53 protein-coding genes (2 of these 53 cut by a window edge) are annotated in these 56775 nt (G+C 60.0%); 19 read left to right on the forward strand and 34 right to left on the reverse strand.

Annotated features, from left to right (window positions below; genetic code table 11):
• Both CLV78_RS21075 and CLV78_RS21080 read right to left on the reverse strand, forming a co-directional pair.
• Nucleotides 1–244, reverse strand: partial view of a DEAD/DEAH box helicase gene (locus CLV78_RS21075; RefSeq protein ID WP_106207759.1) — the 5' end (the start) only. The gene continues 1817 nt to the left of window position 1, outside the view; 244 of the gene's 2061 nt are visible here — the first part of the coding sequence; its start codon is at nucleotides 242–244; its stop codon lies off the left edge, out of view.
• The gene (locus CLV78_RS21080; protein ID WP_106207761.1) at nucleotides 237–2954 is read right to left on the reverse strand and encodes a DNA methyltransferase; all 2718 of its coding nucleotides are present in this window, start codon (nucleotides 2952–2954) and stop codon (nucleotides 237–239) included. The genes CLV78_RS21075 and CLV78_RS21080 overlap by 8 nt, the downstream gene beginning before the upstream one ends.
• A 268-nt stretch (nucleotides 2955–3222) precedes the next feature.
• Between CLV78_RS21080 and CLV78_RS21085 the strand changes: the two genes are divergently transcribed.
• Nucleotides 3223–4140 carry a DMT family transporter gene (locus tag CLV78_RS21085; RefSeq protein ID WP_106207763.1) on the forward strand — a complete coding sequence of 306 codons (918 nt, stop codon included), beginning with the start codon at nucleotides 3223–3225 and terminating at the stop codon, nucleotides 4138–4140.
• A gap of 245 nt (nucleotides 4141–4385) precedes the next feature.
• Here CLV78_RS21085 and CLV78_RS21090 read toward each other — a convergent pair whose 3' ends face one another.
• Nucleotides 4386–4829, reverse strand: coding sequence for a hypothetical protein (locus tag CLV78_RS21090; RefSeq protein ID WP_170111682.1), 444 nt, complete (start codon nucleotides 4827–4829; stop codon nucleotides 4386–4388).
• A 149-nt stretch (nucleotides 4830–4978) separates the two neighbouring features.
• Here CLV78_RS21090 and CLV78_RS21095 point away from each other — a divergent pair, with 149 nt between their 5' ends.
• The 9 genes from CLV78_RS21095 (at nucleotide 4979) to CLV78_RS21135 (ending at nucleotide 14150) form a co-directional block, all read left to right on the forward strand.
• Nucleotides 4979–5494, forward strand: coding sequence for a DUF805 domain-containing protein (locus tag CLV78_RS21095; RefSeq protein ID WP_106207767.1), 516 nt, complete (start codon nucleotides 4979–4981; stop codon nucleotides 5492–5494).
• Between the two features lie 42 nt (nucleotides 5495–5536).
• On the forward strand, nucleotides 5537–6307 hold the full coding sequence (locus CLV78_RS21100; protein ID WP_106207769.1) for a hypothetical protein: 771 nt from the start codon (nucleotides 5537–5539) through the stop codon (nucleotides 6305–6307).
• On the forward strand, nucleotides 6307–6828 hold the full coding sequence (locus CLV78_RS21105; protein ID WP_245925228.1) for a hypothetical protein: 522 nt from the start codon (nucleotides 6307–6309) through the stop codon (nucleotides 6826–6828). The genes CLV78_RS21100 and CLV78_RS21105 overlap by 1 nt, the downstream gene beginning before the upstream one ends.
• Before the next feature lie 327 nt (nucleotides 6829–7155).
• Entirely contained in the window at nucleotides 7156–8346 is a 1191-nt protein-coding gene (locus CLV78_RS21110; RefSeq protein WP_106207771.1) for a hypothetical protein, read from the forward strand.
• A gap of 170 nt (nucleotides 8347–8516) precedes the next feature.
• Nucleotides 8517–9254 carry a SpoIIAA family protein gene (locus CLV78_RS21115; RefSeq protein WP_106207773.1) on the forward strand — a complete coding sequence of 246 codons (738 nt, stop codon included), beginning with the start codon at nucleotides 8517–8519 and terminating at the stop codon, nucleotides 9252–9254.
• Nucleotides 9255–9869: 615 nt separating this feature from the next.
• The gene (locus CLV78_RS24990) at nucleotides 9870–10088 is read left to right on the forward strand and encodes a YtcA family lipoprotein (RefSeq protein WP_106207775.1); all 219 of its coding nucleotides are present in this window, start codon (nucleotides 9870–9872) and stop codon (nucleotides 10086–10088) included.
• A gap of 2 nt (nucleotides 10089–10090) precedes the next feature.
• Nucleotides 10091–11134: an HlyD family efflux transporter periplasmic adaptor subunit gene (locus CLV78_RS21125; protein ID WP_106207777.1), complete on the forward strand. Its 1044-nt coding sequence runs from the start codon at nucleotides 10091–10093 to the stop codon at nucleotides 11132–11134.
• A complete protein-coding gene (locus CLV78_RS21130; protein ID WP_106207779.1) occupies nucleotides 11131–12711 on the forward strand; it encodes an FUSC family protein in 1581 nt (526 codons plus the stop codon). Before CLV78_RS21125 ends, CLV78_RS21130 begins: the two co-directional genes overlap by 4 nt.
• Nucleotides 12708–14150 (forward strand): TolC family protein, encoded by a 1443-nt coding sequence (locus CLV78_RS21135; protein ID WP_146136746.1) that lies wholly within the window; start codon nucleotides 12708–12710, stop codon nucleotides 14148–14150. The genes CLV78_RS21130 and CLV78_RS21135 overlap by 4 nt, the downstream gene beginning before the upstream one ends.
• A 70-nt stretch (nucleotides 14151–14220) precedes the next feature.
• Here the strand turns inward: CLV78_RS21135 and CLV78_RS21140 are convergent, their stop codons facing one another.
• The 9 genes from CLV78_RS21140 to CLV78_RS21190 form a co-directional block, all read right to left on the reverse strand.
• Entirely contained in the window at nucleotides 14221–15960 is a 1740-nt protein-coding gene (locus CLV78_RS21140) for an aspartate:alanine exchanger family transporter (protein ID WP_245925225.1), read from the reverse strand.
• A gap of 161 nt (nucleotides 15961–16121) precedes the next feature.
• A complete protein-coding gene (gene gad, locus CLV78_RS21145; RefSeq protein WP_106207785.1) occupies nucleotides 16122–17519 on the reverse strand; it encodes a glutamate decarboxylase in 1398 nt (465 codons plus the stop codon).
• 670 nt (nucleotides 17520–18189) lie between these two features.
• Nucleotides 18190–20190 (reverse strand): type IV secretory system conjugative DNA transfer family protein, encoded by a 2001-nt coding sequence (locus CLV78_RS21155; RefSeq protein WP_106207787.1) that lies wholly within the window; start codon nucleotides 20188–20190, stop codon nucleotides 18190–18192.
• A gap of 8 nt (nucleotides 20191–20198) precedes the next feature.
• Nucleotides 20199–22532: a relaxase/mobilization nuclease domain-containing protein gene (locus CLV78_RS21160; RefSeq protein WP_106207789.1), complete on the reverse strand. Its 2334-nt coding sequence runs from the start codon at nucleotides 22530–22532 to the stop codon at nucleotides 20199–20201.
• Nucleotides 22519–23112, reverse strand: coding sequence for a transposase (locus CLV78_RS21165; protein ID WP_106207790.1), 594 nt, complete (start codon nucleotides 23110–23112; stop codon nucleotides 22519–22521). Before CLV78_RS21165 ends, CLV78_RS21160 begins: the two co-directional genes overlap by 14 nt.
• 519 nt (nucleotides 23113–23631) lie before the next feature.
• The gene (locus tag CLV78_RS21170; RefSeq protein WP_007120662.1) at nucleotides 23632–23838 is read right to left on the reverse strand and encodes a hypothetical protein; all 207 of its coding nucleotides are present in this window, start codon (nucleotides 23836–23838) and stop codon (nucleotides 23632–23634) included.
• Between the two features lie 538 nt (nucleotides 23839–24376).
• Nucleotides 24377–25306 (reverse strand): DUF2493 domain-containing protein, encoded by a 930-nt coding sequence (locus CLV78_RS21180; protein WP_106207794.1) that lies wholly within the window; start codon nucleotides 25304–25306, stop codon nucleotides 24377–24379.
• A 597-nt stretch (nucleotides 25307–25903) separates the two neighbouring features.
• Nucleotides 25904–26389, reverse strand: coding sequence for a PIN domain-containing protein (locus CLV78_RS21185; RefSeq protein ID WP_074839959.1), 486 nt, complete (start codon nucleotides 26387–26389; stop codon nucleotides 25904–25906).
• Between the two features lie 7 nt (nucleotides 26390–26396).
• The gene (locus CLV78_RS21190) at nucleotides 26397–27458 is read right to left on the reverse strand and encodes a helix-turn-helix domain-containing protein (RefSeq protein ID WP_074839957.1); all 1062 of its coding nucleotides are present in this window, start codon (nucleotides 27456–27458) and stop codon (nucleotides 26397–26399) included.
• Nucleotides 27459–27639: 181 nt separating this feature from the next.
• On the opposite strand from CLV78_RS21190, the gene CLV78_RS21195 reads away from it, so the two are divergent.
• Genes CLV78_RS21195 through CLV78_RS21215 form a run of 5 tightly spaced genes read left to right on the forward strand, consistent with a single transcriptional unit; the run spans nucleotide 27640 to nucleotide 31146 of the window.
• Entirely contained in the window at nucleotides 27640–28545 is a 906-nt protein-coding gene (locus tag CLV78_RS21195) for an AAA family ATPase (protein ID WP_074839955.1), read from the forward strand.
• Nucleotides 28545–29015 (forward strand): hypothetical protein, encoded by a 471-nt coding sequence (locus CLV78_RS21200; RefSeq protein WP_106207796.1) that lies wholly within the window; start codon nucleotides 28545–28547, stop codon nucleotides 29013–29015. The genes CLV78_RS21195 and CLV78_RS21200 overlap by 1 nt, the downstream gene beginning before the upstream one ends.
• On the forward strand, nucleotides 29012–29515 hold the full coding sequence (locus CLV78_RS21205) for an HORMA domain containing protein (protein WP_106207798.1): 504 nt from the start codon (nucleotides 29012–29014) through the stop codon (nucleotides 29513–29515). Before CLV78_RS21200 ends, CLV78_RS21205 begins: the two co-directional genes overlap by 4 nt.
• A complete protein-coding gene (locus CLV78_RS21210) occupies nucleotides 29512–30411 on the forward strand; it encodes a CBASS oligonucleotide cyclase (RefSeq protein WP_106207800.1) in 900 nt (299 codons plus the stop codon). The genes CLV78_RS21205 and CLV78_RS21210 overlap by 4 nt, the downstream gene beginning before the upstream one ends.
• 12 nt (nucleotides 30412–30423) lie before the next feature.
• Complete coding sequence (locus CLV78_RS21215) at nucleotides 30424–31146, forward strand: DUF6602 domain-containing protein (RefSeq protein ID WP_074839947.1); 723 nt, start codon at nucleotides 30424–30426, stop codon at nucleotides 31144–31146.
• Between the two features lie 159 nt (nucleotides 31147–31305).
• Here CLV78_RS21215 and CLV78_RS21220 read toward each other — a convergent pair whose 3' ends face one another.
• The 7 genes from CLV78_RS21220 to CLV78_RS21245 all read right to left on the reverse strand — a co-directional run bounded on the left by CLV78_RS21220 (nucleotide 31306) and on the right by CLV78_RS21245 (nucleotide 39452).
• On the reverse strand, nucleotides 31306–32034 hold the full coding sequence (locus tag CLV78_RS21220; protein WP_106207802.1) for a DUF736 family protein: 729 nt from the start codon (nucleotides 32032–32034) through the stop codon (nucleotides 31306–31308).
• Between the two features lie 124 nt (nucleotides 32035–32158).
• Nucleotides 32159–32461: a hypothetical protein gene (locus CLV78_RS21225; protein ID WP_106207804.1), complete on the reverse strand. Its 303-nt coding sequence runs from the start codon at nucleotides 32459–32461 to the stop codon at nucleotides 32159–32161.
• Between the two features lie 100 nt (nucleotides 32462–32561).
• Nucleotides 32562–33023 carry a DUF6915 family protein gene (locus tag CLV78_RS21230; RefSeq protein WP_106207806.1) on the reverse strand — a complete coding sequence of 154 codons (462 nt, stop codon included), beginning with the start codon at nucleotides 33021–33023 and terminating at the stop codon, nucleotides 32562–32564.
• Nucleotide 33024: 1 nt separating this feature from the next.
• Complete coding sequence (locus CLV78_RS21235; RefSeq protein ID WP_106207807.1) at nucleotides 33025–33411, reverse strand: DUF6878 family protein; 387 nt, start codon at nucleotides 33409–33411, stop codon at nucleotides 33025–33027.
• 121 nt (nucleotides 33412–33532) lie between these two features.
• Nucleotides 33533–37795, reverse strand: a complete 4263-nt coding sequence (locus tag CLV78_RS21240; RefSeq protein WP_106207809.1) for a strawberry notch family protein — start codon at nucleotides 37793–37795, stop codon at nucleotides 33533–33535.
• Nucleotides 37796–38064: 269 nt separating this feature from the next.
• Nucleotides 38065–38211, reverse strand: coding sequence for an antitoxin PaaA2 family protein (locus tag CLV78_RS24070; protein ID WP_153218031.1), 147 nt, complete (start codon nucleotides 38209–38211; stop codon nucleotides 38065–38067).
• 389 nt (nucleotides 38212–38600) lie between these two features.
• Nucleotides 38601–39452, reverse strand: coding sequence for a cation diffusion facilitator family transporter (locus tag CLV78_RS21245; RefSeq protein WP_007803328.1), 852 nt, complete (start codon nucleotides 39450–39452; stop codon nucleotides 38601–38603).
• A 63-nt stretch (nucleotides 39453–39515) separates the two neighbouring features.
• Between CLV78_RS21245 and CLV78_RS21250 the strand changes: the two genes are divergently transcribed.
• On the forward strand, nucleotides 39516–39866 hold the full coding sequence (locus CLV78_RS21250; RefSeq protein WP_106207811.1) for an ArsR/SmtB family transcription factor: 351 nt from the start codon (nucleotides 39516–39518) through the stop codon (nucleotides 39864–39866).
• Nucleotides 39867–40154: 288 nt separating this feature from the next.
• On the opposite strand, the gene CLV78_RS21255 is transcribed toward CLV78_RS21250, so the two are convergent.
• From CLV78_RS21255 to CLV78_RS21295, 9 genes are all read right to left on the reverse strand, one after another.
• Nucleotides 40155–40673, reverse strand: coding sequence for a type II toxin-antitoxin system YhaV family toxin (locus tag CLV78_RS21255; protein ID WP_106207813.1), 519 nt, complete (start codon nucleotides 40671–40673; stop codon nucleotides 40155–40157).
• The gene (locus tag CLV78_RS21260) at nucleotides 40670–40996 is read right to left on the reverse strand and encodes a type II toxin-antitoxin system PrlF family antitoxin (protein WP_005668772.1); all 327 of its coding nucleotides are present in this window, start codon (nucleotides 40994–40996) and stop codon (nucleotides 40670–40672) included. The genes CLV78_RS21255 and CLV78_RS21260 overlap by 4 nt, the downstream gene beginning before the upstream one ends.
• A gap of 124 nt (nucleotides 40997–41120) precedes the next feature.
• Nucleotides 41121–41774 carry a DUF6927 domain-containing protein gene (locus CLV78_RS21265; RefSeq protein WP_024099305.1) on the reverse strand — a complete coding sequence of 218 codons (654 nt, stop codon included), beginning with the start codon at nucleotides 41772–41774 and terminating at the stop codon, nucleotides 41121–41123.
• Nucleotides 41774–42367, reverse strand: coding sequence for a hypothetical protein (locus CLV78_RS21270; RefSeq protein ID WP_025042408.1), 594 nt, complete (start codon nucleotides 42365–42367; stop codon nucleotides 41774–41776). The genes CLV78_RS21265 and CLV78_RS21270 overlap by 1 nt, the downstream gene beginning before the upstream one ends.
• A 76-nt stretch (nucleotides 42368–42443) precedes the next feature.
• A complete protein-coding gene (locus CLV78_RS21275; RefSeq protein WP_106207815.1) occupies nucleotides 42444–44426 on the reverse strand; it encodes a ParB/RepB/Spo0J family partition protein in 1983 nt (660 codons plus the stop codon).
• A 156-nt stretch (nucleotides 44427–44582) separates the two neighbouring features.
• Nucleotides 44583–44972, reverse strand: coding sequence for a DUF3768 domain-containing protein (locus CLV78_RS21280; protein WP_106207816.1), 390 nt, complete (start codon nucleotides 44970–44972; stop codon nucleotides 44583–44585).
• Nucleotides 44973–45059: 87 nt separating this feature from the next.
• Nucleotides 45060–45269, reverse strand: a complete 210-nt coding sequence (locus CLV78_RS21285) for a DUF6330 family protein (protein WP_106207818.1) — start codon at nucleotides 45267–45269, stop codon at nucleotides 45060–45062.
• A 23-nt stretch (nucleotides 45270–45292) separates the two neighbouring features.
• Nucleotides 45293–46231 (reverse strand): ArdC family protein, encoded by a 939-nt coding sequence (locus CLV78_RS21290; RefSeq protein ID WP_106207820.1) that lies wholly within the window; start codon nucleotides 46229–46231, stop codon nucleotides 45293–45295.
• Nucleotides 46232–46271: 40 nt separating this feature from the next.
• Nucleotides 46272–46757, reverse strand: a complete 486-nt coding sequence (locus tag CLV78_RS21295; protein ID WP_106207822.1) for a hypothetical protein — start codon at nucleotides 46755–46757, stop codon at nucleotides 46272–46274.
• 444 nt (nucleotides 46758–47201) lie between these two features.
• Between CLV78_RS21295 and CLV78_RS21300 the strand changes: the two genes are divergently transcribed.
• Together CLV78_RS21300 and CLV78_RS21305 are read left to right on the forward strand one after the other, a co-directional pair.
• On the forward strand, nucleotides 47202–47552 hold the full coding sequence (locus tag CLV78_RS21300; RefSeq protein WP_027264271.1) for an MbcA/ParS/Xre antitoxin family protein: 351 nt from the start codon (nucleotides 47202–47204) through the stop codon (nucleotides 47550–47552).
• Nucleotides 47552–48064 carry an RES family NAD+ phosphorylase gene (locus CLV78_RS21305; RefSeq protein ID WP_043754138.1) on the forward strand — a complete coding sequence of 171 codons (513 nt, stop codon included), beginning with the start codon at nucleotides 47552–47554 and terminating at the stop codon, nucleotides 48062–48064. The genes CLV78_RS21300 and CLV78_RS21305 overlap by 1 nt, the downstream gene beginning before the upstream one ends.
• Nucleotides 48065–48238: 174 nt before the next feature.
• Here the strand turns inward: CLV78_RS21305 and repC are convergent, their stop codons facing one another.
• From repC to CLV78_RS21325, 4 genes are all read right to left on the reverse strand, one after another.
• Entirely contained in the window at nucleotides 48239–49294 is a 1056-nt protein-coding gene (gene repC / locus CLV78_RS21310) for a plasmid replication protein RepC (RefSeq protein ID WP_085870099.1), read from the reverse strand.
• A 240-nt stretch (nucleotides 49295–49534) separates the two neighbouring features.
• Nucleotides 49535–50503 (reverse strand): plasmid partitioning protein RepB, encoded by a 969-nt coding sequence (gene repB, locus CLV78_RS21315; RefSeq protein ID WP_223229246.1) that lies wholly within the window; start codon nucleotides 50501–50503, stop codon nucleotides 49535–49537.
• Nucleotides 50503–51702: a plasmid partitioning protein RepA gene (gene repA, locus CLV78_RS21320; protein ID WP_043754158.1), complete on the reverse strand. Its 1200-nt coding sequence runs from the start codon at nucleotides 51700–51702 to the stop codon at nucleotides 50503–50505. The genes repB and repA overlap by 1 nt, the downstream gene beginning before the upstream one ends.
• A gap of 342 nt (nucleotides 51703–52044) precedes the next feature.
• Complete coding sequence (locus CLV78_RS21325; protein ID WP_043754160.1) at nucleotides 52045–52953, reverse strand: recombinase family protein; 909 nt, start codon at nucleotides 52951–52953, stop codon at nucleotides 52045–52047.
• 227 nt (nucleotides 52954–53180) lie between these two features.
• On the opposite strand from CLV78_RS21325, the gene CLV78_RS21330 reads away from it, so the two are divergent.
• Nucleotides 53181–54248, forward strand: a complete 1068-nt coding sequence (locus CLV78_RS21330; RefSeq protein ID WP_106207824.1) for a hypothetical protein — start codon at nucleotides 53181–53183, stop codon at nucleotides 54246–54248.
• A gap of 214 nt (nucleotides 54249–54462) precedes the next feature.
• Here CLV78_RS21330 and CLV78_RS21335 read toward each other — a convergent pair whose 3' ends face one another.
• Both CLV78_RS21335 and CLV78_RS21340 read right to left on the reverse strand, forming a co-directional pair.
• A complete protein-coding gene (locus CLV78_RS21335) occupies nucleotides 54463–56112 on the reverse strand; it encodes an FAD-binding oxidoreductase (protein ID WP_106207826.1) in 1650 nt (549 codons plus the stop codon).
• A 56-nt stretch (nucleotides 56113–56168) separates the two neighbouring features.
• Nucleotides 56169–56775: the 3' portion of a glutathione S-transferase family protein gene (locus tag CLV78_RS21340; RefSeq protein ID WP_106207828.1), read on the reverse strand. The gene runs 20 nt beyond the window's last position; 607 of the gene's 627 nt are visible here — the last part of the coding sequence; its start codon lies off the right edge, out of view; its stop codon occupies nucleotides 56169–56171.

A 56775-nucleotide genomic window follows, 5' to 3' on the forward strand; every position in this document is an offset into this window, starting at 1 on the left:
AGGAACTGCCGATAGAGGTTTCGGGCACCGCCACAACCACCTTCTTCACGCCCTGGTTTTCGAGCTTGTCGAGCGCCAGGAACATCAAGGCACGGGACTTGCCCGCCGCCGGTGGCGCCTTCAACAGCAGGAACTGTGCGGCGCGCGCCTCATAGACGCGGGCCTGCATCGGGCGCTGGCCGAGGCTGTTCGTCTTGGAGTCTGCGCCGGAATGGCCATAGGTCATACGCACAAGATCAACCATTACTCTTTACCATTCTTTTGGGGGCCTCTTCCTTCTTCAGCTTCTCGATCCGGGCAGCATAGAGCTTGAACAGCCGCTCAAGTCGTTCGGTATCGTTGCGAAACGGACGCCCGATATACATCGTCTCGAGCAGTTCGTCATTCTGGCGGTGAACCTCACGCAGGTCGTCCGGCATGTCGTCTGGGTCGTACAGCTGCGCGATGGTCTTGGGGTGGTGCATGTATCGGGTCTTGAGGATCGCGCGTGCGGACGCGTTCAGTGCTTCCAGCTGATCCTCGGTGAAACGCGGTATTGGGAAAACGTGCCAGCACAAGGTGCTACTGTAGCGGAAATCATTCTTCATACGCCCGCTGACGGTACTCACCCAACACCATTGAAGCTTAGATGCCAAGATCGCAAAACACCAATCAGGGGGGTCAAAGATGATCTGACAATCTGCCGAGGCAACAACATCACTGCCGACCAACTCAACCGGTAGATAAGGTCTGCGAGAGGAAGATGTTCGCGGCATTAAGATAGCTGATTTCTTCGGCACGCCTTTGCCCGTTATTTGACCAAACCGATGGGGCACAGCGGCTGCGTCTCGAGTTACTTGTGCATCGCTTTCGGACCTAAACTTGGCTACCGCATCTAGTCGTTTCGCCAAGGGAGGAAAGCGTCGCACATCGTCCAGTTCATTGGTCTCCGCCCACAGGCAATAACGGACCAATCCTTGAGCTACTTCCCTGGCACCCATGTAACGGCGAATAAATGGCGCGGCTTCAGGATGCTCCGAAACAAGTTGGTTTCTTTCTGTTTCCGAGAAAATCAAATTGCCTTCGTCACGCGCTATACTGCCAACATCCATTTTTGGAAGCGGGAAAATTGGCCGACCCTTCTGTGCAACCGTTACGTCGGGTGCATCGAGAAGATAGCCATTGATGTTGTTGGCATCCTTACGAAGTTCGCCATCAAAGATGATAGACTGTCCGGTTCTTGATGATGAGATGCCGACTACCACGCATGAAACCGCCGCATTCTTTGCAGCATTGTTGGACCACATGAAAGGTCGATGGGCGAAATGAATTCTGATCCCCTCACGCAAGACTTCGGGCCATAGAATATTGACCGTCACTCCTTGAGCAATCGAATTGGTCGAAACCAATGCGCCCGCTCCAGCGCGGCCGCGAATATAGTCAGCAGCCTTGATGAACCAACAGATCACCAAATCGAGGCGTTCAAAACTTTTCAGCCGGTCAGCCAACAGGAAGCGCATGTCTTCTGATTGCGCTGGCGTCCTCGAGTTGAAACCGACAAATGGCGGATTCCCCGCAATAAAGACCTCCTCATTTTCCCCCGGCGGCGGGCAAACCCCCTCCCAATCCAATCGCAGTGCATTGTCGCAAACGATGTTCCCGCCATCTCGCAGGGGTAGGGCCGGGGCCGTGTTCCCAAACATCTCGCCGAAGCGCGCATTGGCCTGATACTCGGCGATGAAAAGCGCCAGCTTAGCCGTCTCTGCCGCGAAATCCGTGATCTCGATGCCGTAGAAATTCGCCAGTCGCACGCCAGAGAACATCTGCGCCGATGCCCCGCCATCAAGCTGCGCCAGACGCTCCAGCACGCGCATCTCGCGCGCTCGAAGCTCCCGATAGGCGACAACAAGGAAGTTGCCCGATCCACAGGCCGGGTCAAATACCCGGATACCCTCGATCCGTTTCAGCACGCGCGCCTGCGCCTTTCGGCTATCGCCGGCCTTCTCGATCTGCTCATCCAGATCATCAAGAAACAGCGGCCCCAGCACCTTGAGGATATTCGGCACCGAGGTGTAGTGCATCCCCAGTTCGGACCGTTTGTCCGGATCGGCGACCGACTGGATCATGGACCCGAAGATATCCGGGTTGATCTCTTGCCAATCGAGCTGGCAGGCGTCCTGAAGGTAGCGATAGGCACCGCGGTCGAATTTGGGCACATCCAGTGTATCGGCGAAAAGCCCGCCGTTCACATAGGGAAAGGCATCGGCCCAAGCCGGCAGGTTCTGACGCTGGCCCTTTGGCAGGTTCATCGCGGCGAAGGCCGACGCGATGCAGGACTGCGCTTCTTCCCCTTTGTCGCCAGCATGGGTGAAGATGAGACGCGAAAACAGGTTGTTATCAAAGATACCCACGTCTTCCGCAAACATGCAGAAGATCAACCGCGTCATCAGCTGGTTCAGGTCATGCCGCCGTTCCGGTGTCTTCCAGTCCGGGTTTTTCTTGAGAAGCGCATCATAGAGCTTGGCCAGTCGCCCCGCCGCCTTGACGTCGACCTCGTTCTCCTCCGCCGCCTTGTAGCGCGACATGCCAGCCGCTGGCAGGAAGAACCCGAAGTGATGATGCAGGTCGGCGAACTTGATATGCAAGCTGTCGCCCGATGCGACATGTTCGGCGGACAGGTCAACGCCGTCGGTTGCCAGAAGGATCGCCGGTTTGTGGGTAGTGGTCTTCTTGTCCGACCGGATCATCGACAGGCCCTGGTCCACCGCTCCCGGTTCGGTCACCATGGCATAGAACTTGCGGTTCATCAGGACCGCGCCGGGCACCTTCGATTTGTTGATCGTCCCACTGCGTAGCTTTGAAACCGTGGCTTGCGGACTTCCCATGGCGGCGGCGAACGCAAACGGGAACTCGCCGCCGTCGAACGGGCGAGCGGCGATTTCTTCCAAGGCGTCTGCGATTTCTGTCGGGTTCATTTAGGGTCCGTCGGTAAACTCATACGAATGCTACAGAAATTTTGGGGCGATGACGATAGCGACCGACGCCTTTGACAGCCCAATTCGGCTATCGCCAATGAAAAAACGTGCGTTGATACTACGCAGCCATTTGAGCCAATCGGAAATCACTGGCGATTTTGGTCCAGTGCAACATTGTGCGGCAACCATCGACAATGTCGCAAATGAATGATCGGCACCCCGGCCCTGAGGCTAAGCTGAAGAAAGTGACATCTTTAATCGGCCGGACATGACATCAATCACCACAGCCCCTTCAACTGCCGATGCCCACAAGTACGGTGTGCTCTTCGTTTTTGCGGCGGGTGTGCTGTGGTCGACGGTCGGCCTCGGTATTCGCCTGATCGAAGACGCCGTCGTGTGGCAGATACTGCTCTACCGGTCGATCAGCCTGTCGCTGTTTCTCTACGTGCTTATCCGCGTGCGGTCTGGCGAAAGCCCATTTGTTCAGATCCGCCGCATAGGCTTTCCGGCTATCGTGGCGGGCCTGTCGCTGGTTGCAGCCTATTCCGGCGGCATCTATGCGATCCAGAACACTTCGGTCGCAAATGCCATGCTTCTGTTTGCAACCGCACCATTTATGGCAGCAGTGCTTGGAAAGATCGTGTTGCGGGAGCCCGTCCGCGTGGCAACCTGGATAGCGATCGCCGTCGCTATCGGCGGGATCGGGATCATGGTCGCGGACAAGTCCGGAGGCGTCGCCCTAAAGGGCAGCCTCGCCGCGCTTGGATCAGCCTTCGGTTTTGCTGTCTTCACCGTGGCGCTGCGATGGGGGCGCACAGGAGAAATGCTGCCAGCGGTGTTCCTGTCTGGCCTCTTCGCGATCGTCATTACTTCGGCCATATGCTTGGGCCTCGGGCTCTCCTTCGTGCTGAGCCCCAGTGATGGCGGCATTGCAATGGGCATGGGGATATTCCAGGTCGGCGCAGGGCTGATCCTCTACACACTGGGCTCGCGCAGCCTCCCCGCGGCAGAACTCGCCCTGTTGTCCTTAGCCGAAGTGCTACTCGGACCACTCTGGGTCTGGCTGTTTCTGGGGGAAACCGCGACTGCGAACACTCTGATCGGAGGTGCTGTTCTGCTCGCGGCCATTGTGGGCAATGCGCTTTCGGGCAAGCGAAGGAAACCACCGCCAATCACGGCTCCTTAGAACCGCAACCGGCCCTGAGCCGCCGTTGCTCGCCCTGAACTCAGCCGTATAGCGGGTGCCTCATAGCGGTCATGCGTAGATCACTCAGCATGATCGTTCGTCTCATTTCTGTACCGCTTGCAACGCGCCTGACTACAGGAAAAGCAGTTTTCATTCGAAAGTACGATGAATCCGTCGACACGCGTTCCCTACCGCTCGAGTAACTCCGTGCCAATGCCAGTTGGCACGCGGACGCAAACTAAGGCTCAAAGGTCGTTCAGCCCGAGGTCTTGGGCGAGAGACTCGGCCTCGTCCATGTCCACTGCAATGACGAAGCGGTCACCCTTAATGCCTTCAGCGATATTGACGGAGCGTACCAGTCTTCCATTGACCCGGATGTCGAGTGTGCCGCCAACAGATGCCTTGGTGAATGCCGTCAGGGCCGCAGCAGCGCCTGGGGCCAATCTCAACTCGACAAGAGCCCGATCATCCAAATCAGCGCGCATTTCGCCACCGACAACTTCCTGCGCCGTTATCACAATCGGTCCAAGCTGAAGCGGCGGCGTTGCCCTTTCGACGACGCAAATTGGATGGTCGCCGGGGTTCCGACCACCGCCCAGATCAAAGCACCGGTCAAGATAGGTGGCTTTTTGGATCTCGGAACCAGCCCAGAACACCGCGCCAACCGCAACGAGTACGGTGCCGATCACTGCAATTCGCTTTGAGGGCATCGGCTTGCTCCGTCTGCGTAGCCGCGTCAGGCGACGGCAAGACCCGTGTCTGGCGGCTTGACCTGTAACATAAAAACCTATGCCATGACGGAATGTCATAAGCAAAAACACAGATTGGGAAGTTTGAAATGGGGTTTGCGCAATCGATAAAGGTCTGCCTCTCGAAATACGTCGTCTTTTCAGGGCGGGCGACACGTTCGGAATACTGGTGGTTCGTGCTTTTCGTCATCTTGTGCAACATCGTTTTTTCGATCCTCGACAGGGCGGTTTTCGGCACTAACCCCGAAACCGGCGAAGGCACGAGTGTCTTTAACCCCCTATTTCAACTCGCGGTTTTCTTGCCGATGCTTGCTGCTGGATGGCGCCGACTGCACGACACCGGACGCCCGGGGTGGTACCTTCTACTACCAATGGCGTTGGGGTTTGCGACCATGATTGCGCTTCTGAGCGGTGTTGCGGTCTTCTCCGTACTAGAGGGCGGCGTAGACGATCCGGAGGTTCTGCGCGGCCCAGCAGCGTTTCTTGGTGTAACCGGGATGATCGTAGTCTGGGTGCTGCAATTGGTTCTGACGGTCATGATGATCTGGTGGCTGACCCGGCCGTCCGAGGAAGGGGCCAACGCCTACGGACCACCGGCAGCGTGACTGACTTGTCAGATTGGCTTTTGAGATTTGAAGGGAAACCGAATGAAACGAAAGATATTCTTGGGCCTTGCGGTGGCCTGCGCCGTCGCCTCGCCAGTCCTTGCAGAATGGACTTTCGTTGCCGGACCGACGGCAAATGCGTTCATCCAATCCAGTGATTCCACGCTGGAACTCCAATGCGACCGCATTCGCTTTGCGCCCGCGGGCCACGAGGACAGCGAGGACTTAGTGGCCAAGCAGGGACTGTCGATCCGTTTCATGCAGGACGGAACGACCGAAGTTGGTGCTTTCCAGGTCGGGCAGAACAACGCCAGCGTTCAGATCGTTGACAACTACCCGGTCGAGATCTCGTTCAACAACGCGGAGGACTACGGTTTCGTTCTGGATCAGTTGGCGGCAAATGCCTCGGTCAACCTTTCTATGGTCGATCAGGACATCACCTATGGAATCTTCGACCTCGCGGGGTCCAGTGCAGCCATCAAGTCACTCCGATCTGCGTGTGGCGGAGCGGCACAGGAGACGGCGAGCACCGAGGCTCCGGAGGGTGCGGTCTATTGTGGTGGCGGTGCCGTGAAACGCCAGATTGAATACGTGATCCTCGACACCCCGGATGGCGAATGGGATGCAGTGCTGACGGTGAACGGCGAGGTGACGCGTGCCATGACGGCCTACAGTTTCTTTGGCAATGCGGCAGCACCGAAGGGGTTCGTCGTCGCGCTCCTTGGCGAGGATCGATCGGAAACGCTTGTGTTCAGCAATGGTGCCAAGGACTGGCTGGAATACGGGGACTACCAGTATGAGAAGTGCAACTGATGCCCTGGCATGACGTGAAGCCACAATGCAGGGGAGCCAAAGCCTTGAGGTTTCTCGGGGTTTGGGCCGCATTCTGGCTTGCTTTGATCACACCGGCATCGTCCGCTGATGATTCCGACCTCCCCGCCCCACTGCAGGAAAAAGTCGAGGCCGCCCAGCAGGCTTGCGCCGAGTTCGACAATGGCGCCTTCTATCTCGAATGGGAGGCCGTTGACCGGGTCGATCTGGATGGCGACCTGTACCCCGACTGGGTGCTGAACGAGCGCGGCTTCTCCTGCTCAACGGCGGCTTCTCTTTACTGTGGTACGGGGGGATGCATGTCTCATTTCCTCGTGGAAGATGTCCTTAGTTCCCTGTTGAACCAGGGTTGGGGCTTGGCGGATCTCGGGCCGAACAAGGTTCTTCTGGCGGATGTTCACGGCTCGCAATGCGGCGGTATCAACCCGACGCCATGTATGACTGCCAGCACATGGGACAGCGACGAGAAGCAATGGCGAACGACTGCCGCTGAGTGGGAGTGACCCGCGTGGGAAGACCGATCGACCGCTCTGAATCGTTTTGCACCAGCCCGCGCTATGGCCAATGGAGTAAACGCACGCGAGAAAGCTGGCGCTCATCTCACTCGTATTGCTGGGCCTGGGCCTTGCGTTATGGGCAGGATATGCGGTTCTTCACCCGCCGATATCTGACGATCTGCAGGGTCCGTGGGTTCGGAAAAAATCAACGCGACGTTCTAGTGAAAGTGGTTAGGACGAGTTGGGCGTCGATCTCATATTTGTTGCTTTCCAAAAAAAGTCTTCCACGGCATGCTGTGCGTCTACAGGCATTCTAAAACCTAGAATTCTCCGATGCTGAACATTCTGATCTTGAGTTCTGTTGTCCTCGTTGCGTCGCTACTGATCTGGCCGAGGGTTGCGAATGCGAGGCTTTGGCGGGCCACTGTTACGCCGCTGGCCTCGATCATCGGGAGCGGGTTCCTCGTTCTCGGACCCATCCTCGATGTGAGTTTCGGTGCCTATGCGCCCCTCGCCATGTTGGGTCTTTGCATCGTGGCGTGGGGGTTCGGTGACGCGATCCGTTTCAACATCTTGGACCTCGATCGTCGGCCGGACAGAGGTCGACCGGTCGCGCAGTTGGAGGCGCTGGCTTCAGCGAGCCTTGCTTTCGCTTTCTTTGTTTCCGTGGCTTACTACCTAAACCTTTTTGGGGCATTTGGTGTCAGCCTGACCAGCGTCGATGACAGCTATCATGCCCGATTGCTGACAACCTCGATGTTTGTCCTGATCCTTGTCGTGGGCTGGACGCGTGGGTTTTCTGCGCTTGAGCGGATGGAACAGGTTACGGTTGGCCTGAAACTGTCCATTATTGCCGGTCTCATCGTCGGGCTTGCTATCTTCTTTGGTAACAAGGCCGGTGAGGGAACGCTGCAGTTCAAACAGGCTTCAGTCACCGGAATCAAAGCGGTTCTCCTGCTCGCAGGTTTGATCGTTACAGTGCAGGGCTTCGAGACTTCGCGATATCTAGGCACGACGTACGACGCTGCGACACGGGTTCGTTCAATGCGGTGGGCCCAGATCATCGCAAGTCTGATCTACCTGGTCTATATCGGGTTGCTCAGCTACTCGATCGACGCAGGTGGGATAACACTCAACGAAACGGCGATCATCGACCTGATGTCTGTCGTCGCTCCAATTCTACCGTTGCTGCTTGTGGCAGCCGCGCTGAGCGCGCAGTTCAGTGCCGCGGTGGCAGATACAAGTGGATCTGGTGGGTTGATCTCCGAGATCTCACGAGGTCGTGTCCCCGAGAAGCTAGGATATGCCCTCTTGGTATCGGTTGGGCTCCTGCTGACCTGGAGTTTGGATATTTTCCAGATCATCTCGTATGCGTCCAGGGCCTTTGCTCTGTACTACGCAATCCAGGCAGGCATTGCTGCGCATGCTGCATTTTCGACAGAACGTCCGTTGAGAGGGGCTATATACCTTGTTTTATGTGCTCTTGCCTTGGCCATCACAGGGTTCGGGACGTCAGTTGAGTGAAGACAGTCCCATAACAGCGTCTTGTCGAGCGTAGCGTCCGCTTGTTGTCTTTGCCGGTTGCTGCGCTATCGTTTGGCCGCCAGCGCGCAAGAAAAATGGTGCGCCGATGAAGCGGTGATTATCCTTTGAGATTCCGGGCCTAAGGCACAGAGCAAACATGGAGAGACATTATGAGCATTGAGATTGATTCGGTTTCGAACGTCGCCACCGTTACGCCTGACAAACGCCTGACCGAAGCGGATATCAAAGAGCTTAAGCAAAGAATCGACGATTACATCAATGAACAGGATAAGGTACCTAACCTTGTCGTGCAGGCCAATGAAGCGCCCATCTGGGAAGATGTGGCTGCGATGTCGTCGCATATCGCGTTCGTCAAACAGCACCACCAGCTGGTGAAGAAGGTCGCGATTGTCAGCGATAGTGCCTTCATTTCGATGGCTCGCCCGCTCGTGGATGTGTTTACCGCGGCAAAGGTCAGGCATTTCGGGACCGATGCGTTGGATGATGCAGCGAACTGGGCCGCGATGGAAGATGATCATCCCGGAGAGGTCATTCTCCTCGACGGCTTTCCGCGGGATGTTCTCGCCGTCCGAATGGCTGGAATCATCACGTCTCGCGACTACTCCGAGACCTTTGTGCCGGCGATCAACGCGGCAAAGAAGGAGCATGGCAAGGTCAAGCTGTTCTGTGTCCTCGACCAGTATTTTGATGGTTACTCCGCCGGGGCCGCATGGGATGACATGCGACTGGGTTTCACCGATTTCTCGACCTTTTCGAAGGTGGCGATCGTCACCGATGTTGAGTGGATCAGAAAGGGGGCGAAGTTCTTCGGCGGTTTGTCGCCCGCGGAGGTGATGGTTTTCAATCTCGACGACATGGACGCCGCCACCTCCTGGATCAAGACTTGATCTGCGCCCTTTGTGGACTGACTGAACGCACGCGGCACCACCTCGACCCGATAGCGCCGGTGCGAACTAACGGACCGGTTAACTCTGCCGGGACAAGCTCGGATCCGTAGGGCAAGACAGCCGGGACCAGCCCAAGGCCAAACTATCCCGATTGCCGATATGGCCAGAGCGATCTTCGTGACCAGTTGATCCGTTGGCGCCTGCTATCGTTGGCGCGACGGATCAGTGCTAAACTCCTTGGAAGAAAGCAGCGCCGGTGCCGCGAGGTTCGCTCGGTATATCGCCACGATGCCGCGCGATGTCGTCACGGGACGATCGGTTGGAAACCTTTTCATTCAGACCTCGATTGCACTGCCGCTGGTGCCGTACGAAACAACTCGACCCAATCATGTAGCCTTACCGCGATCGTGAGGACAACGGCTCGAGGTTCGTTCGCATCTTTGGCATTCCATGACATTTCTGCGCCAACTCCTTCCCGACACGTCTGATTTCCGGAACCATTCGAGCACCGGTCTTGCTTGCTCTTTTCGGATTTTGATTTGACCGGCACCCGACCCTGATATTTCATTGGGAGGATTGCGAGCAGATAGCGGACATTGGAGGCCGTGTAGCGAGATGCTGGTCCAACTGCCCGACACCATAGTGATCTTTGGGTCCTACTTTCCGGCATGGATTTTCTGCCTCATCGCCGGGGGAATCCTTCCGGTGGCCGGCCATGTTGCGCTGCACCGATCCGGCATTATTGCCGCGGTGCCATTCCTGCCCGTTTTCTATGTTCTGCTCTGGCTCTGCGGCAGTCTTGCCCTGTGGCTTGCATTCTTTGGTCGAGGGTAGCCTTGCTTGAACCTGACATCACCAAGGGCCAACGATGGGCAGGGCGCGCGATCTTCGCAGTTGCTGCCGGAGTGTCGCTGGTCCTGACCGTCATCGTGCTGATGCAGGTCGACCGCCGTCCCGGCACCAATGATGCCTCGGTCGGCGCGGAAGTGATCCATGTCACCGCCGGGGTTCCCGGAAAGATCCGGGATCTTGCCGTCGCCGAGAATGACGCGGTCGAAGCGGGGGCCCCGCTGTTCGCTCTAGAGGACACCGCCTACAGGCTGCAGCGCGATCAGGCAGCGGCGCAGATCGAGGCAGCTCGTGCAGCGCTTGCCGATGCCGAACGCACGGCCCGCGCCACGGCACAGAATGCAGGTTCAGCGGCGGACGAGATTAACCGGGCAGAACAGAATCTTGCTCTTGCCGAGGCCACAGTCGCCCGGCTCGAACCCCTCGCCGCAGATGGGATCGCTTCGAAGCAATCTTTGGACGAGGCGCGAACTGCTGCTGCGGATGCCCGGGTTTCTTTAGATGTCGCGCGAAAATCCGCCACGGCGGCGGAAGAGCTTGTCACCAATACCGATGCAATTGCCGCCGAGCTTCGCGCAGCCGAGGCGCTTCTGGCCTCGGCGGAACACACGCTTGCACAAACCAAGGTCGTTGCGCCCGTTGCGGGCTTTGTGACCGGCCTGCAGGCCGGAGTAGGAACCTGGGTGCTGCCGGAACAGCCCGCCCTTGCGTTGATCGATCGGGACAGCTGGCATATCGAGGCTTTTTTCCGCGAAACTGACATTGCGGCGATTGAGCCCGGCATGGCGGCGCGCGTTCGGGTGCTATCCCATTCCGGAACGGTCTTGACCGGCAGGGTGGACTCCGTCGGACGCGGTGTTCAGACCACCGACTCGCTTGAGTTGCAGGGAGTTCTTCCCATTGTCCCCCGCTCCACAGACTGGGTGCGCCTCGCGCGCCGGTTCCCTGTCCGGATCACACTCGATCCGCCTTTGCCATCATTCCTGCGTCTCGGCGCCTCGGCCAGCGTCACGATTGGCGACAGGGAATGACGTCCGGCGACCGAATGCGGCGCGCCGTGCTCATCGCGCTAGGATGCGGCCTGGTCGTTGTCGTCTCCAAATCACTGAGCCTTCCCGAAACTGCCCTGTCGGCATATCTCGTTCTCTTCGCGGCGCGCTCAGAAGCCGTTGAGACCATGGCCGTCGCTTTCGGACTGACCCTTGCGGCCCTTGCGGCGATCCTGCTGGCGATTATGCTTGTCATGGCGACAGCGGGATCACCGATCCTTCGCGTCATCGCGATGTTCTCGGTTGCTTTCGGGGCGATGTATCTCGCCCGCAGCACGCCGGCCGGTATCGTTGCCGCGACCATCGGCATGGCGATATTCGAAGTGCTTAGCGTACTCGACTATCTCGCCTATCCCGACCTGCTGCTGCGGGGATTGTTCTGGCTGATGACCGTTGTTCTTGTGCCGATGGCTGTGCTGTTCGTCGGCGCCGCGCTGTTCGGGCGCAGCGCCCGGAGGCTTCTCTCGCAGGCCTATGAGCGGAGGCTCGCGGCGATCGGTCAAGCCATGGTCATACGCGACGGAGCCGCGTTTTCCGACTGCCAGCGGCTCCTATTGTCCGATGCCGCTGAGGTGACCCGGCTGCGGGAGGTTGCCGGCCGGACCGGGCAACTTGACGCGCGCGCTGCTGCGCGGTCCCGGACGGTCGAAGCCGCCTCGGCCCGGCTTCTGGCGGATTGCGCAGCAGGGAACCCGCCGCCGAACACCGACGCGAACCGCGCCGCGCTGGCGTTGGAAACCAACCTGGGGGAAGCGGACCCACGCCTTGCCGCGTTAGCCGGGCAATTGACGGATGGGGAGGAGCGTGCGGCCCCGATGGAGGCCGACAGGACCGACGCTGTGCGTTTTGCCATCAAGGCCACGCTCTCGATTGCCATATGCTATGCGATCTTCCTCGTGCTCGGCTGGCCGGCAATCCACACGATCACGATCACCGCTTTCCTCATCAGCCTCGGGTCTGCTGGCGAAACCCTGCACAAGGCGGCCTTGCGCATTTCCGGCTGCCTGCTCGGAGCGGTGATCGCCAACCTGTGCCTGTTGCTGATCGTCCCTAACCTGCAAGGGATTGGCGGGCTCGCGGTGTTGACCTTCATGGTAACGCTCCCTGCCGCCTGGCTGGCCTGCGGCCCGGAGCGCACCGCTTACGCCGGCTTGCAGGTTGCGCTGGTTTTTTTCCTTGTGGTTCTGAACTCGCCCGGGCCGGATGTCGATTTTGCAATTGCCTGGGGTCGGATCGTCGGAATCCTGCTTGGCAACCTGGTGGTGGCCGTGGTCTTTCTGTCCCTTTGGCCGAGCTCGATCAGTAACACGGTCGCTCGTTCTCTCGACCGGGCAGCAGAGGCGATAGATGCGGCCTCGCAAGCCAAGACCGCCGGTCAATCCGGAGTGGCAGTGAATGCCGCCGCAGCAGCGATCGCAGCGGCTCGCGATACCCTGTTCACGCTACGCTTCGAGCCAAATTCGCGCAGCGCGTTCTCCGTGCTGGCATCGCGCGCAGACATGCTTCAACATTCCCTCCTGAACGGAAACCGCTCCGAGAGTGTGAGGAAGAACCATTGAACTGCCTCAAATGCGTTGCGATGGGTCTGGCCCTGCTCGTGATTGCCGCGTGTGGCGACACGTCAGCGGAGCGGGATATCGGGCGCGCGGACCGACAGATTCCGGACGATCCGGCTCAAACTTCCGCCGACACCGCTCGGCTGGCAGAGCTTGCAGCGTCCGCTCCTGACGCACCGCGATTTGAAGCGGGTCGGAGCTATGACCTGCCTGCCCTGATTGATCTGGCCCAGTCCCGCAATCCGGCAACACGCGAAGCGTGGCTGGCGGCGCGAGAGGCCGGGCGGCAGTCCGGGATCGTCGGAAGCGCGCTGCTGCCAGTGATTACGGCGGCAGCGGTGGCAGGGCGTCAGTCGACCAACACCAGCCTTCCCTTACCGCTGATTGGAGATGTGCCGGGGTCTGTTGAAACCAGCGGCGAGGCCGTCGCGCTGACGGCCACATGGCTGCTCTATGATTTCGGGGAAAACGCTGCCAGGCAACGGGCCGCGACCAGCTTGTCGCGTGTGTCCGAGATCGCCTTTAACACCGTCCATCGACAGCTGATTTTCGACGTCAGCGCGGCTTATCACTCCCGGCTAGCAGCGCTGAAAAAGGTCGCAGCTTCGAGAGAGGCACGAACCCGTTCGGCCGATCTGGTCCGGGCCGCGGAGCGGCGTTTTGAGCAGGGAAGCGGCACCACCGTCGAGGTTGCTCAAGCCCGCCAACTGGATGCCCAGACACGCCTCGTCGAAGAGGCTGCAAACGGCGAGGCGCGTGCTGCGGCGGTGAACCTGGCCGCTTTGATCAACGTGCCACCATCGACAGGAATCCGCCTGAAACCTCCCGGCGCCGGCCTGCCCTCCGCGACCGACAAGACGCTGGAGCGGGTACTTGATCAGGCCTTCGCCCGTCGGAGCGATGTTCGTGCGGCTCTCGCTCAGGTTGACGCCGCGCAAGCCAGCCTTGATGCGACAGTGGCGTCCTATCGGCCCAAAGTGTTCAGCGGCGGATATACCTCCGCCGGGGACGGCCGGGTCGACTTGAATGGCCTTGCACCAATCGGTTTGAACACTGCCGGGTCAAGCGGCCTGTTTATTGGCGTGTCGGTCCCGATCGTTGATGGCGGCCTGCGAGAGAAGCGCCTTGCCGCTGCGCGCGACCGACTGGAACGCAGCCGGGCTGGAGTCGAGGTGGCACGACTGTCTGCCACCCGTGAGATTGCGCTTTCCTACGAGACCCTGAGAACTGCCCTCGCCCTCTATCCGGCGACCCGCGCGCTGACCGATGCAGCACGTACGACCGCAGACGCAGCCAAGGAAGCCTATTCCGGCGGCATCGGTACAATCTCCGATGCCGGTGTGGCGGAACTGGGCTTGTATGCTGCGAAGGAGGCTCTTGCCGATGCAGAGCGCGACGCAAGAGTGGCTGCGGCGGCTCTTGCGCTGGCGACAGGAAACTGAACGCCGCTCTCTCGCAAATCGCGCTCCGGCGCGACACAAAGGCCGAAGGCTCATTCTGGACAGACTGACTTCACGACAGGATCATCGAGAAGTATCCGCCTATCAAAGCGAGGACGGTGGTGATCGCGTAGGTGACCGGGTATGCGACGGCCGCGATAGAGCTTCGAGACTGATCAACGATCGCGTTGAGTCCGGGCGTGCTGTTGCGAGCCCCTGTGGCCGCACCGTCCGCAATGACGGCGTTCAACCCAAACATCCTGATACCGACCCAAAACGCTATCAGAGGTGGGAGCAAGGCGGCGGTGATACCTATCAGGGCAAGCCATAGTGCCGTGTCTCCAGCCAGCGCAGTCACCACCTTTGGGCCTACATTCGCCGATAGCACTGCGACGAAGGCATTGAGCCCGAAATCCTGAAGGAAGTTCCGAGCGCCTTCGTGAACCGGCCCGCCGAAAGACGGGTTTCGGCTACGCATGTAGCTGACAAAGATGCCCATGAGGATGCAACCAGCCGAAGTTCCCAAGGCAATCGGAATCCCACCGATATGCATCGTCAACGTGCCCACGACGTAGCCAATGAACATGGCGAGGGCGAGATAGAAGATCTCCGATTTCATCGTCGGCAGGACTGGTTGCCCGCCAAGGCCCTGGGCAACCTTCTGGATGCTGGCATTCGTGCCGGTCAACCGGACGGTGTCGCCAAAACGGATTTCGCTGTCAGGGCCAAGGGGCAACTCGTGGCCGCCCCGAAACAGAGCTTCGACAACAACACCTCCGTTTATCGCCGCAGTCAGTTCACCGACGGTCCGACCGGACGTCGAGTGCGAGCCGACATGGATATCCGCGACAACCAACGGCACCCGGCGAGCCTCAGGTGTGTCCACCTCCGGACCAATCACCGTTCCCTCCGTGAAGATCAGGTCATGGACATCGGCACGAACTGTTACGATGTCGCCCTCTGTCAGTATCGGGTCCGAGGTGACATCGACGGGCTTCTCATTCCGTAACAGGTGTACGATGGGCATGGACGGATAAGCCGTTTCGATTTCGCTTACACACCTGCCCACCAACTCGTGGTGGGTCAGGCGGAACGCGCGAACATCGTAAGGTGAAAAGCCGAACGTCAGAGCATCCGGCGACCCCGGCGCTGGATGAATGTCTCCTCCGCTGAATTCCCGTTCGGCGCTTTGGGCGTCTGCCACCGGATCATGGCCGAAAATCTGGGGGAGGTACCGTATCAACAGGATTATGCCGACACTCGAAAGCACGTAGCTGATCGCATAAGCGCCGGCCATGTTGGCGCCGATCTGTTCCGGGCTGATACCGGGAGGTGGCACGTAGGCGCCGCTATCGATGGCGTTTTGTCCAACCCCAAGAATGGCCGTAATTGTGTAACTGCCAGAAATAAGGCCCGTGGCGTAACCTGGCTCCAGCCCAGCCAGCCACGCACCGGCCATGCAGATGATCCAGTTCAGGGACCAGACGATGATTCCGATAGCAACAAAGGCAAGCCCTCCACTGCGCAACCCGGCAAAGAACTGCGGCCCTACGCGCAAGCCCAAAGCGTACATGAACAGTAGCAGAAAGAAGGACGACAGCACTCCCGGAATGGAATACGTGATGCCGAAGGCCGATTGAGCAATTACGGAGACAACAATCCCCGACAGGAGTGTTCCGGCTGTCGTACCAAGGGAAACACCGCGAAGGCTAAGCCGCCCGATTAATGAGCCTAGCGCCATCGCCAGCAGGATAAAGGCAATCGGCTGATTGCCAAGGTATTGAAACACCCCATGCAACCCTGCCTCCGTCACGGGCTCTATCCGGTCGAAAACCTGTCCGACCACCTTCCCGGCGCCACCGACGGTCTCCGCATCTTGCGCCATCGCGAGTGCCGGCACCAAAGCCAGAGCGATCACTCCAATGAAGTACAGCAGTTTGCTCATTGCACGTTTCCCATGCTCGGTTCGGAGCCTTAATGGTGGTATGAGGTCGCTTCGTCGGCACCAAGCGGATTGGCGACGGGGTGGCTCCTGAAATGGTCAAGTGCGCGTTCTATGTCTTCAAGCAACAGGCTGATCAGATCACGGCTAACGCCGTGGCGGATCAAGGCACGCTGCACCACAAGGTCTTCGCGATGCGCGGGCATTGAATAGGCAGGCACCTGCCACCCCCTTGCACGCAACTTGTCGGCGAGGTCGTAGAGCGAACAGCCGATGTTGGCATCGTCGTTCAGTGTCCATGCGACGGCGGGAATCCCCTTGGTCCGGTCGCCGTCATAGATGATGCGAAACGGTCCCATCTTGGCCAGTTCCGCCGCGAGAAACTCGGCGGTGTCGTAGCACGCCGACTGGACCTTTGTGTATCCTTCACGACCCAAACGCAGGAAGTTGTAGTATTGCGCAACGATTTGTCCGCCAGGCCGCGAGAAATTCAGCGCGAAGGTCGGCATGTTGCCGCCAAGATAGTTCACATTGAAAATCAGGTCTTCGGGCAGGTCCGCAGCACCGCGCCAGACAATCCAACCAACCCCGAGCGGCGCCAATCCGAACTTGTGACCTGACGCATTGATTGATTTGACGCGTGGAAGGCGGAAATCCCACTCCATCTCAGGTTGACAAAACGGCGCCAGAAACGCGCCGCTCGCCCCGTCAACATGAATGGGGACGTCCAACCCGGTTTCGTCCTGAAGGCGGTCAAGTGCGTCCGAAATGGCCTTCACATCTTCGTATTGACACGTGAACGTCACGCCGAGAGTTGGCACAACGCCAATAGTGTTCTCGTCCACACGCTTTAGAACCTCTTCTGGAGACATCAGGAGACGTCCGTTCTCCATTGGGATCTCGCGCAACTCGACGTCAAAATAGCGCGCAAATTTGTGCCAGCAGATCTGCACCGGACCGCAGATCATATTGGGTTTGTCGACAGGTTTTCCTTGCGCTTCGCGCCTATTTCTCCAAGCAAACTTGAGGGCAAGGCCGCCCAGCATAGCAGCTTCGGACGATCCGGTTGTCGAAGTGCCCATGGTGTTGATGGCATCCGGAGCATTCCAAAGGTCGGCAAGGATGTGCACGCATCTCGCTTCGATTTCCGCCGACTGAGGATACTCATCCTTGTCGATCATATTCTTGTCGATGCACTCGTTCATAAGACGGTGCACCTCGTCGTCCAGCCAAGTCTGGCAAAACGTCGCCAGGTTTTGGCGAGAGTTCCCGTCGAGCATTAATTCGTCATGAACAATAGAATAGGCGTGTTCCCGGTTCTGCTCGTCATCGGGGAGCCGATACTTTGGAACGGCAACTGAAAGGTCGCGCGACGCGTAAATGTCGTCCTCAAGTTCCGATCTGATGTCTTCCCGCGAGTGCAAAGCCATTGTTCTAACCTCCCATAAAACGCATTTATCGATCGACGTAGCGCCTTTTGACCAAAAGGGCAACAACGTGTGGATGTACGTTTGCGTCCGATGAACCCTCTTGCGCACGAAGCACCGCTGCATCAGGCATATTGATTATCTCGACATCCCTCCAACTGTCGAAGTTGGCTGTAAAACGCTGCAAGTTAGAAACCAGACCGAAAGGCGTCGGAGATTTCGGTTCGTTCCGATCCGGTTCAATCAAGCCGCTCTATTCTTTCAGATCCGCCGACTTGCCGGAAAGTAATTCGGAGTTTTACCTAACCTTCGCTCCGCAGAACGAAGTGTGATCCGCCGCGAAATACCCGTCCGCCGCCCGGTTTTTCCCCTGCAACTCGACGATATCTCCGTCGCCTAGCGCTATCATGGTCTGCAGCCAGAGCGACGTGGCCTCGGAGACATGGGCGCCGGAGTTCTCGCCAAAGGAACCCCTGATTTCGTTTGAGCCGTTCTGCACCAGCCGCCCGCGAATTCAGGAGGATGTGTTGGAGTTGAACCGGCTTGGGAACGACTAGCGGAAGGATTTGGCTCGTCGGCAAACCCAAATTCGGTGGGTGAGACGGACATTCGCACCGAACGCGGCGAACGTCCGCACTCCGCCCTCCCTGACAGACAGGCGATGCCTACCACCCTATCGAGCAACCAGTTTTTCACCATCCTCCACTCGCAGCATCGCCTCCATATCGTCCAAGCCATCGACGGCGGAGCGCATCTGCGCCTCATCATCCACGCCCACTGTCTCGGCACCCGCAACCTGGCTCCCAAAATCCATCTCTATCTGGCGCTGCTCTCCGGCAACAACAGCTTGAACGACAGGCGCTGTCTTCTTTGGGGTGATGTGTGTCTGCCCCGATGGTCGTCTGCCAGCGGGTTCGCGCCCCATATCCACATCGGCTTCAGACCCACGGAACTCGTCCGATGGCGGCGTCATCGGCATGGCGCGCATACTCAGCGGCAGCGTGCCCTGCGGCCCACTTCCCCCCGGCTCCGGAAACGGCAACTCGCCAGTCTGCGCCGCGTGGATCGCCTTGAACAGCCGATCGTCGAAGTACTGGATTCGCTTCGCACGGACGGGCATTTGGGCATCGATCACCATGACGATCTCGTCGAGCGGCAGGCGGCGCGCCTCGTCTTCGGGGAGCAAGGAGCTTTCTTCGGTCCGTGTGGATTGGCTACGGCCCTCGAATGGGTTCTTGCCGATGGATTGAGATCGCGTGACGACGGTTTTCGTGGTCTTGCCGACCGCCTTGCTCAGCTCCTCGACGGTCTTCTCATCCGAGGGCGTGAGATAGAGTTTCACGCCCGCGTTACCCTGCAGGGCGCGGCGGGTGTTCTCGCCATAGATTTCATCGAGGGCGGGGATGGTTTGGGTGACCACGGCCAGATGGCCACGATAGGTCCGCAGGGTTTCGATGCTCTCGACCACGATGGGCATCTTGCCCAAACGATTGAACTCGTCGAGCATGATCATCACCGGCCAGGGTTCATCCGGCCCGGGGTCCTTTTCCTGCATGGCCGAGAGGAGATCCGAGAAGAAGAGGCGGATCAGCGGCGCGAGCGGTTTCACCATCAGCGGCTGGACCACGAGATAGACCGAGAAGGGTTTCTTGCGGATCGTCCGGAAATCAAAGTCCGACACCGCCGTCGCCTCGTCGATCGCAGGGTTCTGCCATTGGTCGAGTCCCGAGGTCATCAGGAGCGAAACGTAGGATGTCAGCGTGTCGTTGTTGGTCGAGGCGAGCCGCGTGAAGATCAGCTTGGCGGCCCTGTTGTCGACCTCATGGCCGCGCGCGAAGTATTCCTTCTGCTTGTTCCCGCCCGAGGCGGCGATGCGATAGATCTCGCCCAGGGTCGGACGTTTGCGCTGGAACGCCAAAAGCCCGGCCGCCACAAAGAGATCAATCCCGCCCTTGAGTAGGCCCTGCACCCGGTCATTGTCGCTTTGCAGGAAGAGCGTCGCCAGAAGCTGCAATTCCATTTGCTGGCGCGCGGGGTCTTTCAGTTCAAAGATGCGCAGGAGCGGGTTGTAGCGATGCGTGCGCCTGCCCTCCCAATCGGTGGGGGCAAAGCGATAGACCTTGTCGCCCTGGGCCGCGCGGTGGCGGGCCGTGGCCTCGAAACACTCGCCCTTCACATCGAGTGTCACGGCAGAGCCTTGCCAGGTCAGCAAGTTCGGAATGACAAAGCCCGTGGTCTTGCCGCGGCCCGTGGGCGCCACGATCAGCGCGTGCGGGAAGACTTTCGAGCAAATGTAATTGGCGCGGGAGCCCGGCGGCCCGAGCTTGCCGAGGATGAACCCGGTCCCGGGTGCTCCGAAAAACCCATTGGCCTTCATCTCGCGCGCGGTCTGCCAATGGGTCTGGCCAAAGCGTGTCAGGGCGGACCCCGACAGGGCGAGGCTCAGCATGAGGCCGGCAGCGGCGAAGCTGCCGATGATCAGGTGGATGAGTTGCGCATCCTCCGGGCGGCGATCGAGGATCGCCAGATAGTTCTGCGCGATATAGGCAAAGTCGATCTCGGCCCCGAAGCCGAGATCCTGGTAGGTCAGCACCGCCGAGGCAATGGTATAGCCCATGGCGGCAGTCACCAACGTGACGAGAAGCACACCGGTCGCGATCCGCGTCTTTCCCATGGCGGCGCTCAATGGACCTGACCCCTCTCGGTCTCGCCATCCACGTCCGCGGCGCGGTGTTTTTCATATTCGGTGTCGGCGAGATCATCGACCACCTGACGCAGGGCCTCCGTGTTGGCCGTCGCGGCATCCGATTGCAGATAGACCTTGGCGACATAGAGCCGGTCGAGCCGGTCCTCGAGCACCTTGTCGAGCGCATCGGCATCGCCGGATGTAAGCCGGTCAAGTTGGCGGTCATCCAGCACCCGCGCGATCTCCTCGCGGAAAGCGTCCCGCTCCGCCTCGGTCTCGAAGGGCGCGGACAACTCCCCCGCCCGCTCATGGTCCAGAACACGCGCAATCTCGTCTGCAAGGCGGTCGGCACGGTCAGACTGCGGCGCAGTTTCACCGCGGGCTGCGAGGAGTGCGGCGCGCGTGCCAGACCCAAGCCCGTCGTGCATCTCGGTTTCGCGGCGGACCTGATTGATGGCCTCCGTGTCGCGTATCTCGACGACGGCGGCATAGGTCGCGCCGAGCCCACGGGCGAGGTGGGACGGCATGTCCGGATAGCGCGCGCGCAAGTCATCCGTGACAGCATCCGCAACGGACGTGCGGAGGTCGCGTGCCTCCATGATCCGGTCGACCTCGCGGGTGATCTCGCTGGCGCGGGCCGCATCGGTGATGGTCTCCCTGTAAGGCTCAGACCGGTCGATCACATCGCCAGGGCGTGCGAGCAGCTCCGGGTGTGCGTCGAGATACGCGCGCTGCTCCGCCTCGATCCGGCGCTCTGCCTTTGAGACCACTTCCCACTCCCGGTCCTCGATCTGCTGTGTTGTCAAACCCTCGGCGCGCATCTCCTGACGGATTGTTCCTTCCATCGCCCGCACCGCGCCCTCATGATAATGGAACCGCTCGCTGACCGGTTCCGCTTCCATGATGCCATCCCGGCGCAGCACGTTCTCGCGCTCCAAGAGCGTGCCAAGTTCCACATGCACATCATTGAGTATGTCGCGCGCCTGTTCCAGATCGGCGCGGCGTTCGAGGTTCAGATCGCGCGCCTCGGCCACCTTGGAGAGATCATTGGCGATCCATTGATGCTCGAGCGCGGCGCTCGAGGCCCCGGTCTCGATCCGGGCCACCACTTCCGATGTGCTGATCCCGGTGCCCCGTAGTGCGGTGTCTATGCGCGACCGCAAGTCCGGCTCGGCCAGACGGTCCAGCCGGCTGGTGTCGATGTTCGCCTCGGAATAGATCCCGCCCTCCGAGGGGGCCTCTGACAGCGTGGATGATCGCAAACCAAGTGGCTGCATGTGCTGGACCTGCGTCTGGATCTCGATGAGGCGTTTTTCCAGCACGGGACGTTCCGCGTCAGACTTCTCAGCGATCATGCCCTGCACCCGCGCGAGCTTCTCGGCATAGAGGCTTCTCAGATCCTCGAAACTTTGATCCTCGGCCATATACACATCTCCTGTTCGGTCCACCTGCCCGCCGCGCGCCAGCACTTCGCCCGCGCGGAAGAGGGCTGCGGCAATATCCTCGCGGGCTTCACGCGAAGCCTCCGCGGCAAGCGAGTGATAGACAGTTCTGGTGTTGGCGATCTCCGCCAGCGTCCGCGTCAGGTCCTGCCCCACACGCTCCCGCTCAACAGGCGCGCGGCCCTCTTCTTTCGCAGCGTAGACCTCGCTTGTGCGGGCCGGGTAATGCACAACCCCGCGATCCACCCGCCGCGTGGCTTCCAGGCGCACACCGTACTTCTCGGCCTCCTCGACCATGGCGAGGCGGAAGTCGTCATAGTTGAAGCGATGGTTGCGCCCCAGAAAAAAGAACTCGCCTTCCTGCGAGCGGCGGTTCAGCACCAGATGCGCATGCGGGTGATCGCGGTCCTCATGCACCGCGATGATGTAGTCGAAATGCCCCTCATCGGTCTGGAAGAACCGCTCGGCCACGTCCGTCGCGATGTCGCGCACATCCTCCCCGCGCGTGCCGATGGGGAAGGACATGAGCATGTGTGTGGTCTGGCCCAGCTTGGGCTTGAAGCCCGCATCCCACCGTTTGGCAAAGCGCTCGGTCAGGTCCTTGATGTCACCCGCCTCGAGCTTCGTCTTGCCATCCAGAAACCCACTGCTGTCCACGATATGGGTCGACTTAGTGGTGAGGTAATCGAGCTGGTTTGAGAGCTGCGATTTGGTATGCGTACCCCCGCCCCGGATCGCCTTGAAGACCGCCGGACGGTGCCCGGCCGCCGCGCGCACAAGCTGGCTCTGCTTGGCCACGTGCAGCCCCTGCATCGAGCCCCGGACGCGGCTCCAGCCGTCCCGGAAGACCTCGCCCGTGACGGCGTGGACGGCATCATTCAGCCGCATGGGCAAACTCCCTCAGCGCGGCCGTGGCCTGCAGTTGTATCGCGTCCCGACGGCGGCGCAGAAGCAGATCGATCTCGTCCGCAGAATCCAGGATGAACCGCGCCAACCCGCGCATCTGGGCAAGGCGCAATTCGGTGAACTCGGCACGCGTGCCCCCCGCGGCCCCCTTCCCCATCCGGTTGGCCCGCGTCATCTGCTTGGCGATCTGCGCGACCCCATTGCCGACCTCGTGCAGTGAAGCGCGGTAGCGCGCCATCTCTGCCGCCATCTGCGCGTCCGGGACAAACACGCCACCCGCCGCCTGAATGAGCCGCCGCAACCCCTCGGCCCGGCTCTCGATCCCCGCCTTCGCCAACACCTCGTCGAGCGCCGCCAGCTCCGCAGCCGTGACCTTCACACTGACTGCTGAGACCGGGATCGCAGCATCGGTCTGGCGCTCGGCATCGGCTTTCAAGACGTAGCGCACGGCCCGCGATGTGACCTCGAAACGCTCGGCCAGCTCGGCCGTCGACACACCCTCCGCGGCCTCGCGGACGATCTGCATCTTCTCGATCTCTGTCAGGCGTTTTGTTCGGGACATGCGGAAGAAAGACCCCCTATTTCCTGCCACCTTCCACCAAGGCTGCCCCTACCTTACGATAATATACCTAGCTGTCAATTATATACTTACGTCGCCTTCAGTCTCAGGCAGCCTTGGTGTCCGCTTCACGCCGCGGCCCGCAGGGACGCGGCTCTGCCGCCTTCACCACCGGGCGACCCACCTGTCCTAGGGGTCCCGTCCACCAGCCCCGCCCGAGGGTCTGGCCGAACACGCATGTGTTCGGACGGAACCGCGGGCGGGCGCAAACCCCACCGACAGGGCGGACAGGCAGGGTCAAGGAGGGCCAGATTTGGCTTGCCAAATCTCTGCCGCAAAAACCGAGAGGCCCTGGCCTGCCGGTTTTTGTGGATGGCCCCCTTGAGGCTGACTGGCCGGTCTGTCGCGGCCTGATCATTTCGGGCGGAGTGCGTCCGTTGAACGCGCAGGGACCGGCATCCCTGGAACAGGGATCGGGCCGCCCCAAGATCGTCCTGGGGCGGCCCATCCTCGTCAGAGGATTTAGTCCTGGGGATCTTTCGCGCTCGGTGGGAACATCACCAACTCCGAGACCGCGACCGGGAAGTCGAGCTTGAGGCTGAAGAACTCCGAGCCGTCCCCGTTGCGGGTGTTGCGGAACATCGCGCCGACACGTTGGAAGCGGGTGCGCTCCTGGCCATCGGTATCGGTGAACTTGACGGGGACGGTGGCGACGTAGTGGTTGGTCATTTGGGTTACTCCTTGTTGCGATGGGGATCACCCGGCACGGGGGCAAGAGGCCCGGTCGCAAGCGCAAATGCGGAGGGTCCGCGGCTCCGCCGTGGAAGCCGTATTTGTGCTTGCCGGAGCGCAAGCGCAGGGCACGATTGGGCCGACCCCGTGCGATCCACATCTATGAGCAAAAAGGAGTGATCCGGATGACCCTTGCCATCACGTCGACGCCACCATCCGCGTCTTCGTCCCGCCAAGCCTGGCCGGGGTGCTGACGAAGCCCGCCCGCGTGGGTGCGATGTTCCGAAAGACGCCCCGAGGGACGTGCAGGTCTTCAGCCTCAAGTGCGACATCTCGATCTCTCGCGTCTTGTGTTGCTAAGGATGTGCGTGAGGTGCGCACCATTCCGAGCCCATACCGATGCGGATGGACCGCACTCTGACGGACCGGGTAGAGGGATAACGGTACTGGACGCCGCAGACTGCCGATCACGCGTGACCGATCGCACGCACCATGAGACATGACGAAAGGGCCGCCCGAAGGCGACCCTCTCAATTCACGTCTCGGCAGTTTTCTTCGCCGGGTCCGCAACCCGCATGACCGTCAGACCTTTCGCTTCCGCCTTTTGCCCGAGGTTCAATGCGACCCCGTTGCCACCGAAGAGCACAACCCCAGTCGCCGCGAACTTGTCGTCCAGCATTTCGTCGTTGCACTTGAACGGTGCCGCCCGCCCGTGCGCGGACCAGCGCGGATCGAAGCGCGCCTGTGCTATCCCGCGTGCTCGGGCCCAGCGAGCTGCGATCATCTCGGCTCCATGCTTGCCGCCTTTGTGGCAGATGAAGATGTCCTGATTGCGGTTCTGCTTGATGCGGTCGCGAACCTTGTCGAGCGTGTTGAAGATCACATCGACATCGGTCCAGTCGGTGGCGCCTGAGACGATCAAGGGCACCCCCTCGACTTTCGACTTCTCGGCGGTTTCACGGTCGTGCTGCTCCAGCAGTTGCCGCGCCTCGAAGACCGCCCCGGTCTCTTGCGCCCGGACGCTTGCGCGCGACCCGGCTGCCGGGATGAAGCCGTGGCCCGTCTCGATCTCGTAGCATTCCGCCGCCGCCTCGCTCATCACCTCGATGGCGCCGACGATCTCGCGCAGCTGCACAAAGCGCGCCTGCGCCTCTTCGAGCGCGGTCTCGGCGATCTCCGATCCGTCGTGGGATTTTGCCAGCGCGCCGATCTTGTCGGCGGTGCGGTCGACCTCCTTGCCGAGTGCCACCTTGCGCCGCTGCAGGATCGTGGCGAGCCCATGGGCCAGCGGTTCGATTTCGGCTTCGAGCCCGGTCCCGCGCAGCTGCCCGAGCAAAGCCTCGAAGCTTTCGCGGATGATGCGGTCGGTCAGGACGTGATCTTCCGGGATCGGCAGCTGCGCGTCCTTCTCGGTCAGTCCGAAAAGCTCGATGGTCTCGTAGGTATTTGCGGTGTCGTAAGCCATGTCTGTTCTCCAGTGTTCGGTTGCAAGGCCACCACGTGAGTGTGGGGGCATGGCCGAATGCCTGGTTTCCGAATCTGCCCGGGTCAGGGACGGCGCAGCCGCCGGCTTGCCGGGCGCAAAAGTTTTCCGTGCACAACACCCGAGACACGCGCACCCTCACGGACGGGACTGCCCAATGCCACAAACTCTGCCCTCGCCAAAAAGTTTTGCGATCCTTGACGCGGGCTGATTTGGGGGCCATCCGGAGGATATGCTTCCGCGCTCATGTGTGTGTGTTTTGACGGTAGGTTTGCCCGACCCGAGCAGGCAAACGGCCAGACCGGACGCGGGAGACGGATGAAGCGGCGGGATCGTTTTGGCCTCGGGCCAAAACAGACCAGAGCGCAATCCGGCGGAGCGGCCGGGGAGGGACGTGCTCGCGAGGCGGGCAAACCGGGACGCCAAGCGCAACGCCGCGGTGAGGCCGCATGGCCGAATGCGCGACGGACCGAAGGGCCGTTCTCCCCTGCGACACGCGAAGCCGAGCAGGGGAGGCCGCAAGGCTAAAGCGAAGAAGAGCTTCGCAACATTTTCCTTCCAGCAAGCTGAATAAACAAGCTAGTATCTCGCAAGGCGCCTATTGATTTCCCTAATGGGAAGTCTGCATCTCGGGTGATCACGAACCGCCTCGAGGCCCGACTTGAGGAGGACGGTCGAACAAACCTCGTGACGTTCCATTTCATCGAAGACCCACAGGACGCCGTGCATCGCGATTTCTTGGCGCTCCGCCTCAACCCTGAGTGCTCCGTCTCCGGTAAGGAGAACCCAACCCCTCTCAGCCGCGAGGCAAAATGCAAAGACATCTGGCGTCGATAGCATAGCTTTCGCCCGCTTAAGCTCAGTCGCGCGTGCAGTTTCTTCCGGCGTGAGCTCTTCCACTCTTAGTCCCAGATCGATCAGATCAGGGCCCATCCAGTCGAGAAGTTCCGCTTCATAAAGAATATCTGGAACAACAAAATCATAGGGGAGGTCAAAGAGCCTCGCTGTCAGCGAGGCTCTCTCGATGTCGATCAGGACGGAGGTATCAGAAACAAGAACTTGCACACAGCGACTATGCCATGTGGTCCAAACGTTCTTCCAGTTCTTTTACTCGTATTTCGAGAAGCTCAGCCGCACGAGACAACCCAATCAACCCCTCGGAGAGGGCACGAAAACACAACCTTTGAAAGCGGTCCGGTTCTTCTCGGTCCCAAGGAATGGAATTCGGCTCCTCGAACGGCTCATCCCGCCAACCTCGTTGCTTATAGACCTTGAAAAGGCGCGCAAATGTTGCCTGGTTGATGATCTCCAAATCCTTGCATCGATACGTCAGCGCTTGAATGCTGACGCCAAACCGATCCTTCAGACTAATGAGCTCACCAATGCTTATGTCCGTTCTGCGGGCACCAATCTCCTGCCGTAGCACTTCTGCCGGAACGAGGAACGCACCAGCAAATCGATTTGCGGCGCGTTCTGAATCGCACCCTTCGGCGACCTTAAGAACCATGTGGCCCAGTTCGTGAGCTAAACTGAAGCGCTTCCGTTCAGACCAGGTCTTCTTCTTGATCATGATCACCCGCGCGGAGTGATGCTCTTTTCGACGGACTTTGGCCGCAAGGCCATCGATACGATCAACGTCCAGAGACAACACCTTGATCCCGTGCTCCTCGAGGAGTTCGGCAAGCATTGGAATCGGGTCATGACCAAGCTGCCAAGAGGCACGCATGTTTCGAGCCGCGTCCTCTGCATCACGAACATCGGTCACCCAGTAGGGCGCTTCGTGCGGGGCATCCCACTCCTGGCTCGAAAGATTCAGCAAGCTTTCGACAGCCAGGTACTTTTCAACCATATTGAGCGTCTTGGCTTCGATCGTCGCGATCTCCTTGGCCGACGAGCTGGCTGACTTGCGAAACTCTACGCCCTCCAACTCAAGCTCGTCATCGCTCAGTAGGAAATCCACAGAGACCTCGAGTGCTCGGGCAAGACTCAGCAGCACGCCCGATCCGGGCATGTCTTCATTGCGCTCGTACTTGCCTATGGCTTGAGCGGACACCTTGTTATCCATGGCATCGGAAAGTGCACGGAGCGAAAGGCCAGATGCCGCCCGGGCTCCTTTGAGTCTCTTGCCAATCATAGCGTCCTCCCAGTGGGTGGTTTACATTTCACCCATACGATTGATATTTTGTAAACTACAACGCTTGAAAGCGCGGCTTTTTGTCCCTATTCTGTAACACGAGGCCAAACGGAAGGCAAATTTGTAAACCGCCCAATCGCCCCAAGAGGCGCTAGAGAGGCAAAGAAGCGAGGAAGCAGTCATGAACGCGCCATTTGCGGGCGACTTGCCAAAAGGAATTCAGAAGATCACGGCGCTGCCGGACCCCGGCCTGGCAGAACTTTGGGACTCAATCATCGTCGAAGCCGAGATGAAGGAGCACCTGCTCTCTCAGGCGGTTCTGAATTTCACTATGCGACCAAAGATGAGCCGAGCCGTGTTGCCGCTCCATGGCGTTATCCTCTTAGTTGGCGCGCCAGGGACAGGCAAAACGTCACTTGCAAGAGGCTTGGCCAACCGGACAGCAGCGGCTTTCAAGGGAGGCAACTTCCAACTGGTCGAGGTTGAAGCGCATGGCCTGACGAGTTCCGCAATGGGGAAAACGCAGCGGGCGGTTTCCGACCTCTTCGCGCAGACCCTTTCAGAGCTTGCCAATGCAGGCCCAACGATTGTGCTGCTAGATGAGGTGGAAACACTTGCGGTCGACCGGTCCAGGCTCAGTCTCGATGCCAACCCAGTCGACATTCATCGAGCCACGGACGCCGTTCTGGTTCAGCTTGACCTGCTGGCAGAATCCCACAAAAACCTGCTGTTTGTGGCGACCAGTAACTACCCGGAAGCGGTGGACGATGCCTTCGTTTCCCGATGCGATCTGGTTCTTGAAGTCCCCCTTCCTGCAAAGGAAGCCTGCAAGACCATTTTGCGGGAATGTCTGTTGGGGCTAGGCAGCACGTATCCTGAGGTAGAAGAGCTTACCAGAGACCGTAGCTTCGATACCTGTGCCGGCGAATTCGTCGGCCTTGACGGAAGGGCGATCCGAAAAACCGTTGCAAACGCGCTCGCCTCGAACACTCAGGTGGCCCTGAATCCTGGTTCGTTAACACTGTCGCAGTTGGCAGCAGCCGCGAAATCAGCCCAAACCAACAAAAAAGCAAATCGGGGGAAGTGATGCCGACCGTAACCCGCCGAACATTCCGGAGCTCTCCGCATCGCGACGCCTTCGCGACATGGGCCGCCATCAGCGCCTTGCTCACCCGGACAAATACCGGAGCGCAGCAAGAACTCGGCAGTGTCGCTGGTATTGCAAGCAGCATAATTGCGGACAAAGCCTGCGAAAACTCGCCAATCATTGTCAGCTGTGAGGGACCGCAGACGCGCATTTACTGTCTATACGATGACGATGCGATCGATGGGTCGGACGTGAACGAAGACGTTCTCGGGTTTGACCCGTTAAAAGGTGATTGGTCGATTTCGCTGCCCTGTGAGCCCGATGACCTCGGTTGGGTTCAATCGAGTTTGAAACAGAAAAGTGAGCGCATCACAGCCCGCGACAAAAACGAAACCAAAAAGCAAGATACCGCCAACAATTCGCAGGGTGCTACGCTCGAAATTGATCTTGAGGGGTTGTTGAAACCATGACATCGGTCATCACATATTCCCGCACCCAGTCTGTCACCTATGTGGCTGATAACATCCTCAAGAGCCTCAAAGACATTATCCGTCTGAGTGGCATGGACCCGGCGAATTTCGTGAATGACACGGAAATCAACATGCGCGGCATTAAGGTATGGTTGGAGAGCGAAGACCTCGAGAAGATCACACTGGAGATATACGATCCGGCATCCAATAATTTGATCCTGCGTTGGGACATTGACGTGGCCTACAGTTGGTCTGCTGGAGATGGAAACTTCTGGACGGACACCGATCAACTCCGTTGGGCAATTCGCAAAGCGGGCGTGGCACCGGCAAGCGCCAAGTATGACCTCCTTCTACGTACAAAGCCTGGACGACCTGATGTCCCTGGTTGGTACCGAACCACTGCTCGCTCTACGGACGGTATGGTTCGTCAAAGCCTTGGCTCCACCATCGAACACAATGGTCTGGGAGCGACTGCATCGTATTGGAGGCAGGCATCATGATTTCACTCCCGGACGCATTCAAGAAGTTCAAAAGCCGACTGGAGTTGAACGAGAGTGAGCGGCAGAACGCATCCAAGCGGCAGAAGGAAGTTCGCGAGCACCTGGATAAAGCCTTTCAGATCGACCGTAGCTTTTTGACTGGAAGCTATGCCCGCTGGACCAAGTCCAAACCACTCAAGGATGTCGATATCTTCTTCGTTCTTGGAAAGGACGAGGACCACTATCGAGACAAACACCCTGACAAGATACTGACCGCGTTCTACGATAAGTTGATTGACGTTTATGGAAGCAGCGCCGTCAAGAAACAGGGACGCTCCGTAGGTGTAGATTTCGGTGTTGTTGTCGATTCAGACGACAACACAGACTACCGGGTTGTAAGCGTGGATGCCGTGCCCGCATTCGCAAACGGAGACGACTACGAGATCCCCAACAACACAACCGGGAAGTGGATGGGAACAAATCCCGAAATCCATGCACAGAAGGCTGTTGCGGCCCACCAAGCCTATGGCAATGAGTGGAAAGGCCTAGTGCGCATGGTGAAGTACTGGAACCAAAACGTCCGCCATGGAGAAAAACCTATCAAGCCATCCTTTCTGATCGAGGTCATGGCGATGGAGTGTCTACATGGCGGGTGGGGCGGCTCACACGATCGCGAAATCCAAGCATTCTTCGCTACGTTGCGCGACCGAATTCACGAGGATTGGCCAGATCCGGCCGGGCTCGGGTCTTCTGTCAGCGATCGAATGGACGCGGCGATGGTAACACGCGCCCAGACAATTCTGGATCAAGCGAACCGCGACATCGCTGCCGCAATCCACTTGGCGCGCCAGGGCAAGAACGGGGACGCTCTGAAAGCGTGGCGCTCTTTCTTCGGGCCAAAATTCCCGCTGTCTTAGAAGGAAAAACCAATGGCTGAGTGGTCTCTATCACTGCTTCTATCGTCGTTGCACGAGGATATTCAGCATCGGCTGTCGACAGCGCGGAAGTCCTTCAAGCATCCGGGTACAAAAGGCGATGCAAGCGAAGCCATTTGGATTGATTTGCTCGCCCAGTACCTGCCCGAAAGATATCAGGTTGCGAGCGCGCACGTCGTCGATAGCACTGGGAATTTCAGCGACCAGATTGATGCTGTCGTTTTTGACCGCCAGTACTCGCCTTTTATTTTCACGTACGAGAAGCAACTCATTGTCCCGGCTGAGAGTGTTTATGCCGTTTTCGAGGCCAAGCAGACGGCAGACGCAAATCTTGTCAAATATGCTCAAGACAAGGTCGCATCAGTCAGAAGCTTGCATCGGACCAGTCTACCGATCCCACACGCTGGTGGGGTCTATCCACCAAAACAACTCATTCCTATTATTGGTGGTCTTCTGACCTTCGAGAGCGAGTGGAAGCCTCCTTTGGGAGCATCTTTCGAGAAGGTACTCAACGAAGGCGCTGGCGATAGACGGTTGGACATCGGGTGTGTAGCGTCCCACGGGCATTTCCTGTTCGACCAAGAGGGCGAATATGACCTTGTCGAGGGGTCGAAACCGGCAACAGCCTTCTTGTTTGCGCTGATCTCACGCCTCCAGTTCAGCGGCACCGTACCAATGATTGATATCGATGCCTATGGAGATTGGCTGACCAAATAGTAGCCGTAGAGTTAATATTTATTTTGGCATGCCTTCCAACGCCACAAAAACCCTGCCTAACGGGTAGAGCAATCATATACCCAAACAAACACGCCAAAAGGGGAACCGTGATCCCACGGTTCCCCTTTGTGTTCAGATCGTCCTCCCCTCGCGCGCCAATTAGGCGACCAGCGAGAGCCCCGCGCCGGCGTCCTGCGGCTGATCACCGCTGTCGATGAACGGGATGATCGAGAAGGTCTGCCCGCCGCGCTGTTCTTCGTTCTGCACGGCGTTGACGCGCAGGTCGCCATCGGGCGTGTTGATCAGCAGCGACAGGTAGTCATTGCCCGTGCGGCTGCTTTTCGCCATCCACGCCGAACCGACGCGGATCGGCGTGCCCCGGGGCGAGCTGACCTCGATCCGGTAATCCGGGTGGGTCTCCTCGGATTTGTAGCTGTTCTCGATCAACATGAACTCCAGATCGAACATCATGTTGGCGATATAACCGGTGAAGGCGTTGTCAGCGTCCATGGCGGTCAGCTCACCCGAGATCGAGCCGGATTTCATCAGGCCGTTCGAGACCAGCGGGATGATCTCGAATTCGCCGCTTTGGGTCGCGCGCGCTTCTTTCGTCTGCACCGCGTTGACCCGGAAGGGGCCCAAGCCGACATCGATCTGCATCGAGATGTAGGGGTTGCCGCTGGTATTGCCGGTCTCGTTCCAGGCCGTGCCGATGCGCACCTTGCGGCCTGATTTGTTGACTGCCGTCACGTCAAAATCCGGGCTGCGTTCGGACATCTTGGCCCGCGCCTCCAACTGGATGGCGATGTCAAAGCGCGTCGAGTGGATCATGCCGGTGTACTGAGCGGCTGCGGTCTCGACATTGCGGGTGAGGGTTCCTGCGAACATGGGATGGTTCCTTTTGGATTAGCCGGTGCCTGACGTTCTTGCCAACGCATCCGGGATTGCTTTCTCGACCCCTCTTGGGATCACAAATCAGAAAGCTCGCTTTCCTTTCAGCCCTGCCCACGGGTCAGAGCTGCCGTCCGAGTGGGAATGCCCCCGCGCCTCCGGGTGCCACGCACCTCCCCTGCCCGTCTGGTCTTGATTGGCTGCCCGGATTTTCCGCGCAGTCCTCCGATCGCGCGATGAAGAACTCCGCCTCTTTTCCGTTCAACCCGTGCCCGCCCCGGTCGGTCAGACCGATGCAGCTACCGTTCGGCACATAGGTGATGAGGTACTGACCAAGCCGGTCCTTGTGGACAACGTAGCCGGTATTGGCCCAATGCACGGTCTGGCCGGCATCGACGGCGGCCTTGATTTCATCGAGTGTCATGCGAACCTCCTTACGAAGAATGGTGGGGAAACGACGCAAGAAACCCGGTCGTCCAACCGGGCTTCCATGCAGCATTTGTTCGGCAAACGGCCGAGTGCTGTCAGGCACCTTGCGTGGCTTGCGTCGCGTGCGCCGCCATCCAATCCTTCAGGCCAAGAACCGTTCTTCCGGCGGCGACCTCGGAGGCCCAGGCAACCCTTGGGTCGCCGGAGGGCTCGGAGCCGACATGCCGGTTGATATGGCCATTGGCCATCCATGGCTCGGGTTGAATCCGTCGCAGCCAGTCCGCCATGCTCGGGATGCGGCCCTGACAGTCTTCGCGGACATGCTGCTCGCCGATCCAGCGCACGGGAATGTCCCGACCTGCGCTATTGGTCAGGGTCAAGCCGAAGACACGTTCGGCCTCAAAAAGGCCTTGAGCGTGGTGGCGCATGGCTCGGTGCGTGAAGAGCGCGAGATGCTCTTTCGAGGCGTCAAACCAATCGTGCACAGACTGATAGTCAGATGGCACCCCGCCGAATTTCCGGGCAGAGCTTTCGGCATGATGAAGCGGATGCGCCATATCAAAGCCCCTCGTCATAGCTGTGCGCGCATTCGACATAGCGGTCCGCGTGATCTAGCGTGATGCTGTCGGCTGCGATGTCCCAGGTCAGCGTGCCATAGCCGCCCTCATTGTTCTCGAACCCCGGGTGATGGTGATAGGCGAGCGACCAGGCAAAATCGCCAACTTCTGTGACAAGCGCCTCCGGCAGTTTGACCTCCGCAGGCTGCACAGTCACATTCTCAACATTGCCGGAGTCGCCATAACCTTCGTATTCGGCAGTGACCTCGCTGATGCCAAGCGCGCGCAATTGCGCGATCAGCTCCGCTCGGGATGCCTTCAAGGTGGTTTCGCGCTCTGCACGCCACTGAGCCGCCAGTGCGGCATAATCGATCTGGGGATTGGTCATGGGCCTGTCCTCTTGTCTGGAGTTGGGGGGCCGGGCTTGGCATTGGTCTGCCAGCGCCCGGAAAGCGCAGACCGGTCAAATCCCGATCCACGCCGCCCGACCCAAAGCCCTCTTTCACTTTTCAGGCGGCTTGTTCTGCAGCTCTAGCGGCTCCCTGCCCAACGATCCGGGCCAGAATGCTTCCCGCGTCGATCCCGTCCCCATGCGGCAGGAACACCCGCAACTGGAAGGCGATGATCTCGGTGAAGCAGCCGAGGGCCTTGAGGCCGTCCATCATGCCCTTGTCGGCGCCGCCCAACTCAAGGCGCATCTCGCCTGCGACCCGGCGACGGGTCAGGGTCAGACCCCGGCCCAGATCGACCGGCGCCGTGGTGCCAAGGGCCACGTTCAAAATCTCCTGCGGTGTTTGCGGATTGGAGACGAGGAAGCGGGCGCGCAGCGCGGCCGCCCCTTCTTCGCTCAGCGTGCGCCCGATCATGGCGGTCGCCCCATCGGGCGTGACCCTGTAGATGCGTTCATTCGTGGTCGGAATATCCTTCCAGATCGGCAGCAGCAGCCCGGTCAGCAGGTAGAGCTTGGTCGTGGTGGTTTTTGGCAGGGACGCAGCCTCGGCATCCCAAATTCCTGCAAACTCGGGCCTTCCGATGTCTTCCCAGGCCGAGGACTCGAAGCGCGTCTCTTCGAGGTAGCTGGAGCCATTGGGCCGCACCGCCTTGCGCATCAGCGTTACAATGTCCTCGTCATACATCTGCATGGGGCGCGCCGAGATGAGCGCCGCGCGGCCGGAGGCGCGATTAACCATCGGCAGCTTATCCGGATTGCGCGATATGGCCTCTTCGGCCCCAAGAACGTGGACCGGGTCGGTGACCTCCAGCCCGATGATCCGCGTCACGGCGCCGGATTTCGGGCAGGTCCAGAGATCCTCGGTGGAGACCTGCTCGATCTTTTCGCCGCGCAGGGTTTCGACGCCGAGATCGAGCGTGCCCGCCGCCCGCGCGCGTTCGGTCTGATCAGCGATCCGGCGCATGAACTCGCCAAAGAGCGCGTTCTGCATGTGGATGGGCAGGGCAAGCACCCGATTCAGAAACCGCTGGATCGGGGGAAGCTCCTCGAGAAGCACCCCGTCCTTGTCGATCAGCCGCAGGGCTGTCCAGTCGGTGAAACTCTCGTAGCTCATCGCCTCGGCGCGCCCGGCGGCAAGATCGGCGAAATACCCGCGCAGCGCCGCCCGCGCGATCGGGCTTTCGAGATTGTCCTCCTCGCGGAACATGCCCTGCGAGCCGGTTTCGCGCTGGCCCTTGGTCAGGGCCCCCAGCTGGTCGAGGCGCTTGGCAATCGTCGAGGTGAAGCGCTTCTCGCCATGCACGTCCGAAGTGCAGACCCGAAAGAACGGTGCGCTGACCTGGGCCGAGCGATGCGTGCGGCCCAGCCCCTGGATGGCCGCATCGGCGCGCCAACCGGGCTCCAGCAGGTAGTGCCGCCGCCGTTTCTGGTTCTTCGCGGTTTGCGCCGCATGGTAGGATCGGCCCGTGCCGCCTGCATCGGAGAAGATCAGGATATTCTTCTCACCATCCATGAAGGCTTGGGTCTCGGAGGAATTGCTGCTGGGGCTGCGCTTTTCGATGAAGAGATGACCATCCGCGGCCTTGAGGGGCCGGATGGACCGCCCCGTGACCTCGGCGACAGCCTCGTCGCCAAAGGCCCAGAGGATCTGATCGAGCGCCGAGGGGATCGGAGCGAGCGTCATCAACTCCATCATGGCCGCATCGCGCAGGGCGAGCGCCTCCCGCGAGACCACCAGCGCACCGGTCTCGTCCCTGAGCGGCTCGGCCACCATGTTGCCGTCGATTTCCACGAGCTTTTGCGCATGGGTCGGGAAGGCCTGTTCGAGGTAGCCCAGAACATAGTCGCGCGGCGTCAAGGCACCCTCGACGAGCTCGTCTTCCAGGTCCATCGTTTCAAGCCGGCGTTTCAGCAGGCTCTCGCCTGTCGAAACCACCTGGATGACGCAGGCGTTGCCCGCCGCGAGGTCATCCTCGATGGCGCCGATGATGGTCGGGGCTTTCATGCCCATCAGGAGATGGTTGAAGAAGCGCTGCTTGGTGCTTTCAAACCGGGACTTGGCCGAGGCGCGTGCGGCCGAGGCATTGGTCTCCCCCGAGGCATCGTTGACACCGGTTGCCGTCAGTGCCGCCTCGAGATTGTGGTGAATCGTCCGAAATGCGCCCGCATAGGCGTCGTAGATCTCGATCTGCGCCGGGGTCAGCGCGTGTTCTAGAACATCATATTCCACCCCATCGAAGCTGAGGGCACGGGCCGTGTAGAGGCCGAGCGTCTTGAGATCGCGCGCGACCACCTCCATGGCGGCGACACCGCCGGCTTCCATCGCAGAAACGAAGCTCTCGCGGCTTGGGAAGGGGTATTCGGGACCCTGCCCCCAGAGCCCCAGCCGCGCGGCATAGGCGAGGTTGTGCACGCTCGTGGCACCCGTGGCCGAGATGTAAAAGACGCGAGCCCGGGGTGCCGCCAGTTGCAGCCGCAGGCCAGCAAGGCCCTGCTGGGAGGGTTTGCCCCCCCTGCCCTGCTCGGACCCGGCCGCGTTCTGCATGGCATGGGCTTCGTCGAAAGCCAGAACACCATCGAACCCCGCGCCCATCCAGTCGAGGACCTGGCTCAGCCGCGAGGTGCCGCATTTGCCCGCCGAACGCAGCGTGGCGTAGGTGACGAATAGGATGCCGTCGCCCATGGGGATGGGCTGATCCGGTTTCCATTTCGAGAGCGGCTGGATGTCGGCGGGCGAGCCACCGAGATCAGTCCAGTCGCGGATCGCGTCCTCGATGAGCGTGGCGGATTTGGAGACCCAGACGGCCTTACGGCGTCCGGCGAGCCATCCCGCGAGGATCAGCCCCGCACATTCGCGCCCCTTGCCGCACCCGGTGCCGTCGCCGAGGAAATAGCCGAGGCGATAGGCCCGTGCATCCGGGTTATCATCGGCGCGCGTCAGCTTGGTCTGGTCGTCATCGATGGTAAACCGACCGGGCAGATCACGCCCATGGGCATCATGCGCCATGATGATGGTCTCGAGCTGCGCCTCGGAGAGATGTCCCTCCTCGATGAGCTTGGCGGGCAGACGCAATTCTGAACTGGCCGCGCCAGAGGGCATGGGCGGCGCGACAGAGGCCATGGCGATACTTTCGACAAGCGGCGTTGGATGCTCCTGCGCACCCGGGATCTCGATCCGCTGCGGACGGTAGCGCGCATAGATGTCCGAGACGGGCGTGTTGTCGCGCGGAGCCTCAAGACTTGTGAAGCTTAGCGGGATGGCAGCATTGGCGCGGGGTTTGGAGGCGGCGACTGTGGCAACTGGGCGCTTGCGCGTGACAGGTACTGGACCGACCGATCGCGCATGAGGGTTTGTCGCCGCCCGTTGGGCGGGGCGCTTCTCAGGCCGGCTTGCGGCCACGGCGTCGACAAAGGGAAGGGCTTCCTCCAGATCCTGAACCCTGGCGCGGATCATCTCGCCGTCGTCCTGCACCTTGTTGAAGACCATGAGCTGGGTTTCGACAGAGGTGCCGAGCTTGCGGTAGACCTGCCCCGGCATCGTCAACGCCAGTCGCGGCGTCAGGAGGCCGCAGGCGCGGGACCAATGCGCGGCATCGCGTTCGGGTGTGAATCCCGGCGGCATGATCGCCACCAGCCGCCCGCCGGGTGCCAGACGCTTTGCAGCCGCAATGAGATGCTTGGCGGCGATGTGCTTGTCCCGGGAGCAGTCGACCGAGGAGGCGAAGGGCGGATTCATCACCACGACGTCGGGTAGAACCGGCGTCTGCAGCAGATCATCGATATGCTCGCCGTCATGGCCTGTGACCTCGCCGCCGAAAACCGCGCGCAGGAGGCGCTGGCGAAAGGGGTCGATCTCGTTGAGCAGAAGCGTGGCACCGGCCCGGGCGGCGAAAGCAGCCAGGGCACCGGTGCCAGCCGAGGGCTCCAGCACGGTCTCGCCCTTGCGGATCGCTGCGGCCCGCACCGCCATGGTCGCGAATGCCAGCGGTGTGGAAAACTGCTGCAGCCGGATCTGCTGCTCGGAGCGGCGGGTTTCCGTCAGGAGCCGTGAGGCAAGCAGCCTTGCCGCGGCGATGTCACCTGCCGCGCCGTCGCCGCGCAGCAGCATTTGGACGGCAGCGGCCTGCATCAGGTCATAGGCCATGCGCCAGTCCCAGGCACCCCCGGCATCGCTGCCATGAAACGTCTCGCGCATGATGCGCGCCAGCGCTGAACTGCGCAGGGGTTGGTGGTGGATCTCTCTGCCGATAAGCGCTAGCGCAGAGGCGAGATCGGCTTCGGAGATTGCGAGAGCCGGGTTGGCCGTTCTGGGTTTGGACATGGGGATTTTCCTTTGGATCAGGGTCTGAGTTCCAAAGGACAAAAAGCCCGCTCTACACTTTTTGGGGTTTCCGCCGAAAGCTATGACGGAGGTTGGGCAACGAGAGTGAGTGCAGAATTTCAGATCACGAGCGCGACCCGCCCTTGTCGGAATCAAAGGCTAAGTCACGCAGCCGATCGGCAAACAATTTTTTGACAGAAGAAGCGGCGGCAACCCACCAAAACACCCCGAAACGCACGAAGGTACCAGGTAAGAACAGAACGCACTGTTCAAGACTGTTGGCGGCGCTTCTCATCAATCACCGCCTGCACAAGGTTCATCACGTTGGAATGCGGTGTCGCGGCCTGCTGGTCATTCAGTGCCTCCTTCACCTTGGACCGAAACCAGGCATCATGGGACGTCATCTCACCGGTCACGGCGATGGTCCTCGAGGCGCCTATCCAGAAGCTCGCCTAGGTCTCTCGGCATAGCTGCAACGCTCAGAGCGACCCGAGATCGGCGGTAGGGAGAATGGACCTTGGACAGATTGACTTTGTCGCAAGCCTGTTTGCGGTCTGAAGGCTGTTTCAACTCGGATTCCCCGTTCACGCGATGATCGAACGTTACAGCAAAACTTCCCGGACGATAAGACTCTTGAGATCTCTACATTATGGGGATGACCAAAACATCTGCGCACAGACGCCCCTTCACACCATTGCCGACGTTGGGGCGGGATGCCGCGAAGGTCTCAAACGAGCCCAGACTCACCGATGCTGCGGGGCGCGCGAATGTCGGCTTTCGTCCGGCGCGTCGCACCATGATGGAGTTAGTCAGCTTCCACCAAGTCACTCCGGGCATCGCGGATGATCATCCACGACGAATGCAGGAAAAGCCCCGCGATCGCGAACGCGACGATCAGGTCGGGCCATGCACTGCCAAGCCACGCGACCAGCCCGGCGGCGATGACCACGGCGAGGTTGCCGATGGCGTCGTTGCGAGAGAACAGCCAGACGGCTCGCATATTGGCATCACCCTTGCGGTGCTTTAGCAGCGGCAGCACCGCGAGGATGTTTACGATCAGCGCACCTACCGCGAAGGCTCCCATCAACCCGGCTTCTGGCGTGGTCTGGTTGAGGACACGCCAGAGCGTGCTGCCGACAACGCCAAGGCCCAGAAGGCCCAGAAACACGCCTTGGATCATCGCCGACCGCGCCCGCCATGTCAGGCTCCAGCCGATGGCGAGCAGGCCCAGAAACGTGATCGCACCATCGCCCAGAAAATCGAGCGCGTCTGCCTTCAGCGCCTGCGAACCGGACAGGAACCCGCCGAACATTTCGACCACGCCGTATCCGAGATTGAGCGCGACCACGATCCAGAGCGCGCGGCGATAGCTCGGGTCCTTGTAGGCCGGATCGGACGATGTATCGCCGTCCTCGATCTTCTCGAAACCGTAGCCGGTCGCGTCGAGCGCGGGCCGCACTTTCGGCAGATCGCCGTCCGCGATCCGCAATGTCATGATGTGGGTGGCGGCGGACACTTTCACGTCGCCTTCGGCCACGCCCGCAGACCGGGCCGCGCGCTCGATCTCGGCGGCATCTTTCGCGCAGTCCATGCCTTGCACCCGCATTCGGATCGGGGAGGAGGCTGTCGCCAACTTGCTGTTATCGGGCTGGCTCATGTGCGATCCTTTTTGTGGTGGCGGGCGAAAAGGTACGCTGCTAACGTATCAGTGGATAATGATATGACAGCGCAAAACATTCAAGACGATCTTTCGGCACCCGATACACTGGAACTGCGGGCAAAGCTCTTCCGGGGCCTAAGCGATCCCAGCCGTCTGATGATCCTCGATGCGCTGGTGTCGGACGAACGCAACGTGCAGGAAATCGTCGGGCATACGGGTTTGGGTCAGCCCAACGTCTCGAACCATCTGCGCTGTCTGCTGGAATGCGGGCTGGTCAGTCGCCGCAGCAAAGGCCGCTTCGTTCGGTATCGTCTGGCGGACAGGCGGGTCGCCGATCTCATCCGTGATGCAGATCAGCTACTTGCCTCGACAGCCAACGGAGTTGATGCCTGCCAAAGCTATACGGACTAACCGGCGCGACCTGCTGCAATGTCCTATCGGTGCGCCAAACCTGAAGCAGCCATCTGCGCATCCGCAGCGAATGCACCCTTTGTCCGCATCTTACCAGTTCGCACACGATGCAGCGAACGGCAGGTGTACGGATAGGGAGGGACTTCTGAGAATTTCATCGTACCAGCCATATGACACACCAATGTCGCCTATTTCACTTGGCCCAAGTATGACGGCGATTGAAACGCATAATGCCCACTCACTGGCAGCCTTAGCGTGGGATTCCGCCCCTCTGGCATTCGACCCCACTTACCGATCGGGCGCCGCTTCAAGAGACGTCTCGAACCGCTTGTCCGCCGCCGCAGATTCTTTCAAGAGCGCGTCGAAATTGTCAGGTGGGTTGCCATCTTCCAGCATCCCTTTGAACGTCGCATAGGCATCCGTCTTGCTGCCATAGGCGCGCAGGGTCTTGTCGTCGTTCACCCATGCCACCACGATGACCTTCGCATCGCTGTTGAACCGGTAGAACAGCCGATACTGCTGGAAGAATTTCGCCCGGAACCAGTGCTTGCGGTGATCGCCGAGTGTGCCGCCTTGCCGGAAGGCGGCGGCACCCGGATCTGCAGGTATGGCCTCGGTGACCAGCTTGAAGATGGCGGCCAGCCGTTTCGTCGGGTTTTTCTTGTGCCAGGTCTTGGGATCGCGAGCCTTACGCGCCTCTACCTCCTCGACCAGCCCTTCGAGCTGGTCCAGAAAGAGTGGGTGCGCATAAATCGACCATCCATTCACGACAAGGGGCGCTTGGGCGGGCACGCTATCGCCGCTCATTCATCCTCGAGCGATAGCGGCGCATCGAGATCGACATCAACGTCTCCGACCAGTGCTGCAAGACGGTCATGCAAAGCCCCATCGAAAGCCCGAATGCGGTCCGGATGCGCCTTGATATCGGCCTCGACAAAATCGAGAAAGGCTCCGAGCACGGGATCTTCCTCGTCGCTGCGCACGGGCTCGATATAGACCCTGCCACTCGGCTCGGTGCAGTAACGAATCTGGTCGCCCTTGCCCAGCTTGAGCTGTTTGCGCACACCCGCCGGCACGGTCGTCTGATACCGATCCGTGAGTTTCGAGACATCTTGTGCGAGGGCTGTCATGGCAGTCTCCTGAAGAAAAGGGGCTTTGCTGCCCGCGATAGGTAATGCATTTGCATTGCCTTGTCAAGACAAGCCGCAGCATCTGCTGTCGCCGGGCAGGTCGATGAACCGTCCGGCGCAGGACCTAATTTCGCCCCGCCAGGAACTCCGCCAGCACCGGGCTAGCCGCACCTTTCGTGGAGCTGAGCAGCTCCGAGCCCGCAAGCGAGGCCTTCGACAGGCGTACGAGCCCACCAGTTTCCTCGATGCGGTAGCAGCGGCGCTTTTGCCGCCCACGCCTGTAGTGGGTCGCGGTGACAATCTGGCAGGTACTGCCATCGGTGAGCGTCACAGGGGTGGCGAGCTTGATCTTGTCGCCTTCCTCGTAGTCCGGGATCGCAGCCCAGTCCTGGCAGCGCTGGCGCCAGGCATGAGCATAGCTGTCTGGGTCTTTCAGCTCGGACAGCAGGGCCAATAGGCTCAGTGGCGCGCGGGATTCGACCGGTCCCGCGCTTTCCTCCATGTCCTTGTAGCCCCAGCAGCCGTCATCATATCGGGTAAGGAATACGGCGGCGAAAGTGATGGAGCCATCCGCATCGGTGACATAGGTCGTGTCTTCGACAGGGGTGCCGTCGATATTTGTGACCTTTGCCGCCGCGTACCAAGTCGAACCCACCTTGCAGGCTTTGACCAGTTCCGTCTTGCGCCTTTCGCCCTCGAAGGTGCACAGCCGAGCAATCTCCGCTTTCTCATCCGCGTAGGTCTGGACGCGGCCGTCGGTGTAGAAGAGCCAACCCATCACGCCGCCCTCCGGTCATCGATTTCCATCAGCGCATCGAGCGGCACGCGGTAGGGCTGCATGGCGTCAAAATCCTCGCAATTGCCACAGTTCTGCACGATCGCAAAGGTGTCGCAGGCATCCTTGAGGATGACCCTGAAGGTGCCACCGAGGCCCGAGGGCACTTCGTAGGTCCCGCCGATGAGATAGTCCGAGGCCCGGCGCACGAAGACGCGGATGCTGTGGCCATCGGTGGCGAGCCGGATGGCCCCTCGCCCCCGGTCGATGAGCACCTGCACGTCATCCAGGATGTCGGTGTAAAACTGGCCGGTCAGATCGCGAAACGCCATGCGGCGCTGCGCCATCCAGTCGGTGTCCCGAAACGGGTTCATGCCGTCGGCGAAGGCGAAGGAGGGATCGGCCTGCTCGGTGGTAACGATACGGGTGGTCGTGCCATCGATGCCGTTTGAGCGCAGATGCACACCATTGCCGACGATGAGGATCAGGGCCGGCCTGTCCACGGGCCCGTTCCAGTTGGGCAGGAAGGTCTTGCAGGCACGCGCATGTGCGATTTGCGCCGCAACAGCGGAGGCAGAGAACTTGAGAATAGCCATGGGGATGTCTTTCTGTTCGGTTTGGAAGGGTCGACCCGCGCGGGCGGCATGGTCCACGCGCGGGTCGCGTGAGGACTCAGGCCGCTTGCGCGATGTCGCCGTCAGGCTCCGGGGTTTCCGCCGCGGGCTCCGCCTCATCACAGGCGACACCGGCTGTCTGCATCATGGGCGGGCACCAGGCGGCCACGGCAGCGCGCTGCGCGTCCGTGAGCGTGGCGAAGGGCTCGGCGAAGAGCTTGTCACAAAAGGCGACGATCTCCTTCTTGCTCGACGAGGCCAGCGTCACCGCCTCCTGGGCGAGACCCAGATCCTCGCCGAGGATCTTCAGGAGCCAGGCCTTCTTGAAGCGGTTGAAGAGGGCCGCATTCGGCGTCCAGTGGGCGCGAATGTCGGGCATGATCTCGATCTCGAATGCATGCATCAGGCTGTCGCGCTGGCGGTCCCGCGTGAAGCAGGATTGCGTCGTGCTGGCGGTCGCATAGGCCACGAGCTTGGCCTTCTCGCCGGCGTCCAGCGCGCGAAACGCCGCGAACTGTTCGGCAGGGGAACGGGTGTCATCGAGCCAGGAGAGGTCCAGCGCATCATGCGCCGCCGCCACCTGCTCAAGCGAGGTCTCGTCGATCTCGTCCATCTTGGCATGGCTGCGGTATTCCTTGCGGGCATCGATCTTGATCGCCTGCGTGACACTCATGCCGCTGGCCAGAACATCACTGACCAGCTTGAAGAGCGTCAGATCGAGCGTAGCTTCCGGATGCAGCGCCATCGCGGCCCCAAGCGCCATGGCTCGCTCGGTCTTGAGGTCCTCAGCCAGTGAGGCCGGGTAGGTGATTTCGCCGGCGTCTGGGGCCTCCTCCCCGGTCGGGCTAGCCGAGGAGCCGCGCGCGCCCTCCTTTTTGACGGTGTCTTCCGGGCGGACGAGGCCAACATGGAGGGTCACCTGCCCGCCCGACCAGGACGCGATTACCCCAGACCGCGCGAGGTCCTCGGCGCTGTAGGCCTCCTGCAGGTCGCGGGCTTCCTCTTCCAAGGCGTCCACGCGCTCGTAAAGCGCGTTGTAGGCACCGTCCTCGAGCCCCTCATCCTCCATCTCGAGCTGCAGTTTCTCAAGCTCGGCGGTGATCTCATCGATGCGCTTTTGCGCAGCCTCATCAGGCTCGATCGGGCCGGGATAAACGCGGCCGTAGTCGGCCATGGTCGCGTAGTCATAGCGCACCATCGCATCGGCCCAGCCAAAGCCCAGCTTTATGCGGGCCTCTTCGGCGGCGGCACCGAGCTTCTCGAGCAGGATGGTCTCGACCAGTGCTGCATCCTCAAGCACGGAATGCTCTTCCAGAAGGTCAGCCGCGACAGCACCGCCCCGCGCCTCGTAGTCCGCGCGCACAAAGGCCCCAATATCATCGCTGACCTGCACGCCGCGGGATTTGAGGGCCTGACGGACGGTGTAGGCCTGCAGATAACCGCCGTCCTTAGTGAGAGCCTCGAAGACCTCGCGCTGCGCCTCCTGGCTCGGATGCTCGGCGAAGGCCTTCATCGCGTCGAGCGTGATCACCTTGCCCCGGGCCGCGGCGCGGATGTCGGGGTGGATCAGGCCATAGCGCAAGCGGCCTTTCACGGCGGCGACGGTCGTGCCGAATGTCTTCGCGATGGTCTCGGGCGTCTGGCCGTCGACCTCCATCATCCGCGCGAAAGCCTCGAACTCGTCAATGGCGTTCATCGGCGCCTGGGTAATGTTCTCGGCGAGCGACAGCGCCGTGGTGACGTCGCACTCCTCAGGGACAAGGCGACAGTCGACCTTGGTTTTCGCAGTGAACCCCTTGGTGGCCTTGTCGGCGATCAGCTCCTTCAGCGCGGCATGGCGCCGGCCACCGGCGAGGACAGCGTATTTGCCGTCAAGCTTCTGGACCAGGAGCGGCTGGAGCAGGCCCAGCACAGCGATGCTGGCCTTCAGATACGCGATGTTCTCGGGGTCATAAGTTTCCGGCGCGTTGCTGCGCACGTTGGCTGGATGCGGGACCAGATCGCCGATGGCGACGGTGAGAGGGGCAAAGCTTGCGGTCATGGGATATCCTTCCAGGTGGGTGAGATGCGGCCCGCGCGCTCACGCGCGTGACCAATCCCCGGCTTCAGGGATCACCAAGACAAAAGGCCCACTTTCCCTTTGAGGGGTCAGTGGGCCTTGAGTTTTCAGATCGACACTTTGGGAAGCCCTCCTACCCTACCAGTCACGCGCCAGCATGATGGTCAGCACGCGCATGGTTGTGGCAGGATTGTCCGGGGTCTCGGCCCCGTAGCGGAAATCCGAATCTGCCTCATAGAGATCGATTTTCCAGAACACGGTCTCGCCCCGGATCTCGACCGCGCCAAAATCGTCCCATCCCTCGGGATCATTCTCAGGCTCGAATGTATCGAACGCACCGGTGGCCTTCACCGCCTCGGCCATGAAGCCGTCACCGGCCTCCATAAGCGAGCGGGTGACATGCATTCGGCCCTGGGTGGGCTGCGCGGGCGCCACTCCAAGGCACGCGAGCTTGCGAAACGCGTCGTTCTGCGCTGCGATCACACTCGGATCTGGACTGTCTGGCTGGGGTTGAACGGTCATGGACATGGGGATCTCCTTTGAGAAGTTGAAACACCCTTCCCAAAGCCTGCTTTTCCTTTTCCGGCTGGTGGTAGGACCGAGGTGGAAGGGCCTCTACCCGAACAACCTCATGGGTCGGTAATTCGGATTGGGGATGGTTTCGATCCAGCCACCCTGGTCCTTGATGGTCTCGAGCGCTGCCGAGAGCGGATACGCGCCCTCGGACAAGCTCCACCAATAGGCACCGTGTTTGAAGGTGATGATCTTGCGGCGACCGTCTTTGAAGCAGGCCACCCGTAGCGTCTTGGGTTCCTTGCGTGACATGCGAGTCTCCGTACTCCGTGTGGTCAGGCGGCCTCGGCGCTGCTCCCTGCCCTGCCCGCCTCCGATCTGGCAATCAGATAGTCGCAGGCCCGCTGCGCGTCCGCGGCGTGCTTGAAGATCGCACCCTTGTCCGACCGAAGAACGCGCAACCAGTTGTGGAGGTAGGCGGCATTCATCTCGAGCGTATGGGCCGTGAAGCCGAGTGTCTGACCCAAAAAAACCGAGGTCAGTTCGGCGACGATCTCTTCGCGGGCATAGGCCGTGTTGCCAAACTTCGAGAGCCCGAAATCGCGGTTCAGTCGATGGGGGGCTTTCGTGGCATGGGCCAGCTCATGCGCCCAGACCCCGTAGAAATTGCGCGGGTCCTGGAACCGCGTGATGGACGGCATGTAGACCTTGTCCACGGGCGGCAAATAGTACGCCTCCGTGCCCGTGAAGACGGTCGTGATGTCGATGGCATCGAAAAACGCCTGCATGTGCGGGATGGGCTCGGACGGCGGATGCTCGGGCGCGGGCTCCGGGTCTGGGAAGAAGCTGTCGGGCAGGCCATCGATCTGGCAGGCATTGAACACGCGGTAGGATTTCTGGAAGCGGAAGATGCGGGCTTCCTCGGAGCGATCATCGCCATCGCTGCGGTCGTCCTCGCCGCCCGCGTCTTTCCGGCTTTGGCCGTAATAGACGACGACAGAGGATTTCTCGCCCTTGCGGACCTTTGCGTCCAACGCATTGGCTTGCGGCAGCGTCATCCAGAAGGGAGAGCTGTGGCCCGCCATCACGGTCCGCATCGTCAGCAGGAAGTTGTTCACCCCTTGGTAGGGTTCTCCGCCCACGCGCAGGGGACGAGAGCTGCCACCTGCGGTCCATGGCTTGCGCCACGGCAGGACGCCGCGCTCGATGATGCGGATGATTTCGTTTGTGATGACCTCGGAGGCATCGAATTTGGGCGTGCGGGACCGGGCCATGGCTGGCCTCCTTTCGAGTGTTGGTGAGAGGGAATGGTGATCAGGTTGACTGGCGGGGGCGCGGATCGTTGACGATCCTCGCGCCGAGCCGCTCGACCATGTCGATGTAGGTGGTCAGCGAGACAGACTGGCCGGCACCTGAATGGTCAGCGTCAACCGATCTGCCTCGTGTCACACGGGGCAGGTTCGCGAAGCCGATGCCATCGGTGACGGGTCGGATATCGATGAAGGGCGTCCCGAGTGCGACCGCGAGGGCGGCCAAGGGAAAGCGCTCGATCGGCGCGAAGGTCGACACGGTGGTCCAACCGAGATGGAGGAATGTCCCACCATCCCCGCAGATTACATGGGCATTCGGCAATGTCGCCGCCTGCCTGAGATAGCCGAGATCACGCAAGACAGTCTCGCGTTCGAGCTGCCGCGCCCGCGCCGACTGGCCAGTTCGGCGCAGCTCTCTATGCCGCCACCAGGAGGCGGCGGTTGTGCGGAGCACGCGCAAGACACCTGTTTCCATTAGAATGCCCTTCATTAGGAAAGACAGACCGGAATCCGGTCCGGACCCATCCGAGGGACCCCAAAGGCCCTCATCCGTCAGTCACAAAACCCGAAGGACACTTTTACTTTTCAGCAGCCAACTGGTCCGGGGTAACGGCCGAGGGTCCGACACCACCGCGGACCCCAGTGACGGCATGCAGTAAGTGGCGGTTTCGATCCAAGATCGGCAAGCCATATCGGCAACTCCGGCCCGACTGCTGCAGTCTTTCTCATATTATCAATAGCTTATCTGACGTTCTCGATCGGCAAAAGCGCTCCAACGGTGACCTCTCAGGCCCAAAGATCAGGATTTGCTTCGTTCAGAGCACTGCAGCGTTACGGATAAGCACGGGAAACGAAGGCGCAGCGCCTCCTGTCAGCTTGAATTTCAGCGATGTTGCCGCTATATACCGTCAGTATCACCGTAGGAGCATAGATCATGCACATCACGAACTTTGCTGAAGCTGGGCAATTCGAACCGCGCAAGATCGCCGCGGTGCTACGCACATCAGCAGAAGAGATCGCATTGACCGTCGGCTTGGGCAAAGACGCGTTGCAGAGGCGAGCCCGCATCGGTTCGGACAAGACGCAGCGCCGCCTGCGCGAATTGGTAGAGGTGCTGAACAAAGTTGAGCCCCGCTTCGGCTCGGAACTGATGGCCTATGCATGGTACCGGTCAGAGCCCCTGCCCGGCTTTGATGGCCGGACAGCCATGCAGCTGGTGCAGGAAGGCAAAGCTCAGCAAGTTCTGGAATACATCGATGCGGTCGATGCGGGCGTCTTTGCCTGATGCCGCTGAAAGATGGACGCTACACAGGGCCACTCTATCGCGCCCTGAACCCGGTCTATGCGCGTGAACCTCTGTCCGGACGAGGCGCTGAACTCTATGGAGGGCGCTTTAACGCCAAGGGCACCCCTGCCCTCTACACCTCGCTGGATCCCGCGACCGCTCTTAGAGAAGCCAACCAGGTAGGCAGCCTGCAACCCACGATCCTGGTGTCCTACAAAGCCGACCTTGGGCCTATTTTCGATACCCGCGATCAGGACAAGCTCGAACGGTATGGTGTGACCGAGGCGATGCTTGCCGACTCTGCATGGCGCATGAAGATGCTCGATGGCCAATTGGTACCGACACAGGAGCTAGCACGCGCCCTTATAGCAGATCGGTTTGCGGGGCTTCTGATCCAAAGCTTTGCGAAGGGTGCGTCATCAACGGACTTCAACATCGTCCTGTGGGCCTGGACTGCCAACAAGGGTTCTTTGGAAGTGGTGGATGACGAAAAGCGGCTGTCGCGCATGTGAGTTGTGAGACTTGGTGCCGGATCTGTCCACCGCGGTGGACATCGGCGGGTCGGAGGTACATGGATTGACTGTGTAGTATCGCCCTAGTGGAATTTGGCTCTGTCGCTTTGATGCATGTGGCGAGACCGCGCGTCATTGGACTAGTTGATGGCCAGACGTCCACCGCGGTGGACACTAGGCGGTTTGCATAGCAGTTTTGGATAGACGCTTGATCAAAGCCACTGGATCAAACTGGTCTTGACGTTGGCCCAAGGTGATACTGTGAAAGTACGCTCCAAAATCCCTGATGCGTTGTCCAAGTTGTAGCATGATGAAGATCGCGCATGACGCTTTCTGAGCTCCTACTGCATTCTTGGCTTTCTCAAATGTTTCTGGGTGAATCCCCATCATGGGTGCAAGAGTTCGAGCATGGTTTTCAATGTCCAACCAGTCTCTAAGTCTCTCTGTGGAGAACGATGTCGCTTGATCGCAGACTGAGGTTAGCAAGTCTGGTTTCAGAGCTTCATTGCCTGTGTTGCTATCTAAATCTTTTTTTTCTTCTTCAGACATAGATTGGTGCCGGACAGTTTGTCCGTCATTGGCGGGCAACTCCACAGTTTCTGGTGGGTTATCTGGGGTATACAAAGTCTGGCATTCTTTGTCCGTGTCGGCGAGCAGCGCGTGGTATTCGGTAAGGCTCAGCTTCCTGCGTAGAGCTCTCCGTGCGTGGTTGATGAATGTGTTGCTGGGATCATGCTCTTCCAAATGGGCGAGCTTTGTCAGGATCTGTTTGCGGACAAATATCCGATCCCGCCGGTTATTTTCCATCTCATGTGCGATGGCGATAAGCTCGCTCGCACGTTGGAGGAGGGGGGTTAGAGACAGTCCATAGCTGATGCATTCCCCGCTGGATGAGCGAACGCGGTAGCGCTTTCTGTTCGAGCTGTCATTGCGTTTGATGAACCCGAGTTCGACGAAGCGGTTGATGTGCCTGCGGAGTGTCCGTTCGTCGATTCCGCCGACGCGCTGGCAAATCGAGTCGTTGGACGCGAAAACCGTTTCGCCATGGCCGGGCTTCAAGAAACTAAGCATGGCTTGAAGTGTTTGGATATGGCCAGGACGCAGACCGAATACGCTACGTGCATCTCTTAGTGCCCTGAAGATGGTCCAGATGTCGGTTTCAGCCGCAGAAATTGAGCCGCGTGATGCATCAGCATCAGCGGTTCTGATCGATAGTTTTGTAAATGCCATGGTTTCTTCACGACGACCGTTCGGCCCACAACTTCCCAGTCTCTTCCCGAGATTTCGCTCAGAAAAAGGCAATAAAAACCCGTCCACCGAATCGGTGACTCTTGACCGGTTTGCTGGAGGTTGCTACATCATGAGTGCTAATCGAATGATGAGGGCTCTCCAGGGGAAACTTTGGGGGGCTCTTTTCTTTCTGGTCTTCGCTTTTCTCCTCTGCTCGAGTTACTCTGTGTGGCTCGGGGCTTAGGACCCAGAGCCGCTCTCATTCCGCCACTGTTCGAAGAGCTTCAAAAGCGCTGCCTCCGCGCGCTCTTCGATCCATTGGCCGAATTCTGGGTTGTCCTTCTTGGTGATCTTGATAGCGATCGTTTTCTGGTCGACTGTCAGCGTTCCCACAGAGCTACCGTCCCCATCTTTGACAACGGACGTTAGGCTGCGGTTGGCTTGCTTCTTGTCGCTACGCGCCTTGTTCGAGCAAGCCGAGTAGACTGCCTGAAACTTATCCGCGCTTGGAGTGTCGTCGGGCAGGGCGGCGATCACCTCTTTGGCTGTGTTCACCAGATCTATCTTTTTCGACAAAGCGGCCAGGTCACCCCATTGCCGTCGTCCGATGCCATGTGCCGGCCCGATCAGCTGTACAAGCCCTTCTGGCAGTTGCTCTATGACGACGCGATGATTGGACACGCCCTGCCGTGTCAAGCCGAGAGCATCCTGAATGACGTTTGGCTTGTAACCTGATTCCTGCATCTCTTTGATAAAAAGAGATTTCTCAATGAAAGACGGGTCTAGTCGGAGGTTGTTCTCTTGGCCCTGTGCGATCAGAGATGCGTCGTCATCCAGGCTTCGAACGATCGCCTTGACCGTTCCGCCGACCATGCGGATCGCTGCGAGCCTGCGTCGTCCGTAGATGATACGGTATCTGTCCGGTTGCGCTGATGGACGGACCATAATTGGTACTTGTTGCCCATGCTTGCGAATGCTTTCGGCCAACTCATCAATACTGGAATCCTCCAGCACCAACCGATCGCGCAGACCATCCATGTCAATCTGATCGGGCTCGATGTCACGGATCGAATTCGCGGTAATCTCGCGCAAAGAGTCGCGCAATCCGCCAACAGATCCTGGCAGTTTTGCTGCTTTTGGCGGGGTAGGGGAGGGGGCCGCGCTCTCCTTCTCGTCCTTTGGAGGCTGATTGAAGATATTTCGGGCCATCAGCGACGCCCCCATGCCATTTGGATTGTCTGTTCCAACTCATCTCCAACGCCATTCACGCTGGTCAGAGCGCGATCAATCGTTTTTCTAATGAATTGGCTCGGATCAACTTCGTAGACGGTTTGCTGGGTCATACCGGCGTCCGAGATTGCTGTAGATTTCAGCATTGGCTCAGTCATGACCTGTCCGGCCAAGATCGATCTCAGGTAGCCCGCCATCTGGGTCTGAGGCCCGTCCGACGGCTCGTATCTCGTGATCAAGAACTTTACGAAGTCCCATGTAACGCGCCTGCCAATGGCTTCTTCGACAGCCTTTACCGTTTCCGAAGCAAGTTTCAGGAACTGGCTCATTGAAGCAATGTCGAGCATGCCAGGCACGACCGTTACTAGGAGTCCCGTCGAGGCTGCCAACGCCGTTAGGGTCAGAAAGCCAAGTTGAGGTGGGCAGTCGATCAGAACGATGTCGTAATTCGCCTCTACTTCCTCAAGCGCTAAGGCAAGACGCTCCGCAAATATGGGTTGCACCCGGCGGGCGAGGGCGTTTGCCGTCTCAGTTTCGTATTCCGAGAGCATCAGGCCCGCTGGGACCATATCGAGCTTATGGAAGTAGGTTTTTTGGATGACGGCTGAGAGCGGAACTTGTTCCTCATATCTCAGGGCATCATAGATTGTGCCGCCTTCGGCGAACTCGAGCTCTGGCCGAAAGCCGAAAAAGGTGGTCAAACTTGCCTGCGGATCGAGATCCAAGACCAACACTCGGTAACCTCGCAAAGCATACCGTTGTGCAAGATGGATCGTTGCTGTTGTTTTTGACGATCCGCCTTTGAAATTGACGACAGATATCACCTGGAGACGATCGCCTTCACGTCGACCGGGGCGGTAGCTTTCTGCGTTCTTTCCGGTGCGCCCCAGAATGTCGCGCAGCTTATCGATCTCTTGGGCTGTGTAGAACCGGTGTCCGCGGTTGTCTGTATGAACTTCCGGGAAGCTGCCGTCCTTGTGCCGGTTGCGCAGGTTAGATGTGCTAACGCGCAGGAGGCTGGCAACTTCGGTAGAACTGAATCGGCGCAGGGACTTTCGTTCTTCGGGCTCGAAAGCGATCTTCATCTGGCGATCCAAAGATTCAGCCAGATTGTCGGCAAATGCTCCGATGTCGGAAGAGCCTATGCCTTGCGCGTATCCAACGTTACGATCATCCATGTCCTGCCGCCCACTCTCGGCCTCTGTTGAGGCTCTTGGTCATTCTGACGGTGTACAGCGCGACTGACGCGTTTTACCGTCAGAATGGGAATGCCACGATCAAGTGAGTCCGGCAAGAAGAATCTAGATGTAGTGTGAAAGTTATCCACAGCACCAATACGTACAGTCACATCAAGATAACTGCAAGTTGTTGATTTTATGGTGATAAATCCAAAAGACCGTGCTTCAAGCCATTCATGGGGATTGTTTGGATGGTATTGGCTAAACCCATGCAACCAATGGCACAATTGACCTTCTGACGGTGTTTAGAGCGATAGATTCAGCTGTTTGAGCCTCTGCTAGTTACAGTTGGGAGTGAGCCGATTCTGATGAAATTAGGCCAAGCCGCTCCGCTCGTTCGAGCAACATTTTGACCGAAGACGGCTGCCAGCTGGCACGACCTCGAGGGGTCCGTTCGCGCATCGACTCTAGCCGATCGCAGATCGCCTGCAGCGTGATTTCGGGGTCCGCGCCTTTGATCGCTGCGACGATGGCCGGCAGGCGGTCATCGGTTTCGCGGCGTCCGGCGCGGCCAAGCACCTCGGCAGGAAGGAACCCGTCGCGCACATATGCCTTCACAGCGCGGAGCAGTCGGCCTTGTGTCCAATGGTGATCTGGGGGCAGGGGGGCATTGATAATTCGCAGCACGTCTTCCCAAGCCATATCGGGGCGCAGGCGGCGCACATGAGGCACCCAATCCTGCGCGGTCTCGTTCAGGCGTTCCATATAGCCGTCCTGCCGTGCCAGCCGCACCTTGCGCAGCGCGGCGGGATCCTTGGCGCGTAGCCCTGGGTTGCCGCCTACGCGCCCTTTGGCGCGCGCAGAGGCAAGCCCGGCCTTTGTGCGCTCGCGGATCAGAGCGCGTTCGAACTCAGCCGCAGCGCCCAGAACCTGCAACGTGAACTTGCCCTGGGGCGAGGCAGTGTCGATCGGGTCCTGGAGCGAGCGGAAGAACGCCCCCTTTCCCTCCAGTCTTTCGATCACCTCCAGCAAGTGCGACAGAGATCGCGCAAGCCGGTCGATCCGCACAACGACCAGCGTATCGCCGCTCTGGACGCGTTCGAGCACGCGTGCCAGCACCGGTCGCGCGCGATTGCCGCCCGAGGCGTGCTCTTCAAAGATCTCGGCGCATCCCGCAGACTGCAGGGCCTCAGACTGGGGCAGGGGGGTCTGATCCTCTGTGGAAACACGGGCGTAGCCTATCAGGGGCATGAAAACGGGCCGTTTGCAATTTTATGTATCATCAATAAACGACCGTTTGTAAACGAATGCAAGTAGGCGCTCTCTCGTCGTGCTCTTCCAAAAACCCTTGGTTTCCTTGCGCTGAGCGCGATCTGAGAGGTTCCGCCGGCAGTCGCGTGCACGTACTATATAAAGGGCGCAGGCAGCGGCCACAAAAAATGCTTGGGTAATGTGCAAAAGATCATTATTTTGCACATATGAAGACGCAAGCCTCTACTTTGAATGATGATTACGACAACCCCCTCATCACCATTGAGGAGGATGAAGAGGCTCACGAAGACGATCTCTGGTTCCTGCCTGGGCCACTCGAAGAAGAACCGGATGATTTGCCTCCCGGGCCCCGTGCGGAACCGCCCGACACCGCTGTCGTCCATGACTGGGCAAAGGCAGAGGGGCTTCACGTTGCGCGGCTGGCATGCGTGGCTGGACGCCTGGGTGCTCTGGATGACCGGCTGCTGCGCGGCCCGGAAGGCTGGCGGCATCGGCTTGCTTTAATCGAGGCGGCGGATCTTAGCTGGTTCGCAGGGGACCGGGTGAGTTCTGATCGTCTGGCGCTCTGGATATCGATGCGGCTCTCGGGCGCTCAGGATGACCCAAATGCCTTGGCAAGAGTTGGATGGGCTGTTCGGCGCCTGACAGGCGGTCCTGGACCGAACGCTGACCTGGCCGCCTTCCTTGATCGCCGCGATCCCGAGAACATTGAAGACAGCGCTGAGCGTTTCGAAGATCGCGCGGGCGGATGGCTGGACGTAGTGACAGCCGCAGCCGAGCTCCACCCAATCACGCGGGCTTGCATGGGCTTTCATCTCTGGAGCTTAGCGGGCCTCGGCGGGCACGGAGACCGGATCGAAGCCGCCGTAACCGCGTCCAGAATAGCAGCCAGCGATGGAAGCGGCGCCGTCTTCGCACCGCTGGCCATGGGCGGGGCGGGGGGGCTGCGTGTTTCGGGCTTGCCACCCGAACGTTTGGCCCGCTGGTTGGATGGAATGAACAGCGCGATTCTAACGGCAATGCGGACACTTGACGATATTGAATCGTGGTCCAAGCGGGCAGAGAGCATTATGGCGCACTTGTCTGGCCGCACACCAACAGCCTTGCGTCGGGTTTTCAAGGAATGGCCCCTGGTTTCCGCCCCAATGGCTGAGGCCATGACCGGCGCCAGTCGCGCCGCCGTTCAGCGCAATCTGGCGTGGATGGAGGCAAGCGGTTTGATCCGCGAAGTGACCGGGCAGGGGCGGTTCAGAATGTGGCACATAGACAACTGAGCCCTCTTGACCGACAGATATCATAACAAGAGACAGCCTCAGCGACAGCGTTGGTGCGCTCTCCTGAGATCTTCTGGACAGGCCCATCTGTTCTTGTGGAGTTCTCACTGGGTCGTCTAAGCGCCCTTTCGACGCAAGATAATATCTGCACAATATCTCAGCAAAGGGATCAGATTGTCGTCTTCGTTGGTCCCGGAGCGGCAGGTCAATGACATTACCCGCTCGCGTCGGCCCGACTCTCCGGCCCAAATGTCTCGAAGTAAATGTTGGCCAGGGGAACGCCGGCAGTTTCCAGATCACGCTGGAGACCCGCGAGGAACGCGGCAGGGCCGCAGAGCATGTAGCGGGCATCGGGGCCAGCACCGAGGTCAAGAAGGCTTTCGGCGGTGATCCGGCCCTTGACGTCGTAATCCTGACCCTGGCGGTCTTCGGCGCCGGGCTGGCTGTAGAACACCAGTTGGCGCAGCTTCGGGCTTGCTTCGATCAACCCGTTCACCTCCTTGCGCAGGGCATGGGCCGCGCCGTTGCGGGCACCGTGGACGTACCAGACATCGCGGTCCTGCTGGCTGACATTGGCCCAGAGTGCCGACAACATCGGTGTCAGGCCGACACCCGCACTGACCAGCACCAGCGGGCAGTTGGAACAGGGCACGACAAAGTCGCCCGAAGGTTTCTGAGCCTCGATGATGCTGCCCTCGCGGGTGTCGTCATGGAGGAACCGGGACACTAGGCCCTTGTCCTCGCGTTTGATGCTGAGACGGTAGAAGCGGCGCTCCTGTGGGGGGCCGGACAGAGAATAGGACCGCTTCGACGTGCCGCGCTGGCCGGGGATCTGCACCTCGATGGGCAGGTGCTGTCCGGCCTCGAACGGATCGAGCGGGCGGTCATCGGCGGGGATCAGGTAGAATGACGTGATATCGTCGCTTTCGCGGACCTTCTTGGCGATCTTCAGGCGCCGCGACAGGTGATCCATCTTGGCCCACCTGAGCGGCACGGCTCCGGGGCGGTCGATCACGGCGTCGATCTCGACCAGGATCATGCGCCAGGCGTCGGGGTCATGTGACCCCTTGGGCGACCAGTCGATGGTGGCGCGTCCGCTTATGTGCAAAAGGCCGCCGGTTTCGAAGTCGATGAACAGAAGGCCTACATGTGGGTCCGCGACGATATTGCCGATGGTGTTGAAGAAGTTGTTGCCGGCGTAGTCGGGGATCAGCAGCCGTGTGGGACTGGCGGCACGGACAAAGCCGGGCGCGCCGCCCCTGTGGCTGGCGTCATAGCCGCGAGCGGCGCCTTCCGCCTTCGGATGGCCAGAGCCGATGAACAAGGTGTCGGCGGCGTGGATGCGGGCGATCTGATTTTCGTTCAGCGCGTCCGAACGCGCGGCGGGGCCGGGTATGGTTTCCTCCCGGGTGACGGCGCGTTCGTGGATATATTGCGGGCAATTGCCAAAGGTCTGGCGGATGTCGATGGCGTAGCCGTTGCCTTCGGGTCGGACATGCCCGCTGAAGCGGTTGCGGCGTCGGGTGGCCAGCTGGATGCCCAGAACGCCGATGTCGGTGCCCGCGTCAAAGGCGGCAGCAAGCGGATCATCGGCACCAAGGACGGTGTCGAGGCTGACGTGACGCGGATCAGGCGAGGTGGCAAAGCCGTCCGGGCCTTCCACCAGCGTGACCCAGGTTTGTCCCGACCTATCTGCACCCGAGACAACGAGGAAGGGCAAGGACGTATGAAACTCGCGATGCTGCTCGGGCAGGTGGTCGCGGATAAATCCGCCAACCAATGTGGCCATGTCGCCCACGCCGACACGTTCCTGCGCCGCGCGCTCGCCTTCGTGGAAGGGATTGAGAATCTCGGTCGTGGTCATGGCGTCTCTCCAATCAGGGCGCGCCAGGGAGGGAGGGGCCCCGGCGCGAAAGTGCATCAGGCCAGTTCGGGGATGGGCGACTTGGCCATGGGCACGAAGTTCGGCTGTGCCTCGATCCGGGACAGCCAGGCGCGGACATTCGGATAGGGGGCAAGGTCCACGCCGCCCTCAGGCGCATGGGCGATATAGCTGTAGCCCGCCACATCGGCGATGGTGATCGTGTCCGTGCCAAGCCAGTCGCGATCCGCCAGATGCGCTTCCATCACCTTGAAGAGGTCATGCGCCTTGGCGAGGGCGGCGCCATGATCGTGGCCGGTGCCGAAGACCTTGACCAGACGCGCTGCACAGGGCCCGGCATAGATGTTGTCAGCTGCGACTGTCAGCCAGCGCTGCACCTCGGCGGCGTCTTTCGGGTCTGACGGCATCCAATGCGAGCCTTTGGCATAGGTTTGAACCAGATAGATCAGGATCGCGTTGCTGTCGGCCAGTGTGTAGCCGCCATCGTCAATCGCTGGAACCAGACCGAAGGGACTGATCTTCAGATACTCGGGCGCCTTGTGCGCACCGTTGGCCATGTCGAGGTCGATGGTCTCGTAGGGCAGGCCCAGAAAGGCCAGCATCAGTTCGACCCGGTGACAGTGGCCGGATTTGGGATTGCGGTAG

The organism is Aliiruegeria haliotis (assembly GCF_003003255.1).
Classification (GTDB): domain Bacteria; phylum Pseudomonadota; class Alphaproteobacteria; order Rhodobacterales; family Rhodobacteraceae; genus Tropicimonas; species Tropicimonas haliotis.

Excerpts from the sequence above, each read along its gene's own strand:
- CLV78_RS21080 (WP_106207761.1), bottom strand. The coding sequence starts at position 2,954 with ATGAACCCGACAGAAATCGCAGACGCCTTGGAAGAAATCGCCGCTCGC.
- CLV78_RS21085 (WP_106207763.1), top strand. The coding sequence starts at position 3,223 with ATGACATCAATCACCACAGCCCCTTCAACTGCCGATGCCCACAAGTAC.
- CLV78_RS21095 (WP_106207767.1), top strand. The coding sequence starts at position 4,979 with ATGGGGTTTGCGCAATCGATAAAGGTCTGCCTCTCGAAATACGTCGTC.
- CLV78_RS21100 (WP_106207769.1), top strand. The coding sequence starts at position 5,537 with ATGAAACGAAAGATATTCTTGGGCCTTGCGGTGGCCTGCGCCGTCGCC.
- CLV78_RS21105 (WP_245925228.1), top strand. The coding sequence starts at position 6,307 with ATGCCCTGGCATGACGTGAAGCCACAATGCAGGGGAGCCAAAGCCTTG.
- CLV78_RS21110 (WP_106207771.1), top strand. The coding sequence starts at position 7,156 with ATGCTGAACATTCTGATCTTGAGTTCTGTTGTCCTCGTTGCGTCGCTA.
- CLV78_RS21115 (WP_106207773.1), top strand. The coding sequence starts at position 8,517 with ATGAGCATTGAGATTGATTCGGTTTCGAACGTCGCCACCGTTACGCCT.
- CLV78_RS24990 (WP_106207775.1), top strand. The coding sequence starts at position 9,870 with ATGCTGGTCCAACTGCCCGACACCATAGTGATCTTTGGGTCCTACTTT.
- CLV78_RS21130 (WP_106207779.1), top strand. The coding sequence starts at position 11,131 with ATGACGTCCGGCGACCGAATGCGGCGCGCCGTGCTCATCGCGCTAGGA.
- gad (WP_106207785.1), bottom strand. The coding sequence starts at position 17,519 with ATGGCTTTGCACTCGCGGGAAGACATCAGATCGGAACTTGAGGACGAC.
- CLV78_RS21155 (WP_106207787.1), bottom strand. The coding sequence starts at position 20,190 with ATGGGAAAGACGCGGATCGCGACCGGTGTGCTTCTCGTCACGTTGGTG.
- CLV78_RS21160 (WP_106207789.1), bottom strand. The coding sequence starts at position 22,532 with ATGCGGCTGAATGATGCCGTCCACGCCGTCACGGGCGAGGTCTTCCGG.
- CLV78_RS21165 (WP_106207790.1), bottom strand. The coding sequence starts at position 23,112 with ATGTCCCGAACAAAACGCCTGACAGAGATCGAGAAGATGCAGATCGTC.
- CLV78_RS21170 (WP_007120662.1), bottom strand. The coding sequence starts at position 23,838 with ATGACCAACCACTACGTCGCCACCGTCCCCGTCAAGTTCACCGATACC.
- CLV78_RS21180 (WP_106207794.1), bottom strand. The coding sequence starts at position 25,306 with ATGGCTTACGACACCGCAAATACCTACGAGACCATCGAGCTTTTCGGA.
- CLV78_RS21190 (WP_074839957.1), bottom strand. The coding sequence starts at position 27,458 with ATGATTGGCAAGAGACTCAAAGGAGCCCGGGCGGCATCTGGCCTTTCG.
- CLV78_RS21195 (WP_074839955.1), top strand. The coding sequence starts at position 27,640 with ATGAACGCGCCATTTGCGGGCGACTTGCCAAAAGGAATTCAGAAGATC.
- CLV78_RS21200 (WP_106207796.1), top strand. The coding sequence starts at position 28,545 with ATGCCGACCGTAACCCGCCGAACATTCCGGAGCTCTCCGCATCGCGAC.
- CLV78_RS21205 (WP_106207798.1), top strand. The coding sequence starts at position 29,012 with ATGACATCGGTCATCACATATTCCCGCACCCAGTCTGTCACCTATGTG.
- CLV78_RS21210 (WP_106207800.1), top strand. The coding sequence starts at position 29,512 with ATGATTTCACTCCCGGACGCATTCAAGAAGTTCAAAAGCCGACTGGAG.
- CLV78_RS21215 (WP_074839947.1), top strand. The coding sequence starts at position 30,424 with ATGGCTGAGTGGTCTCTATCACTGCTTCTATCGTCGTTGCACGAGGAT.
- CLV78_RS21220 (WP_106207802.1), bottom strand. The coding sequence starts at position 32,034 with ATGTTCGCAGGAACCCTCACCCGCAATGTCGAGACCGCAGCCGCTCAG.
- CLV78_RS21225 (WP_106207804.1), bottom strand. The coding sequence starts at position 32,461 with ATGACACTCGATGAAATCAAGGCCGCCGTCGATGCCGGCCAGACCGTG.
- CLV78_RS21230 (WP_106207806.1), bottom strand. The coding sequence starts at position 33,023 with ATGGCGCATCCGCTTCATCATGCCGAAAGCTCTGCCCGGAAATTCGGC.
- CLV78_RS21235 (WP_106207807.1), bottom strand. The coding sequence starts at position 33,411 with ATGACCAATCCCCAGATCGATTATGCCGCACTGGCGGCTCAGTGGCGT.
- CLV78_RS21240 (WP_106207809.1), bottom strand. The coding sequence starts at position 37,795 with ATGTCCAAACCCAGAACGGCCAACCCGGCTCTCGCAATCTCCGAAGCC.
- CLV78_RS21245 (WP_007803328.1), bottom strand. The coding sequence starts at position 39,452 with ATGAGCCAGCCCGATAACAGCAAGTTGGCGACAGCCTCCTCCCCGATC.
- CLV78_RS21250 (WP_106207811.1), top strand. The coding sequence starts at position 39,516 with ATGACAGCGCAAAACATTCAAGACGATCTTTCGGCACCCGATACACTG.
- CLV78_RS21255 (WP_106207813.1), bottom strand. The coding sequence starts at position 40,673 with ATGAGCGGCGATAGCGTGCCCGCCCAAGCGCCCCTTGTCGTGAATGGA.
- CLV78_RS21260 (WP_005668772.1), bottom strand. The coding sequence starts at position 40,996 with ATGACAGCCCTCGCACAAGATGTCTCGAAACTCACGGATCGGTATCAG.
- CLV78_RS21265 (WP_024099305.1), bottom strand. The coding sequence starts at position 41,774 with ATGGGTTGGCTCTTCTACACCGACGGCCGCGTCCAGACCTACGCGGAT.
- CLV78_RS21270 (WP_025042408.1), bottom strand. The coding sequence starts at position 42,367 with ATGGCTATTCTCAAGTTCTCTGCCTCCGCTGTTGCGGCGCAAATCGCA.
- CLV78_RS21275 (WP_106207815.1), bottom strand. The coding sequence starts at position 44,426 with ATGACCGCAAGCTTTGCCCCTCTCACCGTCGCCATCGGCGATCTGGTC.
- CLV78_RS21280 (WP_106207816.1), bottom strand. The coding sequence starts at position 44,972 with ATGTCCATGACCGTTCAACCCCAGCCAGACAGTCCAGATCCGAGTGTG.
- CLV78_RS21285 (WP_106207818.1), bottom strand. The coding sequence starts at position 45,269 with ATGTCACGCAAGGAACCCAAGACGCTACGGGTGGCCTGCTTCAAAGAC.
- CLV78_RS21290 (WP_106207820.1), bottom strand. The coding sequence starts at position 46,231 with ATGGCCCGGTCCCGCACGCCCAAATTCGATGCCTCCGAGGTCATCACA.
- CLV78_RS21295 (WP_106207822.1), bottom strand. The coding sequence starts at position 46,757 with ATGAAGGGCATTCTAATGGAAACAGGTGTCTTGCGCGTGCTCCGCACA.
- CLV78_RS21300 (WP_027264271.1), top strand. The coding sequence starts at position 47,202 with ATGCACATCACGAACTTTGCTGAAGCTGGGCAATTCGAACCGCGCAAG.
- CLV78_RS21305 (WP_043754138.1), top strand. The coding sequence starts at position 47,552 with ATGCCGCTGAAAGATGGACGCTACACAGGGCCACTCTATCGCGCCCTG.
- repC (WP_085870099.1), bottom strand. The coding sequence starts at position 49,294 with ATGGCATTTACAAAACTATCGATCAGAACCGCTGATGCTGATGCATCA.
- repB (WP_223229246.1), bottom strand. The coding sequence starts at position 50,503 with ATGGCCCGAAATATCTTCAATCAGCCTCCAAAGGACGAGAAGGAGAGC.
- repA (WP_043754158.1), bottom strand. The coding sequence starts at position 51,702 with ATGGATGATCGTAACGTTGGATACGCGCAAGGCATAGGCTCTTCCGAC.
- CLV78_RS21325 (WP_043754160.1), bottom strand. The coding sequence starts at position 52,953 with ATGCCCCTGATAGGCTACGCCCGTGTTTCCACAGAGGATCAGACCCCC.
- CLV78_RS21330 (WP_106207824.1), top strand. The coding sequence starts at position 53,181 with ATGAAGACGCAAGCCTCTACTTTGAATGATGATTACGACAACCCCCTC.
- CLV78_RS21335 (WP_106207826.1), bottom strand. The coding sequence starts at position 56,112 with ATGACCACGACCGAGATTCTCAATCCCTTCCACGAAGGCGAGCGCGCG.